Genomic DNA, 50,391 nt, shown 5'->3' on the forward strand with positions numbered 1-50,391 from the left:
GGGATGCCGTATAAGTTAAAGGATCTGAATCTTCATCCGTGAAAGTGCCTGCTGCCATCTTGTAGCTGAAAGCCGAGCCTGCAACAACACTCTGGTCCGAAATTGACAAGGCCAATACCGGTGCATGGTTAGTAGCGGCTGCTGCATTTACGACCAGATTGAACTCTGTGCTGGCTGAAACTTTTCCGTCATTTGCCGTCAGCTTAATGCGGTAAGTAGCTGCTGTTTCAGGTGTACCGCTGAATGACACATTAGCTGCATCAAAAGACAGCCACAAAGGAAGTGAACCGTCATTGGCCAAAGAAGCCGTGTAAGTTAAAGGATCTGAATCTTCATCGGTAAAAGTGCCAGCTGCTACATTATAGGTAAAGGCCGTTCCTGCAACTGCACTCTGGTCATTGATCGGCAACGCTGCAACCGGAGCATGATTAATAGCAGCAGCTGCATTTACGACCAGATTGAATTCGGTACTGGCTGAAACTTTTCCGTCATTAGCCGTTAGTTTAATGCGGTAAGTGGCTGCTGCATCAGGTGTGCCGCTGAATGACAGATTAGCTGCATCAAAAGACAGCCACGAAGGAAGTAAACCGTCATTGGCCAAAGAAACTGTATAAGTTAAAGGATCTGAATCTTCATCCGTAAATGTACCAGCTGCTACATTATAGGTAAAGGCCGTTCCTGTTACAGCAGTCTGATCATTGATCGGCAACGCTGCAACTGGTGCATGATTACCCGTTACAGGTTTATTTACATGTATCGTAACCTGTGCCGTAGCAGAAAGTGCCGGAGTAGCATTGTCCGTAGCCTGAACGGTCAATACATAAACCGAATCAGTAGCATAATTCAATGTACCCGCAAGTGTAATGGCTCCGCTTTCGGAATCAATTGCGAATTTAGACGACTGGTTGCCGGCAGTAATGCTGTAATGAACGGTCTGGCCGGCAGCGTCCGTTGCGGAAACCTGGCCGATGCCTGCGCCTGCAGCTGTTGCTTCATCTTTATTGAACGAGTAAGTTGCACTGGCGAAAACAGGTGCCTCGTTAGGAGGTGTTACCGGCAGGATTTCAATCGCGTTGATGATCGCATTGTCTTTTGAAGCAATGAAGTCAATGTTCAGTACGCCGTCAGAAACTTGCGTTTCAATCGTTTTAATCAGAACATTAGTTTTGCCAACTTCTGAAAATATATCCAGATTATCAAGAAGCGTATTACCTTCAAAATTAACATCAAAAATTCTTCCTCCTGCTGCTCCCTGGAAGTTTTCGACGAAATGCATATTAATCGTATATCTTCCATTTGCAATTGGAAGATAATAGGAAAATTTACTTCCGAAACGGCGCTCGTAATAAAGTTCAGGTACTGTAATAGTGCTTGGCAAACCAGTATAGCTTGCATTACTTACGTTTCCTGCTACCCGCGCATATATATCATCAGCATTGTAAACCACCGAGCCGACTGTCCGCTGAATCCCTCCGGCATTGATCCGGTAAGGAGCCGTAATCATCGGGAATTCGTAATTCTTGATTGAAAAGTTGTCGAAGCTGTAAGTAAGAGCAGAGGTGTTAGTACGATGCGTTGCATAAATACCTGCATAAATTGTCTTTCCGGCCAGCGCCATGTCGGCAATGTTAATAGCAGCCGGATTGGTACCTGACGTGTAAGCAGTTCCAACATTTGTATAAGCAACACCATCCGTAGAATAATAGCCTTCCAAAGTATTGGTAACAAAATCCGCAACCATACGCAGACGAACAGTCTTTGTACTCAAATTATCTATAACGCCTGTAACTCGCTGATCGGTGTTTGCATTTGTAGTAACGCCGGAAGTAACATCATTCAGCTCTTTGCGCATTTCTACCTTGTTTGCACTTATTGAAAGTTTCAAGAAGGTTTTATCACTAAGTCCAACCCACAAACCACCCTGTTCAGACTTTGTACCATTAAACGGGTTTATGATGGTCGTTTCAAAGACAACTCTGCCGTCTGCCAGAATTCCGGCACCCAGCGCATTAATCTGATTATTGTTTGTCTGAAATGCTATTCCACTGTTTGTCCGGATATTCAGTTTTCCATCGGCAATGGTCAGTCTGGAAGGCTTGTAGCCCTTTGGAACCGCTGTAGAAGAAATGGAGTCCGTCGATACAGGAGTTCCGGAAAGGTCGCCGACCATTGTAAAGCCAATCAGAGCACCATTCTTGTCCAGCAAACCGCCTTCATTGCCGTCAAAGTTCAAGTTGAACGGCAAGGTTACATTTACCTGTTCGCAAGGCAGGGTTGTAATGTTTGTGCAAGGGTCTGCCAATGGCAATGCCCCTGCTTTCATCCCTTTTGACTTTTGCGTAAAGTCCTGTTCAGGTTTCGTCTTTTCCGATGAGCGGGTAACAGCCGTTTTTACGGCTGCAAACTCTTTCAACGGCCAAGAAAACAAATCATTTTCACGGACGAAATTCAGTGCAAAGGATTGCATACTGACTATCAGTCCGATTAAAATGATTAATGGCCAAGCCCACACAAAATAGCGCCGGGGCCTGTGAATCAAAGAGTAATCTTTCTTCATGATTAATCGTTAGTAATAATTAATTTTAAGGATATTGAAAATTTGAAATGATAATATTTACTGATTGACAAACAGCAGGTTACATGAACCGGAACTGTTGAATAACAAATGATAGAGTTGGGTTTAAGGAAGCTTTTCAGAGATTTACAGCATGACTTTATGATTAAGATTGCGGATTGTGACAGGTATCAGACGGTATGCTGTATTTCTGTTAAAAGTGGCATAACCACGTTCAGGGAAACTTTCAAACTGGGGGGAAGATTTGTCTAATGAACCGTTGTAAAACGATCCCGAAACGGTGAGAATCCGGAGCGTTTTGGAAAGCATTAAACCAAAGAAATGATACGTAGCGTAAAGGTTCTTGATCATTATTTTTATTTTCAGGTTTTTGACGAACTGTTTTAACTTAATTTTCTGATTGTTAAGCGCATAGGTTTTACTTGCTGTATACAGATACAGCAATGCATGGCTGAAAAATAGATTTCATTTTTTTCTTACCAGACTTGTCATTTGTGCTTAGATCAATACAGAAACAATTGTTATTAACGTAAACTGATATAAGAGGGTAAATTTTCCGGAACATGCAAAATCGCTGAAACAGAGCTGAATATTAATTAATAAACAGACTGAACAGAGCGCCAGGAAGCAGACTTTTTATAAGAATACTTCCAAGTATTATTCAATTTTACATATTCTGTAACTGCAATGTGAAAAAAGAGTATTTCTGGAGTGGGTTATTGCTGTCAATTCTGGTATGCCGGCAAGGAATATTATAAAAATGGTACTGAACTGATTCCCATTATATTATATAACTTCTGGTTTACATGTTAACAAATCTCAGCAAATAGTAATCTTGCAAAAAGCATATTTTGATAAAACAGGCAAATGTGCCAATAAAGCGGAAAAAGTATATATGAAACGGAAATACGTCTTATAATACGGACAAACAGTTACACAATAAAAGGTAAAATGGCCAGAAACAAAAGTTTTGCCGTCATTTTGTTGAACTTAGAAGTATTTACAAATCAAGAAGTTAGTAGTATTTATTCTAGAACTTAAAATAATTTTTTTATATATCCAAATTAATAACCTTTGAAAATGTTCTCAGATGCTTTCTAAGCCCCCATTTGATTTATGGACTCTGGTTTTACTCAATCCTTAAAAAAGTACAATAATTATAATAATATTCTCACGTAATATTTCGCAGTTACATGTAAAACTATAACGCTATAACTTATAGCAATATACGTAATTCGTGTCGTTGATTCAGAACAGAACCGGAAATCCGGATTCCTAATCTTTATAAAATTCATTGTTGCAAATCAGCAAATTACATTCCACCATAAACCAGAAATCCGCTGAAAACCTGTTGTCAGGTTCTCAGCGGATTTATAGCTGTTGACTTAATTTCTACTGATTATCTGGTTACAATAATCTTGCTTGTAGTTAAAGTATTATCGGTCTTTTTGATTTGTATCAAATATAACCCTGCTGAAAAGTCCTTTACAGAAACACCCTGAGACAATTCATGGACGTTTTCTGAATAGAACATTTCTTTTCCTGACAAATTATGGATTGTAACTGATCTGACTGTTTTCCAGTCTGCAACATTAAAATGGATCATTTCACCTGCCGGATTCGGGAAAATCCCGGCAGCCGATTCATTTTCGGAATCTGACGAAGTTGAAAAATAATCATTTGCGTTCGATAACCGCTGATTGTCTGAAGCCTTGAGTGTCTGTTTGACCATACTGAAGTGAACAGTCAAAGCCGTACCCGCCGTGCCCTTTGCGTTTGCCAGCGTATAAGGTGTTGCCGTCAAAGTGTAGCTGCCTGTTGCCGGAACCCAGTTGTAATAATTTCCTTTTGTATCACCGAACAACGCATAAGGTGCATCTGTTTCGGTCTGGTTCTTGCTTTGAGGACCTGTCATGGCAAACTTTACACTGCCTACAACGGAAGGATTGGTTACGGCCTGAATGTTGAGGTTTTTTGAAAATGCATTCAAATTGAGAACTGCACCTTCGGTTATAGTCTGAATAACCTGATCATTATCTGCATTGATGAGCCTGAATTCCGTAACCTGCTGGCTTGCCGTGGATGACGGCTGAACATTCAGTATAACCTGATCGGCGGCACTGCTTGCGCCCAGGTTGTCTTTTACCACAAGGCTGAATACATAAGTCCCGGCCACAAGTCCGCTTAATGAAGGATTTGCAACAGATTTACTGCTGAATACGGCATTGTTCGGACCGCTGACCTGGCTCCATACATATTCCTGAATTGTACCGTCCGCATCGGTTGCCGACCCGTTTAAACTCACATTGCTGGCCGGCAAAGTAACCGTGTTGTCCGTTCCTGCATTGGCGACAGGTGCCTGATTCGGGTTATCCGTTCCTTCTCCCGTCAGTCCGATCATCAGCGGCTCAGCAGCTTCGCTGTAAGTTACATGCAGCTGAGCTACTTTTGTACCAAGCGATGCAGGTTTGAAATTTACGGCAACAACCTTGGAAGCACCCGCAGCCAAGGTTACAGTTTCTGAGAAGTCATGACTGAATTCTGCATTGTTGGCACCCATTACCGAAATGGCGCTGATCTGTTTTGAAGCTGCCGAACTGTTCGTCAATGTTATATTCTGTGAAGCGGAAACAGTGCCTGCCTGCTGACTGAAGAAATGCAAGGATGCCGGACTTGCGGTTATGTCAGATGTACTGGTGGTAACGGGTAAAATTTCAATGGCCGATATTTTTGGCTGATCAACATTAACTGAAAAATCAATATTAAGCGTGCCGTCATTTACCGTCACTTCAAAGGTTTTTACAAGAAGGTTCATTGCGCCGGCTTCTGCATAAATATCAAAATTCGGAAGTTCTGCAGGCCCGCCTTCGAGGTTGACGCCAAACAATCTTTTTCCGGCCCCGGCCGGCCCTCCGCCGGTTGCGCCCCAGTATATTTCAACAAAATGCAAATTTACCTGATAAGTGCCGTTCGCAACAGGAAATGCATAACCGAACGGTGTAGCCGAACTGCGCTCCGTTTTGTATAACGCATCCGAATTGGTACCGGCTATATCCCCGATTTTTGTATTGGTAAATATTTTTCCGCCTTTATAATACTGATCTGCTGCCCAGGTTTTGTTTTCCAGCGTCAATGCCGCGCCTCCGCTGTTGATCTTGTAAAGAGACGAAACTGTTCCGCCAGTATTTCCGCTCAGTGAAACCATAAAAGTGGAAGCTTGTCCGGTATGACTGATTGCAATGCTTCCCGACTTGCTGCCCGCAGATGCCGGTGCAAAATTTACCTGAACATTCACGCTGCCGCCAGCCGGAATGACGAAAGGCAACTGGAAAGGCAAAGTATAGGAAAAGGAATTATCGCCTGATTTGGTAACAGAAGTTACGACAATAGCCTGATTGCCCGTTGTATTCTGCAGTACAAGTGTTTTGCTGTTTATAGAAGAAGCTGCAACCTGCCCGAAATCAAGGCTTGTGCTTCCTGAAAGTGCACTTTGAGTCAGCGCTGTGCCCACGGGAGTTGTTGTTCCGCCAAAGTAAAATGCTTCCTGCGAACTCAGTAACGGACTGCCGCCCTGCTTGCCTGCGCCGGCCACTATGTAAATTCCGTTATTGCTTTCAATGGCCTGCGTGCCGTGTCTGGCCTGCTTAAGATTTGCCAGTTTTCTCCATGCATTTGTATTGATATTGAGTGCTTCTGTTTCAATATGTGCATCGGGCTGCGGGCTTTCGCCGCCAATTACAATCAGTTCGTTACCCAGTACAACGTTTCCGGCACCGGCACGCGGCGTTGGAATATTGCTGCTTTGCGCAAGCGCAGTCCACTTGGCCGCAGCAAAATCATAAACATCCACTTCGGGAACCGTCAGGCTGAACACCTGATTTGTACTGCCCGAGGAACGACGGCCGCCGGCTGCATAGATTTTGCCATTGGCAACCGCGGCATGAAAATGGTCGCGGGCATGCGGCGCATCGGGTAATGTTTTCCAGGTTCCGGAAGCAGGATCAAATTCATCAAGCCATTTTACATGGCCCGTCCAATGTCCGTCCAGGATCCCTCCTATCAGGTAAATCTTTTTGTTATAAACCACAACCCCGGCTGAACCTCTCTGACGGCTGGCCGGAATCGTACCGCCTTTTGTCCATTTGTCTGTAACCGGGTTATAGATGTAAATATCCGGAACCGGCTTTTCTCTTGGGTACGAACCCGTAAAAGCGCCAATTACATAAATTAGTCCGTCCATTGTCACCGCCTGAAAATGATGCAGCTCCATCGGAACATTGCTTTTGTTTGTCCAGGTTTTCTTTACGGGATCATAGATCTGTACGGCCTTGATTCCCCGGCCTCCCATCAGATAAAACTTGTCTCCCGCCTGTACATATGCATTTTCCTCACGGCCAATCGGCGTACCCGAACCTGAAGCAAGCGTTTGCCAGCTCCCGGCAGCAGTCACCTGATCGGCAGTAACATGAATGTAATCCCAGGTTGCCGTATAGGAAGCCGCATTGCGTGAAGTGGAAATAATTCCGACTGCCAGAGCAGGCGTGTTCTGAATAGTTGTTACAAGTGCGCCGCTTGCCTGAATTGCTGGACCTGCGTTTACAGCCGTGCCTCCGTTCATTGCATATTTAGGCTGAACAACACCGGTAACAGGATTGACTGCCAGAAACAAATCGATTGTTGTGGCCGAAAGAATGTTTGCAACCGTTATGACATTTGTCGTTGCCACGCCTGCATTTTCCGATACGATCTGGATGCCTCCATTTCCGGCGTTTGCATCAAGAGCAATTTTGATATAATTGTCCTGATCTCCGGTTCCTATATAAATGCCTTGTGACTGATTGTCTGCCGGAACATTGTTATTAAAGAAATTTGCAAGTATCCGGCCGTTTACGGTAAAAGGCCCGGTCGAGGCATTTACATTAACCCCAAACTGGAAAGCATTTTCCTGATTGTTGAGATCGCCCAATGCGTCGCCGGCAGTAGTTGCTACAACCGAGAAAGCGCCAACTGCGCCGCCGGCAATCAGGTTTTCTTCATCAAACTGGTTCTGATAATTGTTCGTTGCCTTTTGGTTACTCATCAAACCGGTAAATCCAAGGCCAAAGAATCCCGTTCCGGGATAGTTGTTGAACAGGTCGTACTGAACAGGCAATGTTGTATTCAGACCATTGTTGCTGTCTCTGGCAAAAAAATCTGCGTTGTCCAGGATTTTGTCATTATCATCATCCGGATCATTCAGATCAGAAATTTTATCTCCGTCAAAATCGGTCGGCTGACTGGATGCCTGACACGGATTGGTTTTATTGTCTATTTCGTCAGCATTGGAGTAGCCGTCATTGTCTTCGTCCAAAGTAGTGCTGTACTGGCCGCTGCATGAAACAAGGTCAGCCGGTTCAAATATGGTGATCGCATTGGCACCGTAAGTAGCAGCCCATACCGTACCCGGAAAGATTTCGTTGTCGCCCTGTGCAGTGATGTCCAGCGGCTGCGATCCGAAGTTGGAGGCAAAAGGCGCATCCTGAATAAGTCTCTTGTTTCCTTTCTTGTTCAGTACACCGTCGCCGGCTTCGTTAAATTTTATAGTGTAAATATTTCCATTGTAACAGGCCGCAAGCAAATTGCCCTTTAATGCGCCATTGAAATTGGACGCAGTGTACTCAACCAGCCCGTTTGTAGAAGTAGGAAAGGTAAGCAGCGATTTGTCTGCCTCGCCCGGACTCTGATAATCTCCTTCTATCGGATTGGCCATATTCACAGGAACCGGCGGCCAGTCGGCAGGCAAAGGGCTGCTTCCGGTTTTACTTGTACGCCAAACGCCCGTAGATCCCGACCTCGTGTACAATCCCGCGCCGGCCGGATTTGCCCGGATCGGATTCGGGTGCCCTGCGTAATAGCTGCCCGCTACGTATGTGTCCAGATTACCGATATAGTGAAAACCGTCCAGATTGTTTACCTGCGGATCATTGATGCCCGGCCCGCTGGAACCGGGTTCTCCTGAAACATAATTGTTTGTAACCGTTCCATTGCTGCCTTCTTTGTCAGGACCTCCGCCCCACCCCTGGTTCGGGCCGTTATCAACGGTGTACATTCTTCCTGCTTTGCCGGGTGTTTTGGTAATCACAAAATCATAGGCATTGCGGTAACCGGTGGAATGAATTGCTACCGGGCCGTTTGCCACAACTTTCGCCTGGTTCAATCCGTCGTTTCCGCCAAACGGATCGTTCACGTCCGAGTTGTCGGCATTGTTGCTGCGCGTCGGGTCATCAACGGTAGGAAGGTCATATTTATATTTGTTGTTTCCACTGCCTTTTACCGGCATTGCCTCAATTTTTGCCAGATCAATGGAAACTATGGCTGTTGCAAGTGCGTATTCGGTAATGTATGCGAAATTGGCAGAAGGTGCTCCTGCATTGGTGAACCCGCCGACAGTCAGATATAATATGTTTGTTTTGGTATCCAGCTGCATGCCGTTTGTAGAGTGGTTTTCCTCGGATCTTGGAAAACCACGGATCAGGTCTGTTTTGTCCCAGCCACTGGCTGTTTTTGTAAGCTTGGAAAGAATTCCTGAATTGGTATCCAGATTAAGATCCCCGGAAGGTCCGCCAATCCGGCTGTCGCTCGATGTTACATAAAGTACAGGACTGGAAGCAGTGCCCGTCACGAGCAAGGAAGTAATCTGGCGGGTCGTCACCGAAGTATTAACTTTTCCGTCATCATTGTGATTGGGAATGCCATTGATCAGTGAAATGGTTTCCGTAGCTGTTGTAGTGTAATTGTTTGCTCCGTTTCTGGTGATGGTAAAAACCTTGATAATCCCGTTTTGCTGGGCAACATACAACCGGTTGTCGGGACCGAACTGCAGGCTGGTCGGATTGCTTAATGCAATGCCTTTCAGACTGCTCGTTGTAAAATTTACATTCTGACCAAAAGTGATCGTAATACTAAAAACCAAGGAGAGAAAAACAGCGTAAAAGAGCCTTTGAGTATGAAGGTAACAGGTAAAAAAATGATTCATACGATTGTGTATTATTTGATACTTCGGATAAATTAATATACTATCAGACACATAAATATAGAGTTGTAAATATTACAAACCCAAGATTTGCATGAAATTCTGACGAATAATAATCTATCAACAAATAGTTGTTAATGAGCCATTTAGCCTCACAAAAACTATCTCTTCAATAATACATAATACTTGTGCATTTTCTGTAGAAATACTTGTAACCGCAGTTTAACTATTTGAAATTCACTTTTTCCTGGCTGCTTTTACCATCCTGACCGCAGTCATGATCATGATTGCAAAAGCTACAAGGCCGAGCACGCCGTAAAGCCAGTCGACAGTGTTCTTCAACACTACGAGAAAGACAATGGAGAAAAGAAAAATGGTGGCAACTTCATTGAATAACCTCAGCTGAAAAGAAGAAAAACGGAATTTTTCCTGCTGCAATTCGAGCAGTATTTTACGTGTAAAAAAGTGATACACCAATAAGCCCAGAACAAACGCAAGTTTCAGCTGCATCCAGCCCTGATCCAGCCACGCCGGGTTCAGATAAATCATAATGGCGCCAAACAGCAAAGTGAGCCAGCAGGCGGGTGTCATGATGGCATTCCAGAGCAGTTTTTCCATTTTGGCAAACTGGGCAAACAGCACACTTCGTTCAGCATCAGGCCTTTCCGATGCTTCTGTATGATATACAAAAAGACGGGGCATATAAAAAAGTCCTGCAAACCAGCTGACAACGAAAATAATGTGAAGAGCCTTGAAATGAAGATAAGTCATGATTGTGAGATAAGTACCTTTCGGCGCGCATAAGCTGCCTGAAAACGATCTTTTTGCGGTCAAATTTCGTAAATATTCAATGAATACCTCAGATAAAACTTTCTTTAAAAACTATTCGTTAACTATTCAGGAAAATAAAGCAACCAACAAGTATGAAAAAGACCATCCCGATTTTCATGTTTATATTTTTGTGCTGCATGGTTGTCATATCATGTGCGCAGTCCGATAAAAAACAAAAAACCAAAATGAACAAAGAAACGGCTTCGGCGCTGGACGAAGATCATGTGGATACTTCCAATACGGAAATTGCAACCTTTGGAACAGGATGTTTCTGGTGTACGGAAGCAGTTCTGGAATCGCTCGACGGGGTTAAGAAAGTGGTTTCAGGCTACGCCGGCGGCCATGTTCCGAATCCGGATTACAAAACAGTGTGTACAGGCACCACAGGCCATGCAGAATGTGTGGAAGTAACGTACGATCCGAAAGTGATTTCTTATGCCGACTTGCTGCAGGCATTTTTCCGCAGCCACGACCCTACTTCGCTCAACCGCCAGGGTAATGACGTCGGAACGCAATATCGTTCTGTGATTTTTTATCATAACGAAGAGCAGAAAAATCTGGCTGAAAAGGCAAAAGCCGAACTGGATAAGTCAGGCGCCTATTCCAAACCGATTGTTACCGAAATATCCAAAGCTCCAACGTTTTATCTGGCAGAGGATTATCACCAGAACTACTTTGCAAACAACCCCGATCAGGGATATTGTGCATTTGTAATTGCCCCGAAGCTGGACAAGTTCAAAAAGGTATTTAAAGACAAATTGCGCAGTAATATATGATTTGAATACTTTAAAAGCTGTTTTAAACCACTTATCCCAGCTTTTAACCCGTACAATAACTACTAATGGCACAAGTTTTGAAGCGTTGAAATAAAGGCTTTAATTTGTGCCATAATTTATTAACAATAACTAATCTATTACTATGAAAAAGATTTTCTTAATGTTTTTTGTTGCAGCGTTTATGAGTTTAGCTTCTGAAAAAGCTTTCGCACAGTATGAAAAAGGAGATAAATTACTGAACGTTGGAATTGGTCTAGGTACTTACGGCCTTTTTGGAAGTGGAATTCCAATTAACGCCTCGGGTGAGTACGGATTTTCAGATAAGATCAGCGGTGGAATTTATCTTGCATTTGTTAGTACTAACTATTTAGGAGGTGACTGGAAATATTCTTATGTCTATGCCGGGCCAAGAGCCTCTTATCACTTTAATGAACTATTTAACATAAGCAATGACAAATTTGACATTTACGGAGGTGCTGGCTTGTATGTTCGTAATTATAGTGCTAAATGGAAAGGTGCAGGAAGCTATTTAGATAATTACAAAACATCATACACAGATATAATTCCTGCTCTACATGCAGGTGCTCGTTATTACTTCAAACCAACATTTGGTGGATGGGCCGAAGTTGGATATGGAGCTTCTCCTTTACAACTTGGAGTTACATTCAAATTCTAAAAAAACCAGAATGACATAAAAAAAGCGGTGCAAATTAATGCATCGCTTTTTTTATACCTGCCCTTTATATTGTTACAATCAGCGGTATTAAACCTGAAAAATTTTAATAAAGATAATTACCACTTCCCATTTCACCGCTCACTTTTTACCTTTCACAATTACCATTAACGATGCACTTTTTCCGGTGTAGAAGCGGGATGCCGCTCAGGATTTTCAGGCGCATTATCAAAAGTTCCTGTTTCTGTATTTCCATATTTGATAGAAGCAATTTCTGTTCTTCTGACGGAATAAACAGGGCCTTCGGGATCAGAAACTTTCCTGTATTTTACGACATTTTCATCTACTTCCTGTATCAGCACTTCCAGCTTCGTATTGTCTTTCAGAACAATAATATCCGGCTTTCTGCTGGTTTGAATAAATGAAAAATTAACCAGTGCAATCAAAAAAACCAATGATAATATCCCGGTTTTAAAAGTGAAATTATCTTTCATAAGCTGAGTTTTGTAGTGATTTCAAAATTTAAGCAAAGCTGCATTAAAAGAAAAAGCTTAACGTTAAAAAACCGGATTTATTCAGTATATCAAAGCCTGGAACTAATCTTAAACTTTCCAGAGGCTGATTCCTTCTTTCCAGTTCCGTTTTCACTTTTTCTGCCTTCTTTTTGTGAAGTTTATAATTTTTAAAGCAGACCAATCCGAATACACCGCCAAAAACGGGGCCTGCAACTGCAAGTGAATTTCCGAACTTTTTATTATCCGGACTATTGCCGGAATTGGCAATGATAATTCCTGAAACGAGTGAAGCAGCAGCGAAAGATGTAAATACAATAGTACCGGTTTTTCCGTCAATCGACTTGTTTTTATAATATTCGTATTTATTCCTCAACTGATCGGAATTGGCCATAACGACACTTCTGTCAAACGGATTTTCAGGCAAGTTGGTCATATCTGCATATTGTCCGGCAGTATCCGGAGGCATACGAACTGCTGCTGTTGAATCTTTTACATGAATTGTTTTACCACTTTTCAATAAAATACGCGCAACCTGATCCATATAAATGAATGCTTTGGCACTGTCCGGAGCAGCAAGATCGCGGTAATTGACTTTCTCATAACTTACCTGCAGGATAAGCGCCTGAATCCGCGAGCTGTCACGTCTGACAATGACATCATTTTTACGAATTGACTGCGCACAAACAAAATTTGTCAAAGAAAGGAATGCCAATCCAAATGAAATAAGAACGGCTTTTTTAAGTGTGTGTGATTGCATAATTTATAATTAAAATAAAAGATTTACTTTGCCAAACTGGTCAGCAACAGGAACAACGATGCAGGATTACACACCGAACTTGTTCAACTGTTTTACCAGCACATCAAAATCCTTTGGATAAGGAGCTTCTACGCGGACAGGCTCGCCGTTCATCAGCGCAAAACTTAGTGAATGTGCGTGAAGCGCAACACGCTGAATCAAAGGCTGTTCTTCAGTTTCTTTTTTAAGATTGAATTTACGTTTAAGACTTGAAAGAAAAATAGGTTCGCCACCATATTGCGGATCACAAACAATCGGCGCTTTCAGGCAGGAAAGATGGATACGGATCTGGTGCATTCTTCCGGTTATCGGTATGCATTCGATTAACGTATAGCCACGGTATACTTTCAGCGTGTTGAAAATGGTTTCGGCAATCTTTCCTTCTGCCCGGTCGATTTTTACAGCAGTACCGTTTTTTAACGGCAAAATCGGAAGATATACTGAAATACTGTCCAGGTTGTGAATGCCGTTTGAAACCGCATGATAACGCTTGGTTACTTCGCGATGTTCAAACTGCATGGCAAGATGCCGGTAGGCAGCCGGGTTTTTGGCAAATGCCAGTACGCCGGAAGTTTCTTTGTCCAGCCTGTGTGCAGCCTGCAGTTCAGGGTTATACTCTTTTGCAAGCCGCAGAACGCTGCCGCCGCGGTCTGCCGTTCTTTCATCCAGCGTAGCCAGATGCGGCGGTTTATTGACCAGTAAAAAATCCTCGTCCTCAAATAATATCAGGTCTCTAAAATCGATTTTCATAATTGTTTTTAATAAAAATATCCGGATTAATTACACGCAAACTGTAATTGATCCGGATTTGCTTTCGTGCAAAGATAACGATTTACTACATCAGAATACTCACTTTGGTCGGATTCGGGTTAATGGTGTCCGACTCCACAAGGCCGTCGCGCAGACGTACAATGCGGTGCGCATAGTGCGCAATATCCTCTTCGTGCGTAACCATAACGATTGTATTTCCTTTGCTGTATAACTGATCGAAAAGATCCATGATTTCGTAGGAAGTTTTGGTATCCAGATTGCCCGTTGGCTCATCCGCAAGCAGAATGCTCGGATCATTTACCAGTGCGCGCGCAATGGCGACACGCTGCCGCTGCCCGCCGGAAAGTTCATTGGGCTTGTGCCCGGCCCGGTTTTCCAGACCTACATTTTTCAATGAAAGCATTGCCTTTTCCGTTCGGTCGGACTTGCTCAGACCCGCATAGATGAGCGGTAAGGCTACATTATCAAGTGACGACATTCTGGGCAGAAGATTGAATGTCTGAAATACAAACCCGATTTCCTTGTTTCTGATTTCAGCAAGTTCGCTTTCCGTCATGTCGCTTACGTCCTTGTTGTTCAGTATGTATTTACCGGTTGTAGGCGTATCCAGACAGCCGATAATATTCATCAGCGTGGATTTCCCTGAGCCGGAAGGTCCCATAAATGCAACGTATTCGCCTTTATTGACAGAAATAGTAACCGATTTCAGCGCCTGAATAACTTCGCTGCCCATTACGTAACGTTTTGCAATTTCCGAGGTTTCTATAATTTTCATGCAGTGCTGTTTTTCAGGCTTTAAGATTTATTTTCTGATTTCTGTCAATAGCTTTTCAGGATGCAGCCGAAAGTTTCCGGAAATAAGTATGTACAAACAATGCAGAAAGGATCACTGCTGCGGAAACATCTTCATTTTCAATGTCGCCTTCATTTTTCCAGAAACTCGTCAGTCTGAAACCGGCCGTTGCATCCACGTTTTGTACGGACCACTTTCTTCTTGTCCAAGATTCAAACTTCCAATCATAATCCTGTTCGTTGTACGAAATCCGCGCTGAACCTTTCCAGAAATTGTATTTTATTTGTCCGAGCGGCTTCTCACCTTCTATGTCGAGAATTTCTGTTGTGCGCTTTCCTACGCCTTTGGTCCTGAATTTTACGAGATGGCCGTTCAGTTCACCATAACCGTCATTGTTCCAGCTGCTGCTTTTTAAAATCCCTACAATCAGTTTACCGCGAAAAATACGGCATTCATTTCCGCTAAAATTGGATTTCCAGGTCAAGGACATATTGGATGAAGTGTAAAGCTAAAATATAAAATCATTGAAACTCGGCTCTCTGTTTTTCAATCAGAGCTCTCATAGGCTGATAACGGTTCATAAATTGCTGATAATCGGCAGCTGATGCCCATTGTTTCACCTTCATTTCGCCTTCATTACCTTGTCCCAACAAACCTTGTTCCAGACTCAGAAACGCATACTGTTCCCATAAGCGGGGAGCATATTCATTATACCGCAACGCGTTGAGAACAATATTATACGCTTTTGAAGTCTGCTTTTTCCCTCTGAAATATTCTGACGCCGCAGACACAATCGCGGCATCAAACGGATTGTTTTTAACTGCATTGTCAAAGTTCTTTTCAGAAGGCGATTTACTTATTACCTGAACAAGCGAGTCGGAATCAGAGCGCGGCTTAGCGCCGGAAAAAAGCGTTTGTTTCAACTGACTAACCGCATTATCCTGAGATTTTTCCTGAAGCTTGTCGAGCAAAACAACAGCCACTTCCTTTTTGTCGGATAACGCATTGGCAATAGCCATTCCGATTGTGCCTTCAGTTCCTTCCACTTGCGACAAGAATTCAATGGCTTTGTCATAAAGGCCAAGCTGCAACAGCCAGTGACCAAGCACTTTATTATATAGCTGGCTTTTTTCGCCTTCTTCTTCGGTCCAGGCTGTCAGTGTTTCCAGCGCTTTTAGTTTGTTGCGGCTGTAAAATTCGGAATATAAGGAAGCAAATGTCAGATCTTCGGATAGTACCGGATTTTTTGCAGCCAGTTTTGGCAGCAGAATAGCCGGCATGCTGTCCAGTTTGGCCTGATTGGTTGTATAATTCAAAAGATATGCAAATGCCGAAACGCTCAGCATGGAATCGGCCGGAACGGCTTCCTTACTGAATGTTTCCTTTACAAACTGCTGCCTCAGATTCTGGACTGCAAGCCAGTTTGCCTGCCAAGACAAGTAACTGTGTTTTTCACTTTTTGCCGCCAGTGAATCCAGCAAGCCGGAATCGGTACTTTTTGCCAGAATCGCCAGCAGATTGGTTGCCGGAATTTCGGGGCGGCTTGTATTTCCTGCGGCTTCATCCAGATAAAAATAGGCAGAGTCCGCAACGTTGGTTTTGGAATACAGCATGCCGAGGTTATTCAGTAGTTCTCCGCTTTCGGGAAACCGGTTGATTCCTTCTTTCAGACTATGCACTGCGTCAAAAAAGAGATTTTCCTGGATCAGAATTCCGCTTAGTCCCGCATAAGCCTGCGGAGAAGGATTTTTCAGCAAGGCCTGCCGGAAATAAAAAGCGGAAGCATTTTCGTCACCTTGCTTGAGAGCAAGTGAAGCCAGTGCGTAATTGGATTTATGATTCTGGAATTCCTGCTGCAAGGCCAGTTTGTAATATTGTTCGGCCAGCACATATTCACCCGTTTTAGAATACAAATCGCCCAAACCGTTAAAATATCCGGCAACAGACTGTGTGACCGGAAAAAGTTTTTGAATAGAAAACAAAACAATAACGCCGGCAAATCCGAACAGACGTGTTTGCGTAAGGCCAAAGCGGAGCGGTTTATAAAGTACTTTGTATACAGCCAGGTTTTGCTGAAAAAGCGGATAAAAGTTAATGAGTACATAGAAAAGGAAAACCGTACTCATGGCAAGCTGACCCTGAACAACAACGTCTTCCAGTACCTCCAGCACCGGATCATTGGCCGTGCTGGCTGCATAGGCAGCAAATGCAGCAGAAATAATGAATAAACCCGTATAAAGCCAGAAACCTGTGGACCTGAAAGGCAAAGTGCCGGCCGTAGCATCCGCTCTTCTTCTGAAACCCCACAAACCGGCAACAGCAGCAAACAAGGCCAGATACACCGGGCTGATCAAAGTAAGGTTCCAGTCGATGACTCTTGTATTTTTCAGATACATCAAAAGCAACAAAAGCAAATACAGGACACTTATAACAATAAAATTGACAAGCCCGGACTTGCCTTTACTAAAGGATGTGCTTGTGCTGAGCCAGACCAGCGCGGCAATTATTTCGGTGGCCGTAACGAGCAGGAACAAAACCGTGAGTAAAAGCCACAGCGGAAAAGAATAGGAAGCAGCGGTAAATGCGGGGAAAGGGGATTTTGCTCCGAAAAAAATAATCAGTGCCAGCAGTGAAGACACCGCCAGCATGCCTGTAATCCGTATTCCAATGCCAATATCCGGCCGGAAAGCATGAAAATAATAGCTCAGTCCGCCATATAATACCACTGCAAGCAGAAACATGGACCTGTTCCCTTCTCCAAAAACATTCAGTATTTCGAGCTGTGAAAAACTTAGCAGCAGGATAAAAATGATCATTCCGGCCAGGTACCAGAAACGCGGCATGGTGGTCAGCGAAGCCAGAACGAGAGAAAGTCCGATCAATGCAAATACCCAGAAAAGCTGCACCACCAGAAAGTCGGTTTCCATTACGGAAGCAATAAAGCTTTCCGTTACCAGATGCGAGGGAACGGCAACGCCATATTTCCATTGACCCAGCTGAAATACATCCACAACAGACGGTATTTCGGACAATTCGCTCAGCACATTCCAGCGAATTACATTGGCGAGCGGATCGATACTTTTGGTAATAAAGAAAAGCAGTGCCAGTAATAATACTGCAAAAGTGCCGGCTGTCATCCTGCGCTCAGACGGCGACCACACTTTCCAGAAAAAGAATTCCTTCATAAATTTTAATTAAATCGGTCTTTCCAAACACAGTTTGAACAAAAAAACGGCTTGTTTTCTAAAAAATATCCAATATTTCAATAATTGAACTGTTGGTACTGACCAAATTATCTCCTACTTTTGCGGTCTGAAAAAAACCTCACTGGAGATAATCAAAATCATATAATGGCAAACGCGGCAAACATAGGAAAAATTACACAGGTAATTGGTCCGGTTGTAGACGTATCATTTGAAGACAGCGGAAATATACCGGCTATTCTTGATGCGTTGGAAGTCATCAAATCAAACGGTCAGAGAGTTGTTCTTGAATGTCAGCAACATTTGGGTGAAGACCGCATCCGTACCATTGCAATGGATAGTACCGAAGGTATGCAGCGTGGTATGACGGTTACTCCGCTTGGAGCTCCGATCAAAATGCCGATCGGCGAAGGTATCAAAGGACGCCTTTTCAATGTAATCGGTGAAGCGATTGACGGACTGACAACGATTGATTCGGCAAACGGAATTTCAATTCACCGTGCTGCTCCCAAATTTGAAGATCTGGCAACTTCTACGGAGATCCTGTTTACAGGTATCAAGGTAATCGACTTGCTTGCTCCGTATGTAAAGGGTGGCAAAATCGGATTGTTCGGCGGTGCCGGTGTCGGCAAAACCGTATTGATCCAGGAATTGATCAACAACATTGCAAAAGCTTACGCCGGTCTTTCGGTATTTGCAGGTGTTGGAGAGCGTACCCGTGAAGGAAATGACCTGATGCGTGAAATGATTGAAGCCGGTATCATCAAATACGGCGACGAGTTCAAGCACAGCATGGAAGAAGGCGGCTGGGATATTTCCAAAGTGGATTATAACATGCTGAAAGATTCACAGGCTACTTTCGTGTTCGGACAAATGAACGAGCCTCCTGGCGCACGTGCCCGTGTTGCACTTTCCGGTCTTACCATGGCGGAATATTTCCGTGACGGCGACGGCGAAGGACAAGGCCGCGATATTCTTTTCTTCATTGACAACATTTTCCGTTTTACACAGGCCGGTTCCGAAGTATCAGCACTTTTGGGACGGATGCCTTCTGCGGTAGGTTACCAGCCAACACTGGCAACGGAAATGGGACAGATGCAGGAACGCATTACCTCAACTAAACGCGGTTCCATTACTTCTGTACAGGCGGTTTACGTACCTGCGGATGACTTGACTGACCCGGCTCCTGCCACGACATTTGCCCACTTGGACGCAACAACCGTACTAAGCCGTAAAGTATCTGAAAAAGGAATTTATCCTGCTGTGGATCCGCTTGACTCCGCATCGCGTATCCTGAATGCCGAAACATTGGGTGCAGCACATTACGATTGCGCACAGCGTGTTAAAAACATTCTTCAGCGTTATAAGGAATTGCAGGATATCATTGCGATCCTTGGTATGGAAGAACTTTCTGACGAAGACAAGCTGGTTGTATCCCGCGCTCGCCGTGTTGAACGCTTTTTGTCACAGCCTTTCTTTGTGGCCGAACAGTTTACAGGTTTGAAAGGAACGCTTGTGGATATCAATGATACCATCAAAGGTTTTAACCTGATTATGGACGGAAGTTACGATCACCTTCCTGAAATGGCTTTCAACCTTGTCGGTACGATTGAAGACGCACAGGCAAAAGGAGAAAAAATGCTTGCAGAAGCAACCAGATAAGTTAATAAATGCCTGGTCATAAATATGCTGGCTGTTGAGGAAGAACATAATACTTTTTCCTTTAACCAGCAGAAAAAGGCTGACAACTAAACGCGCGGCGTACCGCAGCTATAAAAATGCATTTAGAAATAATTACCCCAGATAAAAAAGTGTTTGCCGGCGAGGCAAATGCCGTTACATTACCGGGTACCGAAGGACAGTTTCAGGTTCTGAACCGTCACGCTCCGTTAGTCAGCACGCTGGGCAAAGGAGATGTGGTTGTGGATACAGGTGCTGCAAAGCAAACTTATATTATTGACGGAGGAGTTGTAGAAGTGCTGAATAATAAAGTGCTGGTATTGGCCGAGGCTGTTTTATAGGAAAAATATACATTGCAAAAAAAGCAGGTGCTGTTCAAACGGCATCTGCTTTTTTGTTTTTAGAAATTAGCTCTTACTCGAACAAAATTTTCAATTCAAATATTTAGTCAACTTCCATGATTAAAATAATGGCCTGATTTGATAAAGCTTCAAATTCGACTTCGCTTACATTCCTCAACGACAGTCCGTCGCGCTTTTCCAGCAGCCGGTTCTGAACTTCAAAGGCGCCTTCTATTATAAAAACAAAAATGGCTTTGTTTGAATTACAAAGAAAAGTGCCTTCTTCCCTGCCGTCATACTGGCCGATCAAAATCCGGTTTTCGTCTTCTTGCTTCCTGTTTATCTTCAGAAGCCTGTTTTTATCAGAAATATCAAAAGCAGTCAATTTGCTGTAAGACCATGCATTTTCAGTTTCCTTAAATCGGATCTGCAGATAATTGACTGTTTCATTTGCATAAGGATTTGTTATAGTCAGACTTTTACCCGGCTCAGTCAAAAATTCCAGCATTTCACCTGAATTCACATACTTAACTTCTTCCCGTAAATAAATTTCTAACGCGCCGGCAAGCGGAATCAGAACAATGCGGATTATTTCTGCTGTTTTTATTTCAATACTGCTTTCCGGCGACAGCATTTCATCATTTAAAGCTAAAAGATTTCCAAACGGCTCCCTGCTTTCCGCATGATAAGTATCAAAATTAAAAGTACAGAAACGATGAAAATCCGCCGTCTGAAAAACGCCTCTTTGACTCTGAAGATAAATCCGGGCTTCTGTCTGTAAGAGCATGATACTATGGTTAACAATTTGAATAATGCTGTTTGAAGCTGTTAGCGATTAGCTATTGGCAATTAGAACTTGGAGTTAGTGACAAAATTTAGAACCGCAAGCAAAAGCCAGCAGCAAATAGCCAATAGCTATAAGCTAAAAGCCAACAGCTTTAAGCACTCACAACAATGGCATGCGTCAGTTCGAATGCAGTGGAAACGCTTCCTGTAATTGTAGCCATTTCAGTAGAAACGCCGTCACTGAACACATTGTCCCTTGCATTGGTCGTATCCGCTTGTCCGTGGCTGGCATAAACACCTTGTGCGTAAACTACTTTGCTGATTTCTTCCGGAAATGCTATCTGCGTTATAAGCAAGGATTTACCGCTGGCATTGTAAATATGCACGTGAATATGCGGCGCTCTTCCGGAATACCAGCCGGGATAAATACTGGTAAAAGTCACAAGCCCGTTGGCATCCGTCGTTTGCCTTCCTCTCAGAAAATGAACATTCTGATAATTTGTTGACTGCATTCCGCTTCCGCCGTATTCGGAGTAATTGCCCGCTGCATCACAATGCCATATATCCACCAATGCACCCGATAATGCTTCGCAATTGTTGTTTTTGTTCTGGATTGTGATTTTTACAGTCAGCTTATTTCCCTGTCTGTCCAGTGTAATGTCGTTGCTGACCAGGCTGGCCGGTGATTTTGTGGGGAACGGGCCGGCAGTTTCGGAAGCAGTTGCCGTGCAAGTTCCGGAATTTAAATCGGTTGCTGTTCCCGAAGTAGTATCTGTGTCGGTTATTGTTTCTGCCGGATCAACTGTGCTGTCCGAGCAGCTGATCAAAGGGGCAACGGCAGCAAAGCCAAGCATTGAAAATCCTCTTTTTAAAAATTCCTTACGTTCCATGATTTCGCAATAGTTCTTTGTTTCAATACCTAATCGCATGTACCCCGAACTTTGTTGCAGTGTTCTGGCTATGTATCGGTTAACGGCACGGTTTTGCCGGTGAATGCCCGTTTGGAATTAATGGTTTTTCCACTTCTGAATAAAACCCATATAACTGTCGCTTACAGGCAGCTCCTGTTCTGTTGCCAGTCGTACTTTCCTGTTTTGTATTGATTTTACAAGTGCATCCGGAACAATGTAACTTCTGTGTATGCGGCTAAAACGGTTTTGCGGAAGTATTTCAAGAATTCCTTTCAGCGACATCAACGTCAGAATAGGGTGCCTGGCATTCAGTAAATGGATTTTGATATAATCCTCCATTCCTTCAATGTATTCAATATCTTTCAAATCAATTTTCACCATTTTGTATTCGGATCGCACAACAATGGCTTCGGTTTCCTGCGTTTGCTGTGATTTGCGGTACTGAAATTGTTCCAGCGCTTTACTTACTGCTTTTTCAAAGCGTTCAAGACCAATGGGTTTCAGCAGATAATCAACTGCTTCCAGCTCAAACCCTTCGTGCGCAAAATTCTTATGCGCCGTTGTAAAAATAACCATGGGCCTGTTTTCGAGCCTTGATACAATTTCAAGTCCGGAAAGATCGGGCATATGGATGTCAATAAACAACAGATCAACGGCATGCGTTTTCAGGTAAAGCGCGCCTTCCACGGCATCGTCAAAAGTCTGCTGCAAATCAAGCGCCGGAAATTTTGCAATGTACTTGCGCAAAATATTCAGCGCAAGCGGCTCATCGTCAATGGCTATGCACTTCATCGGACGTCAGTTTTAAATTCACCGTGAATACTTTCCCGTCATTTTCAATATGCAGTTCATGCCGTTGCGGATACAGAAAATCAAGTCGTTTTCTTGTATTTGCAATGCCCACTCCTATCCGGTTATTCTCTTTATTGAGATCAAAAATCGTGTTCCGGCAAAACAAGGAAACAGTACGCGGCGTCTGTTCGACCCGGATTACAATCGTCGATTCATGGTGATTGCTGATGCCGTACTTAAACGCATTTTCAACAAAAGTCATCAGGATCAAAGGCGCTATTCTGGTCTGATGGCCGTTTCCTGTAAACGTAAATTCAACACTCGTTTTTGCGTTCATTCGCAGTTTCTGAAGATCTATGTAATTTTCCAGACAAGTAATTTCATCTTCCAGCGGCACATCGTTTTCCGTCGCTTCTTCTGTAATGTACCGCATCATCCCGGATAATTTCAGGATACTCGGCGCCGTATGTTCACTTTGGCTGACGGCAAGCGAATAAATGTTGTTGAGCGTATTGAAAAGAAAATGCGGATTAATCTGTGCCTTGAAAAACGACAGCTCTGCCTGCGCTTTATCCGCTTCCGACATGATTACTTTCTTTTCTGAAAGCCGCCATTGCTCCGAAATCTTTATCGCCATCGAAACAATCCAGACAATGAAGAACAGCACAAGACTGACAAAATCCACTGCCGGCGCTGTTCTTTCCGGCGATGGCGGCGGAGGAAATTCAGGATGAAAATTGACTGGCGGCGGTTCGGGAAATCTGTTTGTCTGCGGGATTTGCTGCTGATGATGAAACCTCTGGAAAATCAGGTTTTCAAAGGGCTGGCTGAAAAAAACGGCGGTAATTCCGATGAAAAAGAATCCTGTATAAAGAATATGTTTCTGTTTCAGGAAAAACTGCGGGATCAGAATCCAAAGATTCAGATAAAAAAGCAGAAAGTAAATCAGGAAAAACAACCAGAAATAGCCCGATGAAAGCAGCGTAAATTCCAGTTCCGGATCGCGTTCTCTGGACAGGATCGTCAGTGGCAAACTGATAAACAGCAGCCATCCGAGCAGATGAAAGATCCATAGCTTTTTTGTCTGAAACATATCTGAGCCGCACATTTATTCCAACAACATGTAAATCATTACGAATATAGAAGTTACAAAAAGAAAAACTTTTCCTATTTTCGAGAGATACAGAAATCTTCCCTTATGCAACAACCCGCTGCCAGAAACGAGTTATTCAAGATTTTAGGTGTAGGCTTCGGCATCGCTGTAACCGTTGGCGGCACGGTCGGTACCGGAATTCTCAGAAAACCCGGCCCCATTGCTGCACAGCTCGGCGATCCGTGGCTCATTATGGGGCTTTGGCTGGCCGTAAGCCTGTATGCATTTCTGGGAACGCTTTGTACCATTGAACTGGGCACTTCCATGCCCAGAGCCGGCGCGTGGTATGTATATGCAAGAAGGGCTTTCGGCGATTACGCAGGCTTTGTAGTGGGCATAAACAGCTGGCTCGGAACCTGCTCCGCTTTGGGTTTTGGCGTTTATACCATGAGTGAATACCTGGCTTTGCTCCTTTCTCCTCTTGCCGGCTACGAGCCTTATGTTGCAGCCGCCATACTACTGATACTGACGATTATTCACTGGATCGGGCTTGCGCTGGCAAGCAGTTTTCAGAATGTCATGAGTGTTTTGAAAGGCGTCGGACTGTTCATTTTTGTGGCGGTTTGCTACATCTACGGCGATGAAATCACATCCGAACAGGCGCATGCAACTACAAGCCGGATTATAAGCACCGGAAGCTGGATAGCACCGGTTGTTTTTTCACTTCAGGCGATTTTTTATACTTACGACGGCTGGCATACGGCCGCCTATTTTTCCGAAGAAGACCGCGATCCTTCCAGAAATCTGCCGCGTTCCATGATCGGAGGCGTTTTACTGATCATTGCCATTTACCTGCTTTGCAACCTTGCTATCCTGCATATTTTGCCCATGAACGAGCTTTCGCAATCCAAGCTTGCCGCTGCGGATGCCATCAGGCTGATTTTTGGTGAAGGCTCGGGCAAAATCGTTACACTGTTTCTGATGATTTCCATTCTGGGGATTGTCAATGCGCAGCTGCTTTTTAATCCGCGCGTACTGTATTCCATGAGCCGCGACGGACTTTTCCTGAAAGCCGGAACTACAGTCAACAAAGGCGGAACGCCAGCTGTTGCCATGCTCATTACGTCCGGAATTGCCATACTGCTGATCCTGATCGGGAAAGATGCATGTGAAAAACTTTCGGATATCGCTACTTTTTTCTTCGTGCTGGGTTATGCTTCCGGCTTTGCATCGCTGCTGGCATTGCGGAAGAAAGAACCGCTTCTGCCCCGCCCGTGGAAAGTTCCGGCCTACCCTTTTCTGCCGGTTTTGATGCTGATTGTTTCACTTGCATTTCTTGTAAGCGCCGTAATTCAGGATTTGCCAAGCAGCCAGTTTGCACTGCTTTTCATGATCATCAGTTATCCCGCCTATTTACTTGTGAGCCGTTTGAACCGTTAAATAAGTCGATATCGCTGTGATCTAAAAATCAATAAATTGCATTAAACGTATGTAAACAGAAACTATGCAATTGACCAGATATCTGCAAAAAAGTATGCTTGTTGCTGCTCTTCTTATGGCTTTGATGGCTTTAAAATGGGCGGACGAAGATTTTACCAGACAGATTACTTCCAAATTGCAGCTTTACCGGCATCAGTTTCCATATGAAAAAGCCTATTTGCATACAGACAAACCTTACTATGTAACCGGTGATACTTTGTGGTTTAAAGGGTATCTTGTGGACGGTTCCATGCACCTTCCCGACAGCGCAAGCAATCTTTTGTATGTAGATTTCATTGAACAGCAGACAGGTAAAAACGTGGCCTTGCGCCGCGTTCAGATGAGCGGAGGAATCGGTCATGGTGAAATTACACTGGATTCCCTGCCTGCCGGCGCTTATACAATCCGTGCTTATACAAACTGGATGCGTAATTTTTCAGATGTTTTTTTCTTCCAGAAAAGCATTCATCTTTTTGATACAGAAAGTACTACGGCCAACGCTTCTTCCGATCTCACCGACGTCCAGTTCTTTCCTGAAGGCGGCCAGCTTGTAGCGGGCATCAACACACGCGTTGCGTTCAAGGCCGTGAACGGAAACGGGCTGGGAACGGATGTAAAAGGTTTTGTACTGAACCGGAACAACGATACCGTTTCTTCTTTTAACAGCGAATATCTTGGAATGGGCCGGTTTCAGTTTGAACCCAGATCCGGCGAGCGTTACACGGCTTTTATCAGAACAAAAGACGAAAAAGCAACCCGGTTCAACTTTCCGGAAGTGCAGGAAAACGGCTTTACGCTGCTTGTGGATAATTTGTCCAATCCTTTGAAAATGAGGATCATTGCTTATTGTAAAACACCCGAAAAGAAAGAAGTTCCCGTGCATATTGTCGGCCATTCCAGAGGAATCATTTCATTTGCTGCAAGAGGCGTGATTTCAGGTAAAGGTTTGACCGTGAGCCTTCCCACAGCAGAATTGCCCGACGGAATTACGCACCTGACCCTTTTTGATGATCAGAACAAGCCGGTTTGCGAAAGACTCGTTTTTATCAATCATCAGAGAAGTCTGAACCTGAAAGTCAATTTGTCCAAAACGGCCTTTGCGCCGCGAGAACAAACCGAAATAGAAATTGTTGCAACCGATTCTGCAGGCAAGCCGGCGGAAGCAAACCTTTCGGTAGCCGTAACAGATGCCGGACAGATCAAACAGCAGCCCTATGACGCAAACATTGTTTCTTACCTGCTTTTATCATCCGATCTGAAAGGGTTTATCGAGCAGCCCGGCTATTATTTTGACCCTGAGAAAAAACAGCGGAAAATCCATGCAGATTATCTCATGATGACGCAGGGATGGAGCAGGTTCCGGTGGGAAGATGTGCTGCGCGATTCGCTTGAAGCGCCCGGCCGTTTTCTGGAACAAGGCATTACGCTGACTGGCGAAGTATTGCGCAATGACAAACCGGTGAACAGTAAAATCATGCTGTCGCTTTTTCTGAGCAACGACAGCCTGAGTAATTTCCTGAGTACGGAAACCAATGAAAACGGCAAATTTGCCGTCTATAACCTTGTATTTGCCGATTCGCTTCAGATTCGACTTCAGGGCATGAACAAAAAAGGAAACCAGAATCTTTCTTTTATTCTTAACCCCTTTGATCCGCCCAAAATGACTCTCTTGCAAGTACCTTTCTATCCTGTAACGGTTGAAGCTCAGAAATTTAAGGATTTCCTGAAAAGAGCTGGAGAAGAACAGGAACTGACGAGAAAAATTAGAGAAAACCGGGAAAGGTTATTGAAAGAAGTAACAATTAAAGCCAAAAAAGAAGCGCCGAGGGATTCCAGAAAACTGTACAACACAGCGGATGCAACGGTGAAAATAACGCCTCAGCTGGCTTCGGGAAACATGAGTGTGCTGGACATGCTGGCGGGCCGGGTTGCGGGCGTTCAGGTGAGTGGCTCGGGCATGAACGCGTCCGTGTTTATTCGCGGAAACAGAGGCGAGCCGCTTTTTGTGCTGGACGGTATGCCGGTCGATAAAGCCATGATCACGAATCTGAATGTATTTGATGTAGAATCCATTGATGTTCTGAAAGGCGCTTCTGCGGCTATTTTCGGCAGTCGCGGCGGCAATGGCGTTATTTCGGTCCTTACCAAAAGAGGCAATGCCAATTACGATTATTCGCAGGACATCGTTCCCGGCGTGCTGGTTTCAAAAATTGCAGGTTTTAACGTACCGAAAGAATTTTATGCGCCGGCATATGCCGTTAAAAAGCCGGACAATCTCCTACCCGATTTCCGCTCCACAATCCATTGGGCGCCTGTGCTGAAAACAGATAAAAACGGAAAGGTGAAATTTCAGTATTACAATACGGATGCTGCAACCAGCGTCGATGTACGTGTGGAGGCACTGAGTCCTTCCGGAATCCAGGGTACAGCAAATGCAGGCTACACCGTGCAGTAAGGATTTGCAGAAAGTGCTGAAAACTTTTCGTATATGCTGATTTCCAGACAAGAATCTTCCATTTTACACGTTACTAATTTTATTTGTACGATGCTTTGGGTAAATCATACAGACAAAATTTGATAACTTTGGCATATACACCGAAACAGCCGGTCACGTCTACGATCTGATGGCATTAGATTCAAATATGAGGACTGAATATATAAAATGGATCCTTTTCTTTTGTGTGTTTGCAAACCTGGGAATTTCTCAGCCGGCAAACGCGCAACGCCGCGGGAAAGATCGTGACAAAGAACCTCAGAAAGCTGAAAATACTGATTTTCGCCTGATAGAGGAATCGCTGGCCGCGGAAGGAATGAAGTTCATGATGAAAGATGAACCGGACCGCGCGCTTCCTGTATTTGAAAAACTGGTTCAGGCAAACGGTAACGATGCTGCAGGCCATTACCTGATGGCTACGGCGCTGGTCAAAATGGAAAAATTTGATGAAGCGATTACTGCATCCAAAAAGGCTTACGACCTGAACAAGGAAAATATTTATTATGCACAGCAGCTGGCCGAATTATATGCCAAACGCAGAAAGTACAGCGAAGCAGCCGGCATTTACGAAACACTCCTTTCCAAAAACCCTTCCAATATCCAGTACGGAATTGAACTTGCCGCTATTTACGTGTTCAATGACCAGTTTGACAAAGCCATTGACACTTACAATATTCTTGAAAAAACGCTCGGGATAACAGAAGAAATCACGCGCCAGAAACAACAGCTTTATTTAAGACAGAACAATCTTGAAAAAGCACTTGCCGAAGGTAAAAAACTGATTGCATCCGAGCCGGCAGAAGTGAGTTACAGAGTGGAACTTGCCGAAATGCTGATTGCTAACGACCGGATTGTTGAAGCAGTTGCTCCGCTGGAAGAAGCACTTAAAATCAACCCCGACGAAGCGCAGGCGCATGTATTGCTGGCCGATATTTACAGAAGGAACGGCGATGTACAGAAATGCAATCAGGAACTGAAACTTGTATTTGCCAACCCAAACCTGGATGCAGATCCCAAAATCAGGGTTCTGAGCGGTTATCTCAAAATGCTTAAAACGCCGGCCGAGCTGGGCGAAGCCGTTACACTGATCAAACAACTTTCTGAAACGCATCCCAATGAACCGCGTGCTCATGTCATTTACGGCGATTTGCTGGCGCGTCAGGACAAAAAAGCAGAAGCCCGTGAAATGTATCTGAAAGCAGCCTATGCGGACGCATCGGACTTTGCGGTATGGGGCGCTATTTTGCAGCTGGACGGCGATCTTAATCAGGTTGACAGCATGCTTGTACACTCGGAAAAAGCACTGGAAGTATTTCCCAACCAGGGTATGTTCTGGTACTCAAACGGAACAGCGCACCTGATTAAAAAGCAGTACAAAGAGGCGATTTCTTCACTGGAAGAAAGTCTGAGACTGATCAGCGACAAACCCGAAATGATCCCGTATATCAATGCGCAGCTCGGCGATGCCTACAACGGACTTGGCGAACATGCGAAGTCGGATGCAGCGTATGAACTTGCGCTGAAAGGCAATCCGGACGACGATCATGTGCTGAACAATTACAGTTATTTTCTTTCGCTCCGGCGGGAAAAACTCGATCTTGCACTCAAAATGTCCGAAAAGCTTGTGCAGCAGCATCAGAATAATCCGACATACCTGGATACGCATGCATGGGTTTTGTATATCCGGAAAGAATACAAGAAGGCAAAGGAATTCCTTGAAAAGGCCATGCTGGACAGCAACAGCGTCAGCGGAACGATTGTGGAACATTACGGCGACGTCCTCTTCAAGCTTGGAGAACGTGACAATGCGGTTGCACAATGGAAAAAGGCCAAAAGAATGGGAGAAACAACGGAACTTCTTGATAAAAAAATAGCAACTGGTGCATTACATGAGCAATAAAATCTCGATCTGGTTTGTAGCAATTGGTTTTCTATGGCTTACATCGTGTCACAAACAGCGTTCTTCAACAAGTGTCATTCAAATAGTCGCCACGGATTCCGTTGCGGTTGATTCGTTACCGGCAAACCCGGATTCTTCAGTAGCAGCCGCGGACTCTGCAGAAACAAATGCAGCGGTTAAGGTCAATGAAATCCAGTTTGATTATCTGGTAGCAAAATCCAAATTCTCCTTCAAAAGCAAAACGCAGGATTTTGACAATACGAACGTGAATATTCGTATGAAAAAAGACAGTGTTATCTGGATTTCTGTAACTGGTGTCGGCTTTGAAGTGGCCCGCGGACTGATTACGCCTGACTCCATTATTTTTATGGACAAGTTCCATAAAGATTACTTTGTGTTCAGTTACGAGCAGCTTAGCAAGCAATATAACTTCAATCTTAATTTTGCACTTCTGCAGTCCGTTATTATCGGAAACATGCCTTTTCCCCAGCCTGCAGACGCGCCGTTCGTCAGGCAGAATGATTTTTACGTTTTAAAACAAATTGTGGAAAGGCTTGAAGTTGACAATTTTATCGGGGAAAATAATCTGAAATTATCGCGGCTCAAAGCAACGGAAGTGCCGACGCAAAACACTTTTACACTGGATTATGAAGACTTCCGGGAAGTGCAGGGTTTTCTTTTTCCGTTTACGAGTATCATCAATCTTAATGTAAAATCACAAAAAGACCAGCAGGTAAATCAGACCGACATGCGCATCAGACATAGTAAAGTGGATCTTGTTCGTGAAAGTCCCGGTTTCCCGTTCAGTGTTCCGTCTGGTTACAAGCGTAAAAGGTAAATTCACAATGTCCTTGAAATCATAGGGCAAAAACCCCAAGTCTGCTTAACTTTGCCTGCTTTTTAAGGTATCTGGCCGCAAGAATTAATCGTATGCCCTTTCAAAAAATCTTTTTTCGTGCTTTATTTTTATTACTGACATTCACTTTTTGCACGCATACTGCGGTATTTGCGCAGAAAACGCGTGAACAGCTGGAACGTGAAAAGAGTGAAAACCAGAGCAAGATCAGGGAAATACAGAATATTTTAAAGCAGACGTCTTCTCAGAAAAACGTTAATCTTGGCCAGCTGAAAGCCCTGAACCAGCAGATTAATACGTACAAAAAGCAAATTGACCTGCTTTCCGATGATCTTGAACTTCTGAACGGCGAGTTGAAAGTACTTGAAAAAAAACGTCAGGTGCTGGATAATGATCTTGCCAAGTTGAAAGTCGAGTACGGCCATATGATTTATGAAGCATCCAAACGGAATGTTTATTTTAATCAGCTGGTCTTTTTGTTTTCTGCCGGAACCTTCAATCAGTTTGTACTGCGATATAAATACCTGAAACAATATACGGAAGCAAGGCAGGGACAAGTAAAGGAAATAGAAATTCTGCAAGACAAGCTTGCTGTCGAACGCAAGCGGATTACGGTCAAGAAAAACCAGCAAAAGAACGTTCTGGATACGCGGGTAAGTGAAAATACAAAGCTGGAAGGACTTAAAGTAAAGCAGAATGAAGTAATTCAGGAGCTTTCGCAGAAGGAAGTCGAGCTGAGAAAACAAATTGCTGAGAACAAAAGAGCGACTGATTTGCTGGAAGCCAATATCCGCCGGATCGCAGAAAGAGAACGCCGCGAACGTCTGGAAAGAGAACGCAGGGAAAGAGAAGAGCGCGAGGCAAGACGACGTGCGGAAAGGGAACGAATTGCACGTGAGAATGCGGAAAGAGAGAAAAAAGGAGAGGCTGCTGTCAAAGTAGAACCGAAAGTAGAGGAAGAACCGGTTATTTCAAGCGGTATGAGCGAAGAAGAAACGACACTGGCTTCTTCCTTTACAGCTTCACAATCACGCTTGCCCTGGCCGGTTAAAGGCTTTGTTTCGGGGCATTTCGGCCAGCGCCCGCATGCTATTTTGAAAGGCGTTATGGTGGATAACCTCGGCGTTGATATACAGACTTCTGCCGGAGAGCCGGTTCGTTCCGTATACGACGGCGTAGTACTGGATGTAACGGAAATGCCGGGAATGGGAAATGTAGTGGCGATCCAGCATGGCAATTACATGACTATTTATGCAAAAATGAACGGCGTTACGGTAAGAGCCGGACAAAAAGTAAAAGCAAGAGAAAACATCGGCAGAGTTGCGACGGATAGCGACGGCACCTCGGAACTGCAGTTCCAGATCTGGAAAAATACGTCACGCCTTAATCCTGAAAACTGGCTCATCAGAAGGTAAAACCAGATTGTCGGTTTGAAAAGGAATGATCGGGCCGGGTAAGTTGTTACATGGCTGAAAGCCGGACTTTGCTGTGAAGTTATCATCCTTGCTTATTTTTTACTACAAGCAACAGCCGGTAACCGGTTCCTGAAAATATTTAATTACAAATCCTGTAAATTATGTCCATACATACTCCTGATATCAAGCGTGTAACTACTCATGTCATACAGGAAATGAAAACCCGCGGTGAAAAAATATCCTGTCTTACCGCCTATGATTATTCTATGGCCGGAATTGTGGATGCCGCCGGTGTGGAGCTGATACTTGTCGGTGATTCTGCATCCAACGTAATGGCGGGGCATGAAACGACATTGCCCATTACGATTGATCAGATGATTTATCACGCTGCTTCTGTGGTAAGAGCAGTTAAAAGAGCTCTGGTTGTTGTGGATTTGCCTTTCGGTTCGTATCAGGGCAATTCGCGCGAAGCACTTAATTCTGCCATCCGGATTATGAAAGAATCCGGCGCTCATGCTGTAAAGCTGGAAGGCGGCCTCGAAATCCGGGATTCCATTACAAGGATTCTGAGTGCGGGCGTACCGGTTATGGGCCATTTGGGGCTTACGCCGCAGTCGATTTACAAATTTGGGACTTATACCGTAAGGGCAAAACAGGAAGCGGAAGCGCAGAAATTGCTGGAAGATGCCCGCATGCTGGAAGAAGTAGGCTGCTTTTCTGTTGTTCTGGAAAAAATTCCTTCTTCATTAACCAAACAGGTTTCCGAAAGTATCCAGATTCCGACTGTAGGGATCGGGGCCGGGCCGCATGCGGATGGCCAGATTCTTGTTCTGCACGATTTGCTGGGAATCAACAAGGAATTCAAGCCTCGTTTTCTACGGCGTTATGCCGATCTGAACGGCGTTATGACCGATGCCATTTCAAATTATATCAAGGATGTGAAAGCAAAATCATTTCCGAATGAAAAAGAGTCATATTGACCTTTTAAAAAGTATTTAACATATAATATGAATAAAAAGCCATTTCAAGTCATATATGAAGATAATCACCTGATTATTGTCAATAAGGAACTGGGCATTCTGGTTCAGGGTGATGCAACGGGCGATAAATGCCTGCTGGATATGGTAAAAGACTATATCAAGGAAACGTACAACAAACCCGGCGCTGTCTTTTTGGGTACAGTCCATCGTCTTGACAGACCGGTAAGCGGACTGGTGGTATTTGCGCGTACATCGAAAGCACTGGAACGCATGAACGAAATTTTCAGAAAACGCGATGTCCAGAAAACGTACTGGGCGATTGTCAAGAACAAACCGGCTGAAAAGAAAGGAAAACTGGTGCACTGGCTTTCCAAAAATGAGTCCAAGAACGTAACAACGGCATATGATTATGAGGCGCCGGGAACGCAGCGTGCAGAACTCTCCTACCGCTGGCTAGGCGAAATAAACAAGTTCCACTTGCTGGAAGTAACGCCCGTTACAGGCCGTCCGCATCAGATTCGGGTTCAGCTTGCATCCATGAACTGCCCGATCAGAGGCGATGTGAAGTACGGCTATCCAAAAGGCAACCCGGACGGAAATATTAATCTGCACGCAAGAAGGCTTTATTTTGAACATCCTGTAAAAAAAGAACCGATTATCTGCAAAGCCGGGCTGCCGAACGATCCTTTCTGGGAAGAATTTTTGACGCTGGATACAGAAGAAATCAAGCCTGAGCACCTTGGCTTTCTTTACGAATAAAAACCGGCATGATCGAAAAACTCAAACAGCGCTGGAATGTAAAAAATGGTTGGGACGTCCTGATCATTTTGGCCGTTTTTGCCTGTACGGGTTTTTCCGTTTTGTATGCCAAACGCTGGATTTTCGAATCAATCGGTCTTACAAAACAATCTCCTGCATGGATTCGCTGGACGGTTAACATTCTGATTGTACTTCCCTTGTATCAGGTTATTTTGCTGTTGTGGGGCTGGATATGGCGAAAATTTGATTTCTTTTGGGCGTTTGAAAAAAGAATGTTCAGCAGGATCGGGAGTCTGTTCAGACGGAAAAGCAGCCGGATTTGACTTCTTTTGGATGCTGACACCAACTTTACTTGCTGTCTATTATATCCCTGTACACTTTTCGGGCACTTTCATAAGCAGCTTCGGCGGATTTCTTTTCCTCGGCGCGAATATGGGGTTCTTTCATTTTCCAGCATTGATCCAGTGCCGACAAACACCATTCTGCGCTTTTTTTATCCTGAACAGGCTTGTTGTTTACTTTTACAAATACAGGATTGGAATGCGAACTCGGGTAAATCCGCAGCGCCATCCAGCTCGATTTGTTTACTTTATAAGAAAAACGAACATCCGTAACGCTGCCGTTCGCTTCCACTTCGGCTTTGTCCACCGGTTCGCCGTTTACAACAAGTTCAACGCGGACTTTTCTTGTTTTAGCTATTCTGGCCCTTTCTATATCCCAGTATGGCATTTTGGTAAGAGGCGTCTGGGCTGTTTTTTCTCCTGTTTTGTCCTGCTCAGCCGGAAGGTACGCTGCTATCTTTGCTGTTAGGTGCACATTTTGTCCTTCTTTGACCGACAGTTCACTTTCTTCAATGCCCGCTTCTTTTCCGTTAACGGCAAAATCCATGATATGCGACCGGCCGTCCGAAACGTAATTCCTGCCCTTTTTAAGTGCCTCGACAAATTCATCGTAGTTCAGCGCTTTGTTTGATGTAGCCGGTTTGAAATAGCTTCTTGCCTGCCCTACGCGCGCATCTGTAATGCATGGAAAATCCGTTTCTCCGCTTAGTCTGGTTTTAAAGCCGCAATTAAGTGTGTGATAATACATATTGAGTTCCCACGGAGCCGGCGTGTCGCCTGCACTGTAGAAATCGACAAGATGCTGTGTAACCGTTACAATGTATTCATTCGCTCCGATGCCGTCCATTTTTGGAACAATGTAATTGGGCAGTTTATCCGTAGGCTGCACGGGCTCCAACCCCCAGCCGGAATGCGCATATCCAACGACAGCACCTTGTGATTTGGCCCAGGTCAGAACCGGAGCTGTCCAGCTTGGCCATTGCTCAATGCGGGTTGTGCCGGGATAATCATCTTCTTTCACGCGCAAAAGCACAATATGCCCTGCATGAGACGATGGAAACCCGGAAACTTCCACATCGTTGCGCATGATATTTTTCTGATTGGACAACGGATCGTCTTTACCCGTAAAAAAGGTTTTCTGATGATACCAGCTTGGTCCCCAGGCCAGATTTGCAGCAATATTGAGGTCTTCACCCAATGCCTGACGCCAGATATCTTTTGGGTCAACGCCTTCTGTCGGACTGTCGTAATGGCTGCATCCGGCTGCATGAACATGATGATCTGCGCTGTGCCAGCCCAGTTCTGCCATTTTAATCCAGCGTTTCAGCTGAAAGGAAGCCTCCACCGTTTCTGCATGATCCGGAACCACAATTTCTTTGGTCTGCCTGATGTATTCAGGTCCGCGTGTGTATGAAACCGTGTATTTTCCGGGTGCAAGCAGTACATGTTCACTGTCTTTTCGATAAATCTGCGGCTGAAAAAAGAAGTCGGGATATTCATCAAATGCCGCTACGCGCCGCGATGGAAGCGGATAAACTCCGGTAAATTTTCCCGAAGCATGTTCCTGACCGTCTGTGATCAGAAACGACGCCATGGCGGGCGTTCCATCGTCATCTTTGATATTGAACTTTACTTTTACCGAAGGTTTTACATCAAACAAAATATGCGTGGAATTGCGGAAACCAAGATCCTGCGAACCTTGACCGGCGTTATAGGCAATTTCAATTTCACGCTTTCCGGCATCTTTCGAGTAAATCTGAACAATGGCATATTCCAGTTTCAATCCCGTCAGTTCAGGTTGTAAAGGCCGGTTGGTATACATCTGGATTTCAACAAACCGGTTTGCAACCTGTCCGGGCGAAAGTTCGTGTTCTTTCTTGACAATCGGTTCAAAAGACGGAGAATGAAACGGCTTGGCGGCATTCGGGCTAACGGCCTCAAGCTTCGCCGTAATGCCGGCTTCATTATGAACCTTGACCAGAAAACTTGTCCATCCGTTTTGAACCAGCAGCGCTTTTGCCTGGCCTCTTTCTACTTTTACGCGACCTTCCGGATTGATATGGACAACATTCAGGCAGTATGGATCCAGAATTTCCTGAATGCCCGCTACGGTTTCTCCATTCAGAGGCTTGTCGCTTAAAATCTTCAGACGCTTTGCATCTTCCGAAGACAAAGATGACCCCGAAAAAGTCAGCGCTTCCTGCAGACGCATTGCCTGAGCCAGCAATGGCTGTGGCTCAATACCTGTTACTGCAGAAAAAGCAGATTCATGATGCTGATGCTGCGCAAGCAAAACGCCCGGTAAAAACAAGTTAAACAAGCAAAGAATAACTACCTTTTCCATTTTACTTTTTACGTTTTACTGCTTACAGGTCACTTCTTACCTTTTACTTTTTACATCTTTCCTGTTCATTTTCCACGCTGTAAAGCCGATGTACAGCATACTTCCTTTTGCGCCACGTTTTTTAAACAAACCATTTACATTGCTGAACCCCAGAAAGAGAGGCCCGAAATGTCCGAAAGCGCCCAGCGAAGGTCGTTTGTTTCCCTCCACAAAGGATACCGGAAAAGCAAAATCGGAATCTTCATCTTCAAAACGCGGCGTAATTGTAAATAAGTTTGGCCTGTATATATCCAATGGCCTGTCCATTTGGCTTCTGTATCTTCGGGTTTGTTCAAGATGGAGGAAAAACCCTTTTACAAGCTGTATATCTGCTTCCAGATGAACAGCTTGCGGAAGTTGGACATTTTTTCTGAAAATGGTATCTGTTTTAGCCGGAAAAAGATTCATAAAACCTTCGGGCCCAAAGTCACTGATTGTTTCCAGCTCATTCTGCCCGATAACAGCTTCCGTTTTCATTCCGGATATAACCCTGCTTTGCAAAGTTTTGTACTTGATGAAGCCTATGTCCGTCAGAGACGCACCTAAACGGATCAAATACTCGGGGCTCTTATCAAATTCCTCCTTTTTTCTGCCCCAGTATGCGCCCAGTTCATAGGAAAACCCGAAATCATATGCCCAGCCGGAACCATAATGACCTGAATCGAACAGATTTTTGAACCGCATTTTTTGTACCTGTGCACTGTAACCGCTTTCATACCTGAAATCTGACAGGACTAATTCACTGGACTTTACATTCCCGCTTGTCTGCCGAATGCCAAAGTGATCCGCAGACGCATTCATGTATGCCGTTCGTGCTCCGAAAATGCGTTTGCCGGTGACGCCCACACGCAGCTTATGCGTTCGCAGATCCAGCAGTTGCGCTCCGTACGACACATTTGCTTCCGAAAAACTCTGCTGTACAAGACTGAAATTTCCCCAGGGCTGGTTTGCCGTTACAGGCGTACTTTCGGTGTCAAGCCTTTTAAAATAAAGATTCTGAATGGCATCGGGAATGTTTTTTCCATAAAAATACCCTCTTGTCCTCAGCTGTAAGGCCAGCCCGGAATACTTTCCAAGTGAGACCATTGCAGACGGCCAGCGGATTTCGCTTGCAAGATATACCGGATTGCGTTGAATCAATGATCCCATTGTTCTGGAACGGCCGTATAATTCCCTTGTTGAATGCGGTGCCAGAATAGGATAGAGCAAGGAATTTTTTCCCAGAAAAACAAAGTACCTGTAATTGATGCTGCCGGCTGCCGTACCAATGTTTACTTGCCATTTTTGCCTTGGTGCGCCTGTAATGGCGGGATTGTAAGTTGCGCGGTAAAGACCTCCGTAATTGCTGGTCTGCATACTCGAAACCTCCTGCGTATAGGCACTCCGTAAGTTTAAAAGTAAAAAAGTGCAAAAAATAATAACTTTTTTCAAGACTGTGTTCTGTTAGTCAAAGCAAGCTTTCCAAGTGAATCATAGCGTACAATTTCATCTTCGATCAGTTGCTTTATAGTGTGTGTAAAACTGTTTTCTGAAATACTTTCAAATGCTTTCAATAAATCGCGCGGACCCATTGGCCCGTTCTGATTTAAAAACCGGATCAGAGCCTGTTCAAGCCCGGTTTCTTTTGTCAGTTCATTTTTCCTGTTCTGAATGCATATGTCGCATACACCGCATTCCTGCGCATCAAATTCGTTGAAATATTCAAGCAGGAGCAATGTTCTGCAGATTTTGGTATGTGAAGCGTAACGTGCTACTGCATAGGCTTTTTTCAGATCTCTGTCCCGTTTCTTTTCTATCTCAAAAATGTTCAGCGGCAACAAAGCTGCTTCATACCTCGGCGTCAGGAATGTAAGCTGCGGCTTGTCTCGTCTGGGTTCGTAATCAATAATGTCGCGTTCCTGCAGAAATTTCAGTTTCCGGATTATTTCTGTTTCCGGGGCAAAATAAATCTGTGCAAGTTCACTTTCTGAAATGCGGACATATTCTGTAAAAAGTTCTCCTCCGTACAACCTGAGCATGGTTTTGATAAATGAATCCAGCTCCTGATAACGAATCTGAAAGTCATAAAGCTGACGGTTATCAATGAGAAAATGAATTTTGGACAAATCATTAAAATTCTCGCTCAATTGTATAAACCCTTCTTCTTCAAGCAATTTCAAAGCATAATGCGTTTCATTGACAGGCAGTCCGAATGTTCCTGTAAATTCCTGGATATCAAAACTGAAACCTGCGAATTCGCCTCCGCCCGTCGGGATTTTGTAATAATTGGCAAGCGCCTGATAAACTCTTTTCAGGGTTTCGGCAGAAGGATATTTCCTGTTGATGCCTGCGGAAAGTTCTTCCAGATCAATTTTATTGAACAGCGCAACCGCATACGCTTTCTTTTCGTCACGTCCGGCACGGCCTGCTTCCTGATAATAAGCTTCCAGATTGTCCGGCAAATCAAAATGAATGACTGCCCGAACGTCCGGTTTGTCAATCCCCATTCCGAAAGCATTGGTAGCCACAACCGTCCGGACCTGATTTTTGATCCAGGCAGACTGCCTGTCGGAACGTTCGCGGAAAGGAAGTCCGGCGTGGTAGCCATATGCACTGATTCCCTGCCGGTTGAGCCAGTCCGCGAGTTCTTTGGCCTGCTTGCGCGTTCTGACGTATACGATTGCCGATCCCGAAACATTTTTAAGAATCTGAAGTAATTTTCTTTCTTTACTTTCTTCCAGAAAAGCAGAGTAGGAGAGGTTTGCCCTTGCAAAAGACTGTTTGAACACCCTGGCATTGCGCATCTGCAGCTTGTTCAGGATATCGGCACGCACTTCTTCGGTAGCCGTAGCGGTAAGCGCCATCACGGGAACGCCGGAAATCAGCTTTCGGAAATCAGCAATCAAAAGATAAGAAGGCCTGAAATCATATCCCCATGCAGAAATACAATGCGCTTCATCTACGGCCAGAAGACAAACTTTCATCTTCTTGACGCGTTCAATCATAATATCCGTCCGTAACCTTTCCGGTGATACGTACAGAAATTTGGTATTGCCGTGAACACAGTTGTCCAGCGTAAAGTCAATTTCGTTTCTGCTCATGCCGGAATGAATGGACGCAGCCGGAATACCCCGTTTTTTGAGCTGTTCCACCTGATCTTTCATGAGCGCAATAAGCGGCGTAACCACAATGCAGACTCCTTCTGAAACCATCACAGGCACCTGAATGCAGACGGATTTGCCGCCGCCGGTCGGAAGCAAAACAAGCGTATCCATTCCGTTGAGGACCGTCCGGATGGCTTCTTCCTGAAAAGGCCGGAACGAATCGTAACCCCAATATTGGTTCAGAACGGAGTGAAGATCAATCATCAGATTTTTAACAGTTGCAGTGTGCTTGTTGATGTGCAAAGTAACAGGATAATGTTTGTTAAGTAAAGAAATTGTGCTTGCCGGCTTGTGCCGGACAATCCAGATTTGACGTCAGAACGAATAAAATCATACATTATAAAAAGATAAATCTGCATAAACCGGAAATAAAAGAGGTAAAATACAGTTTTCTTCAAATCATCAATTTACTTTGATGACTTAACGTAAAAGCCGGTTTAAATTTGCAAAATAGTACCTTTGACGGTATCAATCCCAACTTATTTCCATGCGCACGCTTCTTTTCCTTATCAGTATTCTGGCATTATCCGGCTGTTCCGTTTCGCATTATATGAAACGTGAGCTGAAAAACTCAACAGTATTTACCCAGCAGCATACGGGAATTTCCATTCGGGAAGTAAACGGCAAAAAAGCCATTGCTTCTTACCAGGATGACAAATATTTTACGCCTGCTTCCAATACGAAACTGTTTAGCTTTTACGCCGGCTTGTGCGCACTCGGAGATTCTGTTCCCGGGCTGGAATATCTGGAATGGGGCGAGTTACTGATCATCCGCGGAACAGGCGACCCTTCTTTATTGCATCCCGATTTGCCTCACAGCAAGGTTTTTGATTTTTTAAAGAACAGGAAAGACCAGATTTTTCTCACACCTTTCAACTTTGAAAACAAACGTTTCGGGCCGGGCTGGGCATGGAGCGATTACAATGATTATTATCAGCCGGAAGTTTCTCCGATGCCGGTTTACGGAAACATTGCAAGATTTAAGGGCCAGGCTTCACAGCAATTTCAGGTTAGTCCGGGCATCTGGAACAAGTCTATGGTTTTTGACAGTACCGTTTCAGGCATTGAAAGAGATGAATTCCAGAATTTATTCCGCCATTCACGGCTTGTGGTGCCGGAAGGACTGATGCAGGATGTTCCCGTTCATATGTCGGATGATTTAACCGCACAGCTTTTAAGCGATACATTGAAAAAGGAAATTAAACTAATTAATATTCCGCTGGATGTGGAATTACAGAAAGTGTACAGCATTCCGTCCGATTCCCTTTATGCCCGAATGATGCAGACAAGCGACAACATGCTTGCGGAACAGCTTATGCTGCTTTACGCTTCGGAAAATGGCTTGCCGTTGAACACAGAAAAAGCCATTGCACATGCCGTAGAACATCATATGGACGATCTGCCGGATCGTCCGGTATGGAAAGACGGCTCGGGGCTCAGCCGGTATAATCTGTTTACGCCGAGAACAATCGTGGCTTTGCTTCAAAAAATATATATAAAAGTTCCGCAGGAAAGGTTGTTTGCCATACTGCCGCAGGGCGGAAAAACAGGCACATTAAGCAATTTGTTCAAAGGTGAAAAACCGTTTGTATTTGCCAAAACAGGAAGTCTGAGCAACATCTACAATCTGAGCGGATACCTTGTCACCAGAAAAGGAAAGATACTTGCATTCAGTTTTATGAACAACAATTTTATCCGGCCGACAGGCGATATCCGGAAAGAAGCAGAACGTATCCTGACAGGATTGCATCAGAAATTTTAACCTTACTTTATTTTATTCCAAGATTTGCCTGTGCAATAAATTCTGTTTTGTCCGTTTTCGCGCATAAGCAGATAAAAATCATATCGGCCGGGTGCAATTGTTGACACGTGAAAAACGGAGAATAATCCTTTTGCAAAATATATCTGGCGGCGTATAACCGTTTTTAAAGGAACCGGAAACTGGCTGGACGAACATGCATAAACGTGGTCTGCGGATTTCAACAATACATAGGCACCGTCAGAAAAGTCCTTTTCAGTCTTAAAATTTATTTCCGGAAAACGGATGTAAACAGATTCTCCAGATTTTGTAATTTCCACTGGCTGATTTAAAGTCTCACAAGAAATTTTCTCGGATTTCGAAAGTACGTTCCAGCCTTCTGCAAGCGGATCTTTAGAGTGATAATAAGCCCTGATTTTTTCAAAGTGCTTCTGCGTTATGGAAAACATTCTCGTTCCAAACCAGTCAGCATTATACCTTGCATTAAACTCCTGGGCAATTGCAGCACGACGATTATTTACGGCTTCCGCAAAGCAATTATGTAAAATAACCTGATTTAAAGCAATGGCCAGGAACAGAATGAAAGGATAAAGCTTATGCCGGAATCTGCTTTCCTGAGAAATAAACGCAAAATATAATGCTATACACCATAAGGTCGAATACATTCTGTACCGGCCTTTAAACATTCCCAGAAGTGTGTCCGTCAGAATCCGTTTATAAGCAAGCACAAGTGTTGTTATGCCTACAAAAATAATTACTGACAAGGCAAAAAGTGCAGTCATATTTCTGTATTCGGTTTTTAGCAAAATAGCATTCCAGAATTGAAGAAGCTGTCCTCTAAACAGAGAAATAAAAATTATAACTAACAAAATACCTGTTATAACCGCCTGATATATTTTCATATCTGTAATACTGTAAGCAGTGATTGTTGCAATTGAGCCAATGAATCCGAATGATCCCAGAAATCCTTCTTTTACTTGCCGAGGATCGGAAAAATCAAGATTTTGTGTAATAGGAGCGAAGTCTGAAAAATAGATTACTGATGTAACAAGCGCAATTGTCAGAGTAATCAGAAACTGTCTGTGCCGTCCCATAATCAGATACAATAACCCGATTACCGGAAAAACCATCAACCCGTTTCCGTAGGTAAAAGTGGCTGTAATTGCGAAAAAGAGCGATATAATAGTCTGTTGCTGATGATAACAGGTGAAATAAAGCGCTGACAGCACAAATAAAATCACTCCGAAATTGCATAAAGAGCTTACTCCCCAGAAGATGTTTTCAAAAGACTGGATATTGAACCAGAGCCATATTACCGGTACAAAATACCAGAATGACAACTTGTTCTTTTCAAATGCTTTGTAAAAAATGAAAGCGCACAATCCCCAGCATACGCTGGCAATAATCATTGGCCAAACAAGATTAACTTTTCCACAAGTATAATAAAGCAGAAGAATTACAGATCTGGAAAAAATCAGTCGGTGCTCAGGAAAAAGTTCGGTAAGCTGCTTCCAGCGTTGCAGCCAGGAAGCGTTTTTGAATTTGGGTATTATTCCCAGAATAACAATATCATCAAATGCTACATAATTGGCATTTAACGCAATCGAATGAAAAACCAGAATGTAAATGGCAACAGGAAGGGCACAAAATAAAAGTGCAAGCCAGATTTTGAATCTGACGTAATTCAGAAAGGTAACGAACATGATAAAATTCTTGCATGCCCGAATTCAGCATGCTTATTAGTGTGTGTAATGAAAATTCTTTTGAGACTGTCAGTTTTCAGTCTCTTCCTCTACCGAGGCGCGCGGATCTTTGGTGTAGTCGTAAAGAAGTTTGCCTTTATCGTCCCATTCTCTTAAAACAAATGGCTCAAATTCTTCTTCCCATGCTGTTTTCGGATACTGGATTTCTTTTTTGCGCTGACGACGGAACTGGTAATACTCCACCCAGCGGCCTACTTTCTGTCCGTTGTCGTACTTGCCGTTCAGCATGAGCTGTCCTTCCTTGTAGAATTTCATGTATTCTCCTTCTACTTTACCGAACACAACGGGAACAACTTCCATAATCTGCGTATGAGCGGAATCATAGTATGCAATGCGTGATTCGGCAGGAAATCCCCTGTTCCAGACTACTTTGTCAATAAGGTTGTATTTTGCGTCGTATTTAACCCAGCGGCCGTCCTTTGCGCCCATGTAATAGTAACCTTCTTCCATCAGGTTTTCGCCCGTGTATTTTTTATAAGAGCCGTGAAGCGGAAGTGCCTGTTCTTTTTCCTTGACGACTGCCGAGCTTAATTTTTTGCCTTTTTTATCATACCAGCGTGTTTCTGTTGCCCGTACGTAAGGATTGATCGGTTTGTACTCTTTAAGCACATGAAAATATTCTACGGTCGCCCTGTCGCCGCTGCCGTATTTTACCGACATGCTTTGCATCGGGATACCTTCGTACTGAACTTTGGCCAGTTTGGCTTTTTCTTTCTTTAACTTCCTGTCCTTCTTCTGGCTTTTGTATTCTTTAACCCTTAACCCAAGATCAGGAATTGTTTCTCCGAAAAGCGTTGAAAGGCTTGTAGATTTGCCATTTGCGCCGGGAAGCGATGATCCTGCAACCGGATCAAGTCCGCTGATAAACGATTTAAGGTCTTTGGAGCGGGTGGCTGTATCTTTTTTGACGGTTTCCTTTGGCAGCCATGAAGGCGGCGGTGTGGTTTCCTTCTGTTCTGATTGTGCAGAAACGCTTTTAATCAGATAAAGGAGAAAAAAACAGCAGATCGAAGTTACTCTTTGCATGTGTATAAGTTTTTCTTCAAAGCAAGATGATTACTTTTGTAACGAACAGGTTTTTTCTATATTGATTTTCAACACACAAATTTAAAAAACACAGTGGAAAAAAGTGCTAAAATTTATATTGCCGGACATCGCGGAATGGTTGGCTCTGCTATTCATCGAAAATTGATAAAAGAAGGATATGAAAACTTTGTTTTAAAAACTTCTTCCGAACTGGATTTACGGAATCAGAGTGCTGTAAAGGATTTCTTTGAGAAAGAACGCCCGGAATATGTTTTCCTGGCCGCAGCAAAAGTAGGCGGAATTATGGCCAATAACATTTACCGCGCTGAATTTTTAAATGACAATTTGCTGATTCAGAACAATGTAATTGACAGTGCTTACAGAACAGATGCAAAAAAACTGATGTTTCTGGGATCAAGCTGCATTTATCCGAAACTGGCTCCGCAGCCTTTGCGTGAAGAATCGCTCCTGACAGGATTGCTCGAACCAACCAATGAACCTTATGCCATTGCCAAAATTGCGGGTATCAAAATGTGTGAAGCTTACCGCGCGCAGTATGGCTGCAATTTTATCTCTGTCATGCCAACCAATTTATACGGCCCGAATGACAATTATGACCTTAACAATTCTCACGTGCTGCCCGCCATGATCCGGAAATTTCATACGGCAAAGGAAGAAAACAAGCCTTTTGTCGAATTGTGGGGTACAGGTTCGCCTTTGAGGGAATTCCTCCATGCCGACGACCTTGCGGATGCATGTTATTTCCTGATGCAGAATTACAATGAACCGGAATTCCTGAACATTGGCGTAGGCTCCGATGTAACGATCAAATCGCTGGCCGAACTGATCATGAATGTAACGGGATATGAAGGTGAAATCCGCTGGAATACAGACAAGCCGGACGGCACTCCGCGAAAACTGATGGACGTAAGCAAGCTGCACAGCCTGGGCTGGAAACACCGTACAGAACTGGAAGAAGGCATAAAAATGACGTATCAGGATTTTCTGCAGAAAATCGAAACGTATGCTTCGTAAGCTAATTGAAGTTAATGCATTACAAGATACGTAAGCCTAATATTTCCAAACTAAATTGAATTTTTGCCTACGATAATTCTTTTTTTTTGACAAATTTCAGTATATAATTATAAGATTCTTCGGGAAACTAATTAGTTTTGCATCGTCTTAAAAAAGGCGCTATACGAAACCTTAGTCATAGAGAAATGTCGGCCATTATTAAGTTAGACCAGATCGACCGTAAAGTACTGGAAATCTTACAAACGAATGCAAAAATAACAAATGCACAATTATCCAAGGAAATAGGGCTTTCTCCTGCACCCACGTTGGAACGTGTAAAGAAACTTGAGCAATCCGGAATTATCAAGAGCTATCATGCTCAGCTTGAACCTGAAAAGGTAGGATTGGGTGTAAGCACATTTGTACAGATTTCCTTGGTCGGACACAGAAAAGCAGTTACCGAATCTTTTGTTGAAAAAATACATGCAATTCCAGAAGTCGTTGAGTGTCACCATATAACCGGAACCGGAGATTTCCTGCTAAGGGTCATTTCGAAAGACATAAGTACTTATCAGAAGCTGATGCTCGAAAAAATCAATGAAATTGAGGAAGTAGCAAGTACGCAGACCATGGTTATTTTGTCTACTTTCAAAGAAAGCAAAGTACTGCCTATTCCTTGATTTTTTCCGATCACTTTATAAAAAAGGCGCAGAAACCGGTTTCTGCGCCTTTTTTGTTATTTAAAACTGATTGATACCTAACTTTTATTTATCCTCAGCTTTTATTTCTCCTCAATTTAATTTTACTGATGCTGTTCGCGGAGAAGATCGTTAACGGTTTTTACAGGATTGAAAGTAATCAGCGGAACTTCAACAAAAAGCGTGTTCCAGTCGGCCATGGCGCCATTCCACAAACCCGGCAATTCCTGTGCTTTCAGCTCTTTTCCGTCCTTTGATTTTCCTGTAATAAAGCCGGTTAAAGGATCCCGGAATTTTTTCAGGTCAAACAATTCACCTTTGCTGTTTTTTACTGCGCAAACCAGATCGACAGGATTAAAATGCGTTGAATTCTTGAAAATACTGTTTTGTGCCTCGTCATCGACATCCACCTGAGCAGATTCAACAATTTGTAAAGAAGAAGATCCGTCCGCATTTTCAGCCCAGAACGGTCCGCCGCCAGGTTCTCCCTGATTTTTCACCATTCCGCATGCACGCAAAGGCCTGTCCAGTTTCTGGACAAAATATTCTTTTTTCTTTTCGTCATTCCAGCTATCAAATCCGGCAGGCGGAACAACACACAATTCATTTCTGAAAAATGAATCCAGTTCGCTTAATAACGCGGCATCACTTTCTTCATTCAATTTTTTAAGATACCCGAAAATCTGTTTCTGGTATTTAAGAACAATTCCGGCCAGTGCTTTTTTGTAAGTAATGGTTTCTTCCTTAATGCGATCCGGAACGACATTGTCGATGTTTTTGATAAAAATAATATCGGCATCCAGTTGTCCGAGATTTTCAAGAAGTGCGCCGTGGCCCGCCGGACGGAACAACAAACTTTCGTCTTTTTCGCGGAAAGGCGTATTGTCCAGATTGACTGCAATCGTATCTGTGGAACTTTTTTGCTCGGAAAAGGAGACAATGTACCTTACTCCGAATTCACTCTGATAAGTCGGAAGCACTTCTACAACCAGTTTTTCGAACTTGTCGCGGTGTTCCGGAGAAACCGTAAAATGGATCTGCACGTTGCCGCCGGCATTTGCATATTTTGCGCCTTCCACCAGATGTTCTTCCAGCGGAGTGCGGGAGCGGTCTTCGTAATTATGGAATTTCAGCAATCCTTTCGGCAGTTCACCGTAACCCAGGCCTTTATTCGTCAGGAAATAGGAAACAATTGTATTTTCATCGGCCGTTTCAATATTGAAATTGTCCGAAGCCATACTTGTTTTCAGATCTTCATAAAAAGCGAAATCCGGAAGTTTGGCAAAAAATTCCTCAACCGATTTATCCTTTTTTCCTTCCTGAAGAAACCCGAACAAGGATTTGAACATGCGGGTTGCAGCGCCGGAGGCCGGCACAAATTTCAGCAGGGCAATTTCACCTTCTGCGGCACTTTTGTCAAATTCACTGATAACTTCTTTGATCTGATCGTCAGTAAGACGGATAATTCCGTCACCAACTGTTGCAGCTTTTGAAAGCTGCAGAAATGGAAAGCCATTGATAAAATAGCGAACTTGTTCTTCCACAGTTGCTATGTCACTTCCGCGCTCTTGTATTTGTAATATATCTTTTTCAATAAACATAAATTATAATTTTATCAGTGAAGTTTTAGAGTAATTTATTTGATCTGGATTTGTACTAATATTATTAATAATAAGCGGTGTAAGTACCTGCTATAATCATCCTAATAAATTTATTTAAGTACCCGAAGTTTGGCAAAGCTCAGCAACAGCGTTTTTTCTCCTACAAGGTCGAATTTAACCGTTGCTTTCCGGTCGGAGCCGTTTACTTCTATTTTTGTAACCTCTCCAAAACCGAATTTCAAATGTTCCACTTTGTCACCTTCTGCAAGGTCAAAAGTATCGGTTGGTACAAAACCATCGGACGGAACATGCGGCGCCATGCTTGAAGCCGGCTTGTACTCTGTTGATTTACGTTGCGTCAAATTCCGTGCCGAGGAAAGCGGAGACGGAGAGCTGTCTCTTTCCGGACCATGCAGAATTCTGGAAGCATTCAGGTAACGCGGATCGACTTCCAGTAAAAAGCGGCTCGGCTCGCACATTTTCAAACGTCCCCACTGATACCGGCTTTCCGCATACGAAAATGAAAGCCTTTTTTCAGCGCGCGTAATGGCAACATAAAACAACCTTCTTTCTTCTTCCAGATCCTGCCTGCTTTCCAGCATCATCTGGCTCGGAAATAAGTCTTCTTCCAGCCCGACGATGAATACATTCCGGAATTCAAGCCCTTTTGCTGAGTGAATGGTCATCATCGTAACCCGGTCATTGTCATTGTTGTCATCCGGCTCGTCGGCATTCGTCAACAAGGAAACAGATTGCAGAAAAGCGCTCAGGGTTTTGTCTTCACTTTCGGGATTATCAACAAATTCCTTGATACCGTTCAGCAATTCCTGTACGTTTTCGTAGCGCGACAAACCTTCCACCGTTTTGTCTTCATACAATTCACGCAGTATGCCCGAAGCTTTTGCAATGTGCGCGGCAACTTCGTAGGCATCTTTTCCTTCTTCCACCAGAATTTTAAAACTCTTGATTAAAGTTGCAAACTGATCAATCGGCGTAATCGTACGACCGCTTGCATAATTTCCGATGTTTGCCACTACGTCCCAGATCGGAAGATCATTTTCGGAAGCCGCAACGGCTATTTTAGCTACCGTTGAGTCACCGATTCCTCTTTTTGGAAGATTTATAATGCGCTTGAAAGCTTCCTCGTCTCTCTGATTAACCGTAAACCGAAGGTAAGCAAGCAAATCCTTGATTTCTTTTCGCTGGTAAAATGACTGCCCGCCGATAATCCGGTATTTGATTCCAAGCTTGCGCAAAGCTTCTTCAAACGAACGTGACTGCGCGTTGGTACGATAAAGAATGGCAAAGTTTTCGTTGCGCAGCGCTTTCTGCATTTTTTCTTCAAAGATTGCAGTTGCCACCAGCCTGCCTTCTTCATTATCGGAACCTGCTTTAAGCACATCAATCAAAGATCCTTCTTCATTTGCTGTAAAGGTTTCTTTTTTGAGCTGCGATTTGTTTCGTGCAATGACGGAATTGGCTGCATTTACAATGGTGCCCGTAGAACGGTAATTTTGTTCCAGCTTGATCGTCCTTACATCCGGAAAATCCTTTTCAAAGTTCAGGATATTCTCAATATTGGCTCCGCGGAACGCATAAATACTCTGCGCATCGTCGCCAACGACACAAATGTTACGGTGAACAGCAGAAAGTTTGCGTGTAATCAGATATTGCGAAACGTTGGTATCCTGAAACTCGTCTACCATGACATGCTGGAACTTGTGCTGATATTTATACAATACATCAGGAAAATCGCGGAAAAGGACATTGGTATTAAATAACAGATCATCAAAATCCATTGCATTGGCCTGAAAACAGCGCGTTGCATACGTCTTGTACAGCCTGCCGATTTCTTTCATTTTAGCCGCTTCGTCATCCGCCTGAATCGCTGCATTGTTGATGTAATCGTCTGCGGACACAAGCCGGTTTTTTGCTCCCGATATTCTGTTGAAGACTACATTTGCCTTGTAGATCTTGTCATCCAGGTTGTACTCCTTGATAATGCTTCTTAGTAATGACTTGGAATCATCGGTATCATAAATGGAAAAATCACTTGTATAACCCAGATACCTGGCTTCAATTCTTAATATTTTGGCAAATACAGAGTGAAAAGTACCCATCCAGATATTCCGTGCTTCCGTACCGACAGCACCTTCAATACGATGGCGCATTTCGCCGGATGCTTTGTTGGTAAAAGTCAGCGATAAAATCCGGAACGGGTCAACTCCATTTTCAATCAAATGGGCAATGCGGTAAGTCAGTACCCTGGTTTTTCCGGAGCCTGCGCCTGCAATAATCATCAAAGGACCCTCTCCATGCAATACCGCTTCCCGCTGAGGGTCATTCAGAGTTGACAAATAATCGTTATGATTCAAAATTGTATGCTTTTCTAATTGATTCATCTTATTACAGCAAAAGCCAAAGTTAGGAAAAAGCATTAAAAGCCTACTTTCAATGTGTTATATAATCGGATATAAAGGTCCGGGCTGCCGTGAAATTTGTTTTAAATAAAGAACGCATAGAAAACTTTAAGAGTTAAAACCAAATCATTCATGCTGGATTCCTGTTTGTATTTTCAGGAAAGGCGCAAATTGAGTATATAAATAAATAAAGCCGTTATGGACAAAATAGATATAGAAGATCAGCCATTGGAAGTTCAGTGGAATCATTTACTGGATAAAGTTGAAAAGATGATTGGCAAAAGGCCGGCTGATTTAAATGGCGTATTGTTCCTGATCGGCGTTCAGGAACTTGGCCAGGGAGCAAAGCGCTTTACAAAAGAGCAGAAACAGGATCTGATGCATATAGGCATATGTAAAGTATTAAGCTTGTCTTCCTATTACGTTTTGGAATATACAGATAATGACGGCTGGCCGCATTATCGTTTAAATCGTGCTTTGCCTATGGGAGACATCATGAAGCAGGAAAATTTGTTAAAGATGCATGTGCTGGAATATTTTCGTGAATAAAGCAGAAATCGGCTGGAAAATGGTGTTTTGAAGGCTTTTGTAAAAATCTGGAAAGTATCTGCCAGGTATTTGAATAATTATTAAACTATTTTCCGTTAGCTAATATTGATTATCAACCGGTTAAGGAGATTTGGGAAAAAATGCGATAAATATTTTCATTCTGTGCTTGCGTATAAAAAGTTAATGTTGCACTTTTGCACTCCCAATCGGGAATAATGGGTTTTGCAGTTGGCAAGGCCACCAGTTCTGAGGCAATCAGAGCC

General features: G+C 43.7%; 37 protein-coding genes. 16 read left to right on the forward strand and 21 right to left on the reverse strand.

Annotated elements, in window-relative coordinates; genetic code table 11:
- The 4 genes from FEM33_RS11365 to FEM33_RS11380 form a co-directional block, all read right to left on the reverse strand.
- Positions 1 to 2,557 (reverse strand): putative Ig domain-containing protein (locus FEM33_RS11365; RefSeq protein WP_201747735.1); only part of this gene is annotated, 2,557 nt, incomplete at its 3' end.
- A 144-nt stretch (positions 2,558 to 2,701) separates the two neighbouring features.
- On the reverse strand, positions 2,702 to 2,926 hold the full coding sequence (locus FEM33_RS11370; protein ID WP_139012148.1) for a hypothetical protein: 225 nt from the start codon (positions 2,924 to 2,926) through the stop codon (positions 2,702 to 2,704).
- Positions 2,927 to 3,974: 1,048 nt separating this feature from the next.
- Positions 3,975 to 9,590: a Kelch repeat-containing protein gene (locus tag FEM33_RS11375; RefSeq protein ID WP_139012149.1), complete on the reverse strand. Its 5,616-nt coding sequence runs from the start codon at positions 9,588 to 9,590 to the stop codon at positions 3,975 to 3,977.
- A 234-nt stretch (positions 9,591 to 9,824) separates the two neighbouring features.
- Positions 9,825 to 10,358 carry a CopD family protein gene (locus tag FEM33_RS11380; protein ID WP_139012150.1) on the reverse strand — a complete coding sequence of 178 codons (534 nt, stop codon included), beginning with the start codon at positions 10,356 to 10,358 and terminating at the stop codon, positions 9,825 to 9,827.
- 245 nt (positions 10,359 to 10,603) lie between these two features.
- On the opposite strand from FEM33_RS11380, the gene msrA reads away from it, so the two are divergent.
- Entirely contained in the window at positions 10,604 to 11,194 is a 591-nt protein-coding gene (gene msrA, locus FEM33_RS11385; protein ID WP_229214201.1) for a peptide-methionine (S)-S-oxide reductase MsrA, read from the forward strand.
- Between the two features lie 142 nt (positions 11,195 to 11,336).
- Positions 11,337 to 11,870: a hypothetical protein gene (locus tag FEM33_RS11390; RefSeq protein ID WP_139012151.1), complete on the forward strand. Its 534-nt coding sequence runs from the start codon at positions 11,337 to 11,339 to the stop codon at positions 11,868 to 11,870.
- 164 nt (positions 11,871 to 12,034) lie between these two features.
- Here FEM33_RS11390 and FEM33_RS11395 read toward each other — a convergent pair whose 3' ends face one another.
- The 6 genes from FEM33_RS11395 to FEM33_RS11420 form a co-directional block, all read right to left on the reverse strand.
- Positions 12,035 to 12,361: a hypothetical protein gene (locus FEM33_RS11395; RefSeq protein WP_139012152.1), complete on the reverse strand. Its 327-nt coding sequence runs from the start codon at positions 12,359 to 12,361 to the stop codon at positions 12,035 to 12,037.
- A gap of 43 nt (positions 12,362 to 12,404) precedes the next feature.
- Entirely contained in the window at positions 12,405 to 13,139 is a 735-nt protein-coding gene (locus FEM33_RS11400) for a hypothetical protein (protein ID WP_229214202.1), read from the reverse strand.
- A gap of 66 nt (positions 13,140 to 13,205) precedes the next feature.
- A complete protein-coding gene (locus FEM33_RS11405) occupies positions 13,206 to 13,928 on the reverse strand; it encodes an RluA family pseudouridine synthase (RefSeq protein ID WP_139012153.1) in 723 nt (240 codons plus the stop codon).
- A gap of 85 nt (positions 13,929 to 14,013) precedes the next feature.
- Positions 14,014 to 14,724: an ABC transporter ATP-binding protein gene (locus FEM33_RS11410; protein ID WP_139012154.1), complete on the reverse strand. Its 711-nt coding sequence runs from the start codon at positions 14,722 to 14,724 to the stop codon at positions 14,014 to 14,016.
- A 55-nt stretch (positions 14,725 to 14,779) separates the two neighbouring features.
- Positions 14,780 to 15,232 (reverse strand): hypothetical protein, encoded by a 453-nt coding sequence (locus FEM33_RS11415; RefSeq protein WP_139012155.1) that lies wholly within the window; start codon positions 15,230 to 15,232, stop codon positions 14,780 to 14,782.
- 31 nt (positions 15,233 to 15,263) lie between these two features.
- Complete coding sequence (locus FEM33_RS11420) at positions 15,264 to 17,927, reverse strand: tetratricopeptide repeat protein (protein ID WP_229214203.1); 2,664 nt, start codon at positions 17,925 to 17,927, stop codon at positions 15,264 to 15,266.
- A gap of 165 nt (positions 17,928 to 18,092) precedes the next feature.
- Here FEM33_RS11420 and atpD point away from each other — a divergent pair, with 165 nt between their 5' ends.
- Both atpD and atpC read left to right on the forward strand, forming a co-directional pair.
- The gene (atpD, locus tag FEM33_RS11425; protein WP_139012156.1) at positions 18,093 to 19,607 is read left to right on the forward strand and encodes a F0F1 ATP synthase subunit beta; all 1,515 of its coding nucleotides are present in this window, start codon (positions 18,093 to 18,095) and stop codon (positions 19,605 to 19,607) included.
- Positions 19,608 to 19,723: 116 nt separating this feature from the next.
- Positions 19,724 to 19,966, forward strand: coding sequence for an ATP synthase F1 subunit epsilon (atpC, locus tag FEM33_RS11430; protein ID WP_138482705.1), 243 nt, complete (start codon positions 19,724 to 19,726; stop codon positions 19,964 to 19,966).
- Between the two features lie 103 nt (positions 19,967 to 20,069).
- Here the strand turns inward: atpC and FEM33_RS11435 are convergent, their stop codons facing one another.
- The 4 genes from FEM33_RS11435 to FEM33_RS11450 form a co-directional block, all read right to left on the reverse strand.
- On the reverse strand, positions 20,070 to 20,753 hold the full coding sequence (locus FEM33_RS11435; protein WP_229214204.1) for a pirin family protein: 684 nt from the start codon (positions 20,751 to 20,753) through the stop codon (positions 20,070 to 20,072).
- Between the two features lie 151 nt (positions 20,754 to 20,904).
- Positions 20,905 to 21,642 (reverse strand): dioxygenase family protein, encoded by a 738-nt coding sequence (locus FEM33_RS11440; RefSeq protein WP_139012158.1) that lies wholly within the window; start codon positions 21,640 to 21,642, stop codon positions 20,905 to 20,907.
- 117 nt (positions 21,643 to 21,759) lie between these two features.
- Positions 21,760 to 22,455 (reverse strand): LytR/AlgR family response regulator transcription factor, encoded by a 696-nt coding sequence (locus FEM33_RS11445; RefSeq protein ID WP_139012159.1) that lies wholly within the window; start codon positions 22,453 to 22,455, stop codon positions 21,760 to 21,762.
- Positions 22,436 to 23,548, reverse strand: coding sequence for a sensor histidine kinase (locus FEM33_RS11450; RefSeq protein ID WP_161597107.1), 1,113 nt, complete (start codon positions 23,546 to 23,548; stop codon positions 22,436 to 22,438). Before FEM33_RS11450 ends, FEM33_RS11445 begins: the two co-directional genes overlap by 20 nt.
- A gap of 105 nt (positions 23,549 to 23,653) precedes the next feature.
- Between FEM33_RS11450 and FEM33_RS11455 the strand changes: the two genes are divergently transcribed.
- From FEM33_RS11455 to FEM33_RS11490, 8 genes are all read left to right on the forward strand, one after another.
- Entirely contained in the window at positions 23,654 to 24,988 is a 1,335-nt protein-coding gene (locus FEM33_RS11455; protein ID WP_139012161.1) for an APC family permease, read from the forward strand.
- Positions 24,989 to 25,052: 64 nt separating this feature from the next.
- The gene (locus FEM33_RS11460; protein ID WP_139012162.1) at positions 25,053 to 27,482 is read left to right on the forward strand and encodes a TonB-dependent receptor plug domain-containing protein; all 2,430 of its coding nucleotides are present in this window, start codon (positions 25,053 to 25,055) and stop codon (positions 27,480 to 27,482) included.
- 187 nt (positions 27,483 to 27,669) lie between these two features.
- On the forward strand, positions 27,670 to 29,421 hold the full coding sequence (locus FEM33_RS11465; protein WP_229214205.1) for a tetratricopeptide repeat protein: 1,752 nt from the start codon (positions 27,670 to 27,672) through the stop codon (positions 29,419 to 29,421).
- Positions 29,411 to 30,259 (forward strand): lipoprotein insertase outer membrane protein LolB1, encoded by an 849-nt coding sequence (gene lolB1 / locus FEM33_RS11470; protein WP_139012164.1) that lies wholly within the window; start codon positions 29,411 to 29,413, stop codon positions 30,257 to 30,259. Before FEM33_RS11465 ends, lolB1 begins: the two co-directional genes overlap by 11 nt.
- Before the next feature lie 92 nt (positions 30,260 to 30,351).
- Positions 30,352 to 31,692 carry a murein hydrolase activator EnvC family protein gene (locus tag FEM33_RS11475; RefSeq protein ID WP_139012165.1) on the forward strand — a complete coding sequence of 447 codons (1,341 nt, stop codon included), beginning with the start codon at positions 30,352 to 30,354 and terminating at the stop codon, positions 31,690 to 31,692.
- Positions 31,693 to 31,853: 161 nt separating this feature from the next.
- The gene (gene panB, locus FEM33_RS11480; RefSeq protein ID WP_138279300.1) at positions 31,854 to 32,672 is read left to right on the forward strand and encodes a 3-methyl-2-oxobutanoate hydroxymethyltransferase; all 819 of its coding nucleotides are present in this window, start codon (positions 31,854 to 31,856) and stop codon (positions 32,670 to 32,672) included.
- 27 nt (positions 32,673 to 32,699) lie between these two features.
- On the forward strand, positions 32,700 to 33,431 hold the full coding sequence (locus FEM33_RS11485) for an RluA family pseudouridine synthase (RefSeq protein ID WP_139012166.1): 732 nt from the start codon (positions 32,700 to 32,702) through the stop codon (positions 33,429 to 33,431).
- Between the two features lie 8 nt (positions 33,432 to 33,439).
- The gene (locus FEM33_RS11490) at positions 33,440 to 33,754 is read left to right on the forward strand and encodes a DUF6787 family protein (RefSeq protein ID WP_139012167.1); all 315 of its coding nucleotides are present in this window, start codon (positions 33,440 to 33,442) and stop codon (positions 33,752 to 33,754) included.
- Between the two features lie 25 nt (positions 33,755 to 33,779).
- Here FEM33_RS11490 and FEM33_RS11495 read toward each other — a convergent pair whose 3' ends face one another.
- The 3 genes from FEM33_RS11495 to FEM33_RS11505 all read right to left on the reverse strand — a co-directional run bounded on the left by FEM33_RS11495 (position 33,780) and on the right by FEM33_RS11505 (position 39,502).
- Entirely contained in the window at positions 33,780 to 36,116 is a 2,337-nt protein-coding gene (locus FEM33_RS11495) for a CehA/McbA family metallohydrolase (RefSeq protein ID WP_201747737.1), read from the reverse strand.
- Positions 36,117 to 36,152: 36 nt separating this feature from the next.
- Positions 36,153 to 37,511 (reverse strand): DUF5723 family protein, encoded by a 1,359-nt coding sequence (locus FEM33_RS11500; protein ID WP_139012168.1) that lies wholly within the window; start codon positions 37,509 to 37,511, stop codon positions 36,153 to 36,155.
- A 71-nt stretch (positions 37,512 to 37,582) separates the two neighbouring features.
- A complete protein-coding gene (locus FEM33_RS11505) occupies positions 37,583 to 39,502 on the reverse strand; it encodes a RecQ family ATP-dependent DNA helicase (RefSeq protein ID WP_139012169.1) in 1,920 nt (639 codons plus the stop codon).
- Between the two features lie 283 nt (positions 39,503 to 39,785).
- Here FEM33_RS11505 and FEM33_RS11510 point away from each other — a divergent pair, with 283 nt between their 5' ends.
- Positions 39,786 to 41,060, forward strand: a complete 1,275-nt coding sequence (locus tag FEM33_RS11510) for a D-alanyl-D-alanine carboxypeptidase/D-alanyl-D-alanine-endopeptidase (protein ID WP_139012170.1) — start codon at positions 39,786 to 39,788, stop codon at positions 41,058 to 41,060.
- Between the two features lie 2 nt (positions 41,061 to 41,062).
- On the opposite strand, the gene FEM33_RS11515 is transcribed toward FEM33_RS11510, so the two are convergent.
- Positions 41,063 to 42,760: a hypothetical protein gene (locus FEM33_RS11515; RefSeq protein WP_139012171.1), complete on the reverse strand. Its 1,698-nt coding sequence runs from the start codon at positions 42,758 to 42,760 to the stop codon at positions 41,063 to 41,065.
- 69 nt (positions 42,761 to 42,829) lie between these two features.
- Positions 42,830 to 43,846 carry a toxin-antitoxin system YwqK family antitoxin gene (locus tag FEM33_RS11520; RefSeq protein WP_139012172.1) on the reverse strand — a complete coding sequence of 339 codons (1,017 nt, stop codon included), beginning with the start codon at positions 43,844 to 43,846 and terminating at the stop codon, positions 42,830 to 42,832.
- A gap of 93 nt (positions 43,847 to 43,939) precedes the next feature.
- Between FEM33_RS11520 and FEM33_RS11525 the strand changes: the two genes are divergently transcribed.
- Positions 43,940 to 44,881 (forward strand): GDP-L-fucose synthase family protein, encoded by a 942-nt coding sequence (locus tag FEM33_RS11525; protein ID WP_139012173.1) that lies wholly within the window; start codon positions 43,940 to 43,942, stop codon positions 44,879 to 44,881.
- A 185-nt stretch (positions 44,882 to 45,066) separates the two neighbouring features.
- Positions 45,067 to 45,540 carry an Lrp/AsnC family transcriptional regulator gene (locus FEM33_RS11530; RefSeq protein WP_138279308.1) on the forward strand — a complete coding sequence of 158 codons (474 nt, stop codon included), beginning with the start codon at positions 45,067 to 45,069 and terminating at the stop codon, positions 45,538 to 45,540.
- A 122-nt stretch (positions 45,541 to 45,662) separates the two neighbouring features.
- Here FEM33_RS11530 and FEM33_RS11535 read toward each other — a convergent pair whose 3' ends face one another.
- Entirely contained in the window at positions 45,663 to 47,159 is a 1,497-nt protein-coding gene (locus FEM33_RS11535; protein ID WP_139012174.1) for a DUF4301 family protein, read from the reverse strand.
- 110 nt (positions 47,160 to 47,269) lie between these two features.
- Complete coding sequence (locus FEM33_RS11540) at positions 47,270 to 49,561, reverse strand: ATP-dependent helicase (protein ID WP_139012175.1); 2,292 nt, start codon at positions 49,559 to 49,561, stop codon at positions 47,270 to 47,272.
- A gap of 216 nt (positions 49,562 to 49,777) precedes the next feature.
- On the opposite strand from FEM33_RS11540, the gene FEM33_RS11545 reads away from it, so the two are divergent.
- Entirely contained in the window at positions 49,778 to 50,128 is a 351-nt protein-coding gene (locus FEM33_RS11545; protein WP_139012176.1) for a hypothetical protein, read from the forward strand.
- Positions 50,129 to 50,391: the final 263 nt, after the last annotated feature.

Source organism: Dyadobacter flavalbus (assembly GCF_006149045.1).
Lineage (GTDB): Bacteria > Bacteroidota > Bacteroidia > Cytophagales > Spirosomataceae > Dyadobacter > Dyadobacter flavalbus.

What these genes read in the sequence shown, in the direction of transcription:
- FEM33_RS11535 (WP_139012174.1), bottom strand. Translation starts at nt 47,159, where the DNA reads ATGTTTATTGAAAAAGATATATTACAAATACAAGAGCGCGGAAGTGAC.
- FEM33_RS11380 (WP_139012150.1), bottom strand. Translation starts at nt 10,358, where the DNA reads ATGACTTATCTTCATTTCAAGGCTCTTCACATTATTTTCGTTGTCAGC.
- FEM33_RS11485 (WP_139012166.1), top strand. Translation starts at nt 32,700, where the DNA reads ATGAATAAAAAGCCATTTCAAGTCATATATGAAGATAATCACCTGATT.
- FEM33_RS11420 (WP_229214203.1), bottom strand. Translation starts at nt 17,927, where the DNA reads ATGAAGGAATTCTTTTTCTGGAAAGTGTGGTCGCCGTCTGAGCGCAGG.
- FEM33_RS11435 (WP_229214204.1), bottom strand. Translation starts at nt 20,753, where the DNA reads ATGCTCTTACAGACAGAAGCCCGGATTTATCTTCAGAGTCAAAGAGGC.
- FEM33_RS11515 (WP_139012171.1), bottom strand. Translation starts at nt 42,760, where the DNA reads ATGTTCGTTACCTTTCTGAATTACGTCAGATTCAAAATCTGGCTTGCA.
- FEM33_RS11505 (WP_139012169.1), bottom strand. Translation starts at nt 39,502, where the DNA reads ATGATTGATCTTCACTCCGTTCTGAACCAATATTGGGGTTACGATTCG.
- msrA (WP_229214201.1), top strand. Translation starts at nt 10,604, where the DNA reads ATGAACAAAGAAACGGCTTCGGCGCTGGACGAAGATCATGTGGATACT.
- FEM33_RS11450 (WP_161597107.1), bottom strand. Translation starts at nt 23,548, where the DNA reads ATGTTTCAGACAAAAAAGCTATGGATCTTTCATCTGCTCGGATGGCTG.
- FEM33_RS11545 (WP_139012176.1), top strand. Translation starts at nt 49,778, where the DNA reads ATGGACAAAATAGATATAGAAGATCAGCCATTGGAAGTTCAGTGGAAT.
- FEM33_RS11520 (WP_139012172.1), bottom strand. Translation starts at nt 43,846, where the DNA reads ATGCAAAGAGTAACTTCGATCTGCTGTTTTTTTCTCCTTTATCTGATT.
- lolB1 (WP_139012164.1), top strand. Translation starts at nt 29,411, where the DNA reads ATGAGCAATAAAATCTCGATCTGGTTTGTAGCAATTGGTTTTCTATGG.
- FEM33_RS11460 (WP_139012162.1), top strand. Translation starts at nt 25,053, where the DNA reads ATGCAATTGACCAGATATCTGCAAAAAAGTATGCTTGTTGCTGCTCTT.
- FEM33_RS11495 (WP_201747737.1), bottom strand. Translation starts at nt 36,116, where the DNA reads ATGGAAAAGGTAGTTATTCTTTGCTTGTTTAACTTGTTTTTACCGGGC.
- FEM33_RS11370 (WP_139012148.1), bottom strand. Translation starts at nt 2,926, where the DNA reads ATGATCAAGAACCTTTACGCTACGTATCATTTCTTTGGTTTAATGCTT.
- FEM33_RS11375 (WP_139012149.1), bottom strand. Translation starts at nt 9,590, where the DNA reads ATGAATCATTTTTTTACCTGTTACCTTCATACTCAAAGGCTCTTTTAC.
- FEM33_RS11510 (WP_139012170.1), top strand. Translation starts at nt 39,786, where the DNA reads ATGCGCACGCTTCTTTTCCTTATCAGTATTCTGGCATTATCCGGCTGT.
- atpD (WP_139012156.1), top strand. Translation starts at nt 18,093, where the DNA reads ATGGCAAACGCGGCAAACATAGGAAAAATTACACAGGTAATTGGTCCG.
- atpC (WP_138482705.1), top strand. Translation starts at nt 19,724, where the DNA reads ATGCATTTAGAAATAATTACCCCAGATAAAAAAGTGTTTGCCGGCGAG.
- FEM33_RS11400 (WP_229214202.1), bottom strand. Translation starts at nt 13,139, where the DNA reads ATGCAATCACACACACTTAAAAAAGCCGTTCTTATTTCATTTGGATTG.
- FEM33_RS11445 (WP_139012159.1), bottom strand. Translation starts at nt 22,455, where the DNA reads ATGAAGTGCATAGCCATTGACGATGAGCCGCTTGCGCTGAATATTTTG.
- FEM33_RS11540 (WP_139012175.1), bottom strand. Translation starts at nt 49,561, where the DNA reads ATGAATCAATTAGAAAAGCATACAATTTTGAATCATAACGATTATTTG.
- FEM33_RS11440 (WP_139012158.1), bottom strand. Translation starts at nt 21,642, where the DNA reads ATGGAACGTAAGGAATTTTTAAAAAGAGGATTTTCAATGCTTGGCTTT.
- FEM33_RS11415 (WP_139012155.1), bottom strand. Translation starts at nt 15,232, where the DNA reads ATGTCCTTGACCTGGAAATCCAATTTTAGCGGAAATGAATGCCGTATT.
- FEM33_RS11410 (WP_139012154.1), bottom strand. Translation starts at nt 14,724, where the DNA reads ATGAAAATTATAGAAACCTCGGAAATTGCAAAACGTTACGTAATGGGC.
- FEM33_RS11475 (WP_139012165.1), top strand. Translation starts at nt 30,352, where the DNA reads ATGCCCTTTCAAAAAATCTTTTTTCGTGCTTTATTTTTATTACTGACA.
- FEM33_RS11490 (WP_139012167.1), top strand. Translation starts at nt 33,440, where the DNA reads ATGATCGAAAAACTCAAACAGCGCTGGAATGTAAAAAATGGTTGGGAC.
- FEM33_RS11500 (WP_139012168.1), bottom strand. Translation starts at nt 37,511, where the DNA reads ATGCAGACCAGCAATTACGGAGGTCTTTACCGCGCAACTTACAATCCC.
- FEM33_RS11465 (WP_229214205.1), top strand. Translation starts at nt 27,670, where the DNA reads ATGAGGACTGAATATATAAAATGGATCCTTTTCTTTTGTGTGTTTGCA.
- FEM33_RS11455 (WP_139012161.1), top strand. Translation starts at nt 23,654, where the DNA reads ATGCAACAACCCGCTGCCAGAAACGAGTTATTCAAGATTTTAGGTGTA.
- FEM33_RS11390 (WP_139012151.1), top strand. Translation starts at nt 11,337, where the DNA reads ATGAAAAAGATTTTCTTAATGTTTTTTGTTGCAGCGTTTATGAGTTTA.
- FEM33_RS11530 (WP_138279308.1), top strand. Translation starts at nt 45,067, where the DNA reads ATGTCGGCCATTATTAAGTTAGACCAGATCGACCGTAAAGTACTGGAA.
- FEM33_RS11405 (WP_139012153.1), bottom strand. Translation starts at nt 13,928, where the DNA reads ATGAAAATCGATTTTAGAGACCTGATATTATTTGAGGACGAGGATTTT.
- FEM33_RS11395 (WP_139012152.1), bottom strand. Translation starts at nt 12,361, where the DNA reads ATGAAAGATAATTTCACTTTTAAAACCGGGATATTATCATTGGTTTTT.
- panB (WP_138279300.1), top strand. Translation starts at nt 31,854, where the DNA reads ATGTCCATACATACTCCTGATATCAAGCGTGTAACTACTCATGTCATA.